The sequence below is a fragment of the Nocardia aurantia genome, from assembly GCF_009604425.1.
GTDB lineage: Bacteria > Actinomycetota > Actinomycetes > Mycobacteriales > Mycobacteriaceae > Nocardia > Nocardia aurantia.
The window spans coordinates 1-57,671 of sequence record NZ_WEGI01000003.1 but is presented as its reverse complement, the minus strand read 5'-3'; the positions used below and the strand labels follow the sequence as shown (position 1 = coordinate 57,671).

38 protein-coding genes, 1 rRNA gene and 2 pseudogenes (1 of these 41 running past the window's edge) are annotated in these 57,671 nt (G+C 70.4%); 9 read left to right on the top strand and 32 right to left on the bottom strand.

The features are described 5' to 3' along the window. The 3 genes in view from NRB56_RS06720 to NRB56_RS06710 are tightly spaced (at most 25 nt apart) and all read left to right on the top strand, a layout consistent with a single transcriptional unit that may run on beyond the window. Positions 1-2,556, top strand: partial view of a type I polyketide synthase gene (locus tag NRB56_RS06720; RefSeq protein WP_194290753.1) — the end only. 2,820 nt of this gene lie to the left of the window's left edge; the window shows 2,556 of its 5,376 coding nt (coding positions 2,821-5,376); the start codon falls outside the window, past its left edge; the stop codon is at positions 2,554-2,556. After that, positions 2,553-9,056, top strand: coding sequence for a type I polyketide synthase (locus NRB56_RS06715; protein ID WP_153339681.1), 6,504 nt, complete (start codon positions 2,553-2,555; stop codon positions 9,054-9,056). The genes NRB56_RS06720 and NRB56_RS06715 overlap by 4 nt, the downstream gene beginning before the upstream one ends. Before the next feature lie 25 nt (positions 9,057-9,081). Beyond that, the gene (locus NRB56_RS06710; protein WP_153339680.1) at positions 9,082-10,335 is read left to right on the top strand and encodes an FAD-dependent oxidoreductase; all 1,254 of its coding nucleotides are present in this window, start codon (positions 9,082-9,084) and stop codon (positions 10,333-10,335) included. Between the two features lie 63 nt (positions 10,336-10,398). Here the strand turns inward: NRB56_RS06710 and NRB56_RS06705 are convergent, their stop codons facing one another. From NRB56_RS06705 to NRB56_RS06685, 5 genes and pseudogenes are all read right to left on the bottom strand, one after another. Then, positions 10,399-11,751, bottom strand: coding sequence for a cation:proton antiporter (locus NRB56_RS06705; RefSeq protein WP_153339679.1), 1,353 nt, complete (start codon positions 11,749-11,751; stop codon positions 10,399-10,401). A gap of 14 nt (positions 11,752-11,765) precedes the next feature. Beyond that, entirely contained in the window at positions 11,766-13,040 is a 1,275-nt protein-coding gene (locus NRB56_RS06700; RefSeq protein ID WP_153339678.1) for an NAD(P)/FAD-dependent oxidoreductase, read from the bottom strand. A 21-nt stretch (positions 13,041-13,061) separates the two neighbouring features. After that, complete coding sequence (locus NRB56_RS06695; RefSeq protein WP_153339677.1) at positions 13,062-14,822, bottom strand: FAD-dependent monooxygenase; 1,761 nt, start codon at positions 14,820-14,822, stop codon at positions 13,062-13,064. 13 nt (positions 14,823-14,835) lie between these two features. Beyond that, entirely contained in the window at positions 14,836-15,711 is an 876-nt protein-coding gene (locus tag NRB56_RS06690; protein WP_153339676.1) for a hypothetical protein, read from the bottom strand. 15 nt (positions 15,712-15,726) lie between these two features. Continuing rightward, positions 15,727-22,248 (bottom strand): annotated as a pseudogene (locus NRB56_RS06685) (SDR family NAD(P)-dependent oxidoreductase); the annotation flags it as partial. 242 nt (positions 22,249-22,490) lie between these two features. On the opposite strand from NRB56_RS06685, the gene NRB56_RS06680 reads away from it, so the two are divergent. Further along, positions 22,491-23,831 (top strand): GDSL-type esterase/lipase family protein, encoded by a 1,341-nt coding sequence (locus NRB56_RS06680; RefSeq protein WP_153339674.1) that lies wholly within the window; start codon positions 22,491-22,493, stop codon positions 23,829-23,831. An 8-nt stretch (positions 23,832-23,839) separates the two neighbouring features. Here the strand turns inward: NRB56_RS06680 and NRB56_RS06675 are convergent, their stop codons facing one another. Continuing rightward, positions 23,840-24,661 carry an SDR family NAD(P)-dependent oxidoreductase gene (locus NRB56_RS06675; protein ID WP_319942666.1) on the bottom strand — a complete coding sequence of 274 codons (822 nt, stop codon included), beginning with the start codon at positions 24,659-24,661 and terminating at the stop codon, positions 23,840-23,842. Positions 24,662-24,937: 276 nt separating this feature from the next. Here NRB56_RS06675 and NRB56_RS06670 point away from each other — a divergent pair, with 276 nt between their 5' ends. Further along, a complete protein-coding gene (locus NRB56_RS06670; protein ID WP_153339673.1) occupies positions 24,938-25,621 on the top strand; it encodes an SGNH/GDSL hydrolase family protein in 684 nt (227 codons plus the stop codon). Positions 25,622-25,664: 43 nt separating this feature from the next. Here the strand turns inward: NRB56_RS06670 and NRB56_RS06665 are convergent, their stop codons facing one another. The 14 genes from NRB56_RS06665 to NRB56_RS06600 form a co-directional block, all read right to left on the bottom strand. After that, the gene (locus NRB56_RS06665; protein ID WP_194290752.1) at positions 25,665-27,404 is read right to left on the bottom strand and encodes a copper resistance CopC/CopD family protein; all 1,740 of its coding nucleotides are present in this window, start codon (positions 27,402-27,404) and stop codon (positions 25,665-25,667) included. Positions 27,405-27,777: 373 nt separating this feature from the next. Continuing rightward, positions 27,778-28,545, bottom strand: a complete 768-nt coding sequence (locus tag NRB56_RS06660) for a YcnI family protein (RefSeq protein ID WP_153339671.1) — start codon at positions 28,543-28,545, stop codon at positions 27,778-27,780. Continuing rightward, a complete protein-coding gene (locus NRB56_RS06655) occupies positions 28,542-29,930 on the bottom strand; it encodes a PLP-dependent cysteine synthase family protein (RefSeq protein WP_406603445.1) in 1,389 nt (462 codons plus the stop codon). Before NRB56_RS06655 ends, NRB56_RS06660 begins: the two co-directional genes overlap by 4 nt. Positions 29,931-30,076: 146 nt before the next feature. Then, entirely contained in the window at positions 30,077-30,919 is an 843-nt protein-coding gene (locus NRB56_RS06650) for an ABC transporter ATP-binding protein (RefSeq protein ID WP_153339669.1), read from the bottom strand. After that, positions 30,913-31,950, bottom strand: coding sequence for an ABC transporter permease (locus tag NRB56_RS06645; protein WP_153339668.1), 1,038 nt, complete (start codon positions 31,948-31,950; stop codon positions 30,913-30,915). Before NRB56_RS06645 ends, NRB56_RS06650 begins: the two co-directional genes overlap by 7 nt. A gap of 5 nt (positions 31,951-31,955) precedes the next feature. Continuing rightward, entirely contained in the window at positions 31,956-33,146 is a 1,191-nt protein-coding gene (locus NRB56_RS06640) for an ABC transporter substrate-binding protein (RefSeq protein ID WP_153339667.1), read from the bottom strand. 281 nt (positions 33,147-33,427) lie between these two features. Then, entirely contained in the window at positions 33,428-34,849 is a 1,422-nt protein-coding gene (gene der / locus NRB56_RS06635; RefSeq protein ID WP_319942664.1) for a ribosome biogenesis GTPase Der, read from the bottom strand. After that, positions 34,846-35,568, bottom strand: coding sequence for a (d)CMP kinase (gene cmk, locus NRB56_RS06630; RefSeq protein ID WP_153340326.1), 723 nt, complete (start codon positions 35,566-35,568; stop codon positions 34,846-34,848). The genes der and cmk overlap by 4 nt, the downstream gene beginning before the upstream one ends. A gap of 26 nt (positions 35,569-35,594) precedes the next feature. Next, positions 35,595-36,683, bottom strand: a complete 1,089-nt coding sequence (locus NRB56_RS38235) for a pseudouridine synthase (protein WP_319942663.1) — start codon at positions 36,681-36,683, stop codon at positions 35,595-35,597. 589 nt (positions 36,684-37,272) lie between these two features. Continuing rightward, on the bottom strand, positions 37,273-37,977 hold the full coding sequence (scpB, locus tag NRB56_RS06620; RefSeq protein WP_227837385.1) for an SMC-Scp complex subunit ScpB: 705 nt from the start codon (positions 37,975-37,977) through the stop codon (positions 37,273-37,275). Between the two features lie 2 nt (positions 37,978-37,979). Continuing rightward, on the bottom strand, positions 37,980-38,816 hold the full coding sequence (locus tag NRB56_RS06615; RefSeq protein WP_153339665.1) for a segregation and condensation protein A: 837 nt from the start codon (positions 38,814-38,816) through the stop codon (positions 37,980-37,982). Continuing rightward, a complete protein-coding gene (locus NRB56_RS06610) occupies positions 38,813-39,754 on the bottom strand; it encodes a ParA family protein (protein WP_153340323.1) in 942 nt (313 codons plus the stop codon). The genes NRB56_RS06615 and NRB56_RS06610 overlap by 4 nt, the downstream gene beginning before the upstream one ends. Before the next feature lie 360 nt (positions 39,755-40,114). Further along, the gene (gene xerD, locus NRB56_RS06605; RefSeq protein WP_319942662.1) at positions 40,115-41,038 is read right to left on the bottom strand and encodes a site-specific tyrosine recombinase XerD; all 924 of its coding nucleotides are present in this window, start codon (positions 41,036-41,038) and stop codon (positions 40,115-40,117) included. A 284-nt stretch (positions 41,039-41,322) separates the two neighbouring features. Continuing rightward, positions 41,323-42,045, bottom strand: coding sequence for a hypothetical protein (locus tag NRB56_RS06600; protein WP_153339664.1), 723 nt, complete (start codon positions 42,043-42,045; stop codon positions 41,323-41,325). A gap of 114 nt (positions 42,046-42,159) precedes the next feature. On the opposite strand from NRB56_RS06600, the gene NRB56_RS06595 reads away from it, so the two are divergent. Together NRB56_RS06595 and NRB56_RS06590 are read left to right on the top strand one after the other, a co-directional pair. After that, entirely contained in the window at positions 42,160-42,522 is a 363-nt protein-coding gene (locus NRB56_RS06595) for an ArsR/SmtB family transcription factor (protein WP_153339663.1), read from the top strand. 78 nt (positions 42,523-42,600) lie between these two features. Next, positions 42,601-42,897, top strand: coding sequence for a hypothetical protein (locus tag NRB56_RS06590; RefSeq protein ID WP_153339662.1), 297 nt, complete (start codon positions 42,601-42,603; stop codon positions 42,895-42,897). 40 nt (positions 42,898-42,937) lie between these two features. On the opposite strand, the gene NRB56_RS06585 is transcribed toward NRB56_RS06590, so the two are convergent. The 4 genes from NRB56_RS06585 to steA all read right to left on the bottom strand — a co-directional run bounded on the left by NRB56_RS06585 (position 42,938) and on the right by steA (position 47,683). Continuing rightward, the gene (locus NRB56_RS06585; RefSeq protein WP_319942758.1) at positions 42,938-43,588 is read right to left on the bottom strand and encodes an NUDIX hydrolase; all 651 of its coding nucleotides are present in this window, start codon (positions 43,586-43,588) and stop codon (positions 42,938-42,940) included. A 26-nt stretch (positions 43,589-43,614) separates the two neighbouring features. Continuing rightward, complete coding sequence (locus NRB56_RS06580; protein WP_406603444.1) at positions 43,615-45,363, bottom strand: CTP synthase; 1,749 nt, start codon at positions 45,361-45,363, stop codon at positions 43,615-43,617. A gap of 159 nt (positions 45,364-45,522) precedes the next feature. Then, positions 45,523-46,461: a copper transporter gene (locus NRB56_RS06575; protein WP_153339661.1), complete on the bottom strand. Its 939-nt coding sequence runs from the start codon at positions 46,459-46,461 to the stop codon at positions 45,523-45,525. 7 nt (positions 46,462-46,468) lie between these two features. Beyond that, positions 46,469-47,683 (bottom strand): putative cytokinetic ring protein SteA, encoded by a 1,215-nt coding sequence (gene steA / locus NRB56_RS06570; protein WP_153339660.1) that lies wholly within the window; start codon positions 47,681-47,683, stop codon positions 46,469-46,471. A gap of 149 nt (positions 47,684-47,832) precedes the next feature. Between steA and NRB56_RS06565 the strand changes: the two genes are divergently transcribed. Next, a complete protein-coding gene (locus tag NRB56_RS06565; protein WP_153339659.1) occupies positions 47,833-48,255 on the top strand; it encodes an SRPBCC family protein in 423 nt (140 codons plus the stop codon). A gap of 48 nt (positions 48,256-48,303) precedes the next feature. Here the strand turns inward: NRB56_RS06565 and NRB56_RS06560 are convergent, their stop codons facing one another. Genes NRB56_RS06560 through NRB56_RS06540 form a run of 5 tightly spaced genes read right to left on the bottom strand, consistent with a single transcriptional unit; the run spans position 48,304 to position 52,666 of the window. Beyond that, positions 48,304-48,720, bottom strand: a complete 417-nt coding sequence (locus NRB56_RS06560) for a hypothetical protein (RefSeq protein WP_153339658.1) — start codon at positions 48,718-48,720, stop codon at positions 48,304-48,306. Positions 48,721-48,774: 54 nt separating this feature from the next. Next, the gene (recN, locus tag NRB56_RS06555) at positions 48,775-50,565 is read right to left on the bottom strand and encodes a DNA repair protein RecN (RefSeq protein WP_319942660.1); all 1,791 of its coding nucleotides are present in this window, start codon (positions 50,563-50,565) and stop codon (positions 48,775-48,777) included. After that, positions 50,543-51,541, bottom strand: coding sequence for an NAD kinase (locus tag NRB56_RS06550; RefSeq protein WP_319942659.1), 999 nt, complete (start codon positions 51,539-51,541; stop codon positions 50,543-50,545). The genes recN and NRB56_RS06550 overlap by 23 nt, the downstream gene beginning before the upstream one ends. Continuing rightward, positions 51,538-52,377 carry a TlyA family RNA methyltransferase gene (locus tag NRB56_RS06545; protein WP_319942658.1) on the bottom strand — a complete coding sequence of 280 codons (840 nt, stop codon included), beginning with the start codon at positions 52,375-52,377 and terminating at the stop codon, positions 51,538-51,540. Before NRB56_RS06545 ends, NRB56_RS06550 begins: the two co-directional genes overlap by 4 nt. A gap of 1 nt (position 52,378) precedes the next feature. Beyond that, complete coding sequence (locus NRB56_RS06540; protein WP_153339657.1) at positions 52,379-52,666, bottom strand: hypothetical protein; 288 nt, start codon at positions 52,664-52,666, stop codon at positions 52,379-52,381. A 305-nt stretch (positions 52,667-52,971) separates the two neighbouring features. Here NRB56_RS06540 and NRB56_RS06535 point away from each other — a divergent pair, with 305 nt between their 5' ends. Further along, complete coding sequence (locus NRB56_RS06535; protein ID WP_153339656.1) at positions 52,972-53,703, top strand: YdcF family protein; 732 nt, start codon at positions 52,972-52,974, stop codon at positions 53,701-53,703. A gap of 21 nt (positions 53,704-53,724) precedes the next feature. Here the strand turns inward: NRB56_RS06535 and NRB56_RS06530 are convergent, their stop codons facing one another. The 3 genes and pseudogenes from NRB56_RS06530 to rrf all read right to left on the bottom strand — a co-directional run bounded on the left by NRB56_RS06530 (position 53,725) and on the right by rrf (position 57,665). After that, positions 53,725-54,618 carry an HAD-IIA family hydrolase gene (locus NRB56_RS06530; protein WP_319942657.1) on the bottom strand — a complete coding sequence of 298 codons (894 nt, stop codon included), beginning with the start codon at positions 54,616-54,618 and terminating at the stop codon, positions 53,725-53,727. Positions 54,619-54,723: 105 nt separating this feature from the next. Next, a pseudogene (locus tag NRB56_RS06525) lies at positions 54,724-55,613 on the bottom strand (hypothetical protein); the annotation flags it as partial. A gap of 1,935 nt (positions 55,614-57,548) precedes the next feature. Next, positions 57,549-57,665: ribosomal RNA gene (gene rrf, locus NRB56_RS06515) — 5S ribosomal RNA — on the bottom strand. Between the last annotated feature and the right edge of the window lie 6 nt (positions 57,666-57,671).

The window sequence follows — 57,671 nt, the reverse complement described above, 5'->3', positions numbered from 1 at the left end:
CTGGCCGACGGCGTCGTGCTGTTCACCGGCAGCGTGTCCCGGGCGGACAACCCCTGGCTGGCCGATCACGTCGTGCACGGGGCAACGTTGTTGCCCGCCACCGCCTTTCTCGACATGGCGCTGCTGGCGGCCGGGCGGGCGGGGCTGGATCGCGTCGAGGAGCTGACCCTGCTCGAACCGCTGCTGATCCCCGATTCCGGGGAACTGGATATCCAGGCGATCCTCGGCGCGCCCGGCCGCGGCGGCGAGCGCACGCTCACCGTGCACTCGCGCCGGACGCCGCACGGGCAGTGGATCCGGCACGCGGAGGCCACCTTGTCCGCCCGGTTCGTGCCACCGCCACCGGCGCGGATCCGCAGCTGGCCGCCCGACAACGCGGAGCCCGCGAATCTCGACGAGCGCTACGGCGCGCTCGCCGCCGCCGGATACCACTACGGGCCGGCCTTCCGCGGCACCCGCGCGCTGTACGTGCGCGGCGACGAGATGTTCGCCGACATCGAGACGCCCGCGGGAATCGACCCCACCGGCTATCTGATCCATCCGGCGGTGCTCGACGCCGCGCTGCACCCGCTGGCCGCGACCGAGGGGCCGACCCGGCTGCCGTTCTCGTGGCGTGGTGTGCGCAGCCACGGGCCCGCCACCGGACCGCTGCGCGCGCGGCTGACCGACATCGGCGTCGACGAGGCCACCCTCGAGGTCGTCGACGCGGCGGACCGGCCGGTGCTCTCGGCGGATCTGCTGGTGCTGCGGCCGATCACCCCCGCCGCCCTCGCCGGCGCCCGGGACGACGACCGTTACCTGCTGAGCTGGGTGCCGGTCGGCGGGTCCGGCTCCGGGCGGCTGCACTGGTCGGACCTGGCCTGGTTCGACCTGCCGGAGCACGGACCGGATCCGGCCGGCGTGCGCGCCGCCCTCGACGCCACCCTCACCCGCATCCGGTCCTGGCTCGCCGAGGCCGACGAGGGCATGCTCGGCATCCGCACCCGCGGTGCGGTGTCCCTGCCGGGCGGGCCGGGCACCGACACGGCGGCCGCGGCCGTCTGGGGACTGGTCCGGTCGGCGCAGTCCGAACACCCGGGCCGGTTCCTGCTGCTCGACACCGACGGCGATCCGGCCGGACCACTGCCGATCGATGAGCCTCAAATCGTCTCGCGCGCAGGCGAATTGCGTGTGCCACGACTGGCCCCGGGCGGTTCGGCGCCGACCGGGACCCCGTGGCGGGCCAACGGCACCGTCCTCGTCACCGGCGCCGGCGGCGGGCTCGGCGGACTGGTGGCCCGGCACCTCGCCGCCCGCGGCGACGTCGGTCATCTGCTGCTGCTCGGACGCGGCCCGATCGAAACCGACGGTATCGACATCCCGGTGACCACCGCCCGATGCGATATCGCGGATCGTGACGCCCTGGCGGCCGTGCTCGCATCGATCCCGGGCGACCGCCCGCTGACGGCGGTGGTGCACGCGGCCGGGGTGGCCGACGACGGACTGCTCGAAACGCTGTCACCCGGCCAGTTCGACCGGGTGCTGCGGCCGAAGGTGGATGGCGCGTGGAATCTGCACGAGCTCACCGAGGATCTGGATCTGTCGGCGTTCGTGCTGTTCTCGTCGGTCGCCGGGGTGCTCGGCGCGGCCGGGCAGGCCAACTACGCCGCCGCCAACGCCTATCTCGACGCCCTCGCCCGGCATCGCCAGGAACGCGGCCTGCCCGGCACGGCACTGGCCTGGGGACTGTGGTCGCGCCGGACCGGGGTGTCCGATCACCTGACCGACGCCGATCGGGCACGGCTGGCCCGCGGCGGGATCGCGGCGCTGGCCGACACCGAGGGCCTGGCCCTGTTCGACATCGCCTGCGCCGCGGACGATCCCGACCCGGTGCTGGTGGCCCTGGACCGGACCCGCCTGGACGACCGGGTGGCGCCGCCGCTGCGCGGCCTGGCCGCGACGCGTCGCGAGACCGTCGAGCGCGCGCCCGAAACCTTCTCCTTCCCCGCGCGTTTCGCGGCGCTGAGCGCCACCGGGCGGCGCGAGCTGATCCACGATCTGGTGGCCGAACTGGTCGCCGCGGTCCTCGGGCACACCGACGAGGTCCCGGACACCGATCGCACCTTCGCGGAACTGGGTTTCGACTCGCTGACCGGTATGGAACTGCGCACCCGGCTGGTCGACACGACCGCGCTGCGGCTGCCCGCGACGCTGGTGTTCGACCATCCGACCCCGGACGCGCTCGCCGCGCACCTGCACGCGAAACTGCTCGCCACGCAGACAGATTCGGAACAGGAGGCGGCCGAGGCGGCCCCGGCCGGGAACGGCGACGGGGACGCCGCGATCCGGTCGATGGATGTGGCGAACCTGATCCGGCTGGCCTACAGCAACGGCGAGCCGGCGCCCGCCGACGCCGGCGCGGCGGACGAGGGCGGATTCTGGACCGACGGGCACGACTTCTTCGGCGCGGAGGGCGTCGTCGTCACCGACGACAGCCAGACCGACGAGGACTTCCGAAGTGTGTTCGGGCAGCGGGTATCCCGCGGCGTCGCCGGTGAGGACGGTGGCCGGCGATGACCGGACCCGATCCCGAGCTCGTCGCGGCGCTGCGCAATACCCTGGTGGAGCGCGATCGGCTGCGCCAGGACAACGCGCGGCTGTCCGCCCAGCTGTCCGAGCCGATCGCGATCGTCGGGATGAGCTGCCGATTCCCCGGCGGGGTGCGCACCCTGGCGGACTGGTGGGAGCTGTTGTCGCAGGGCCGCGACGCGATCGGCGACTTCCCGTCCGACCGCGGCTGGCGGACCGACGACCGATCCGAACGTGGCGACTATCCGCGTGTCGGCGGATTCCTCGACGACGCACTGGAATTCGACGCCGACCTGTTCGGCATCTCGCCGCGCGAGGCGCTCGCGATGGATCCGCAGCAGCGGCTGCTGCTCGAAGTGTCCTGGGAGGCACTGGAACACGCGCGGCTGGATCCGCTGGCGCTGCGCGGTTCACCGACCGCGGTGTTCGCGGGCGTGATGTACCACGACTACGCGGACCGATTGCCGACGGTGCCGGAGCGGGTGGAGGGCCATCTGCGCACCGGCAGCCTGGCCAGCGTGGTGTCCGGCCGGGTCGCCTACGCGCTGGGCTTGCACGGCCCGGCCGTCACCGTCGACACCGCCTGCTCCTCGTCGCTGGTCACCATGCATCTGGCGGCGCAGGCGCTGCGGCAGGGCGAATGCACGCTCGCGCTGGCCGGCGGGGTGACGGTGATGGCGACGCCGAAGGTGTTCGCCGAGTTCGCCCGCCAGGGCGGGCTCGCGCCGGACGGGCGGTGCAAGGCGTTCGCGGCCGCCGCGGACGGCACCGGCTGGGCCGAGGGTGTCGGCGTGCTGGTACTCGAACGGCTCTCGGACGCAACGCGTCTCGGGCATCGAGTCCTCGCGGTGATGCGCGGGTCGGCGGTCAACTCCGACGGCGCCTCCAACGGGCTCACCGCGCCGAACGGTCCCGCCCAGCAGCGGGTGATCCGGCAGGCGCTGGCGTCGGCGGGACTGCGCACCGGCGACATCGATGTGGTGGAGGGACACGGCACCGGGACCCGGCTCGGTGATCCGGTGGAGATCCAGGCGCTGCTCGAGACCTACGGCCGCGGCCGGACCCGCCCGCTGTGGCTCGGCTCGGTGAAATCCAATGTGGGACATACCCAAGCGGCGGCCGGGGTCGCCGGGGTGATCAAGACGATCCTCGCGATGCGGCACGGCGTCGTACCGCCGACGATGCACGTGGACGAGCCGTCGCCGCACGTGGACTGGTCCGCGGGACCGGTGCGGCTCGCGACCGGGCCACAGCCGTGGCCCGAGACCGGCGGCCCGCGCCGGGCCGCGGTGTCCTCCTTCGGGATCAGCGGCACCAACGCGCACATCGTCCTGGAACAGTTTCCCGAACCCGAGAGCGGCCCGGCCTCGAAATCTCCCGGGCGCGACGACATCCGGGTGTCGGATACCGCCGCCCCGCTGCTGCCGGTCGCCTGGCCGTTGTCGGGGCATACGGCCGCCGCGGTCGCGGGCCAGGCCGGCCGGATGCGCGAGCACCTGGCCGCTCATCCGGACGCGGACCTCGCCGATCTCGGTCTGTCGCTGGCGACGACCCGCGCGAACTTCGGGCCGCGGGCGGTGGTGATCGGCGGCGACCGGGACGAATTGTCCGCGCGGCTGGCGGCACTGGCCGCGGGCGAGCCCGCGCCGGGAGTGGTGGCCGGTACGGCCGCGCCGAAGGCCCGAGTCGCGATGTTGTTCCCCGGGCAGGGTTCCCAGCGGCTCGGGATGGGTTCGCAACTGTACGAACGGTATCCGGTGTTCGCGGCCGCGTTCGACAAGGTCTGTGCCGCACTGGATCCCAAACTCGATCGGCCGGTTCGCGATATCGTCTGGGCCACACCGGATTCCGCCGAGGCGGCGCTGCTGGACCGGACCGACGGCACCCAGGCGGCGCTGTTCGCCGTCGAGGTCGCGCTGTACGAGCTGCTGCGCTCCTGGGGTGTGGAACCCGCTTTCCTGCTGGGTCATTCGATCGGCGAGGTGACCGCCGCGTATCTGGCCGGGCTGTGGTCGCTGGCCGACGCCACCACACTGGTCGCCGCGCGCGGCCGGCTGATGCAGCGGCTGCCCGCGGGCGGGGCGATGCTGGCAATCGCCGCCGGCGAGGAGGCGGTGCGCGGGCTGCTGACCGGGCGGTCCGAGCGGGCCGGAATCGCCGCGATCAACGGTCCCGCCGCGGTGGTGGTGTCCGGCGACGAACCGATCATCGACGAGATCGCGGAACTAGCAGCCGCGCAAGGCTTCTCGATTCGGCGCCTACGGGTGAGCCACGCCTTCCATTCACCGCGGATGCGGCCGATGCTCGACGAGTTCGCCGCTGTCTGCGCAACACTCACCTTCCGGCGGACGACCGTGCCGATCGTCTCGAACCTCACCGGCGAACTCGCCGACCCCGACGAATTGCGCAGTCCCGGCTACTGGGTCCGGCACATCGCCGAACCGGTCCGCTTCGCCGACGGCGCACGCTGGCTGCGGGAGCGCGGGCGGGTCACCCTCTTCCTGGAAACCGGTCCCGGCGCGGCCCTCTCGTCGGCGGTGGCCGACGCGGACGGCGGCGCCACGGTCGTCTCCACGCTGCGCCGGGACCGGCCCGAGCCGGAATCCGTGACCACGGCGCTCGCGGAGGCGTTCGTCGCCGGCGCGCAGGTGGACTGGGCCGCACGGCTGCCGGGCGCGGCGGTGGTCGATCTGCCGAACTATGCCTTTCAGCGGCAACGGTTCTGGCTCGACGCCGGTGCGGCGGGCGCCGACGTGCACAGCGCCGGACTGTCCGCCGCCGGGCATCCGCTGCTCGGTGCGGTGGTCGCGGCTCCGGACGGTGAGTCCGTGGTGCTGACCGGGCGGTTGTCCACCGGCGGCCACGAGTGGCTCGCCGACCATCGGGTCGGCGATCGAATCCTGCTGCCCGCCACGGCCTTCGTCGATCTGGTGGTGCGTGCGGCCGAGGAGGTCGGCGCCGATCGGATCGTGAGCCTGGTGGTGAACGCCCCGTTGTCGCCGACCGAGGAATCGGTGGCGATCCAGGTCCGGGTCGGGCCGGCGGACGCCACCGGGAATCATCCGGTGTCGGTCGCGGCGCGCACCGGCGACGAGCCCTGGACGGTACACGCCGAGGCCACGGTCACCGCGAGCACGAGCGCCCGGCCCGCCGGAACGGCCACGGCGTGGCCGCCGCCGGGGGCGGTCCGGGTCGAGACCGACGAGATCTACCGGCAGCTGGCCGAATCCGGCCTGGACTACGGTCCGGCGTTCCGTGGCCTACGCGAATTGTGGCGCGACGGAACGGATCTGGTGGCGCGAGTGACCGTGCCCGAGGATGTCGATGTCACCGGCTACCGGATCCATCCCGCGCTGCTGGATGCGGCGTTGCACGCGGCGGCAGCCCTCGGCGGCGGCCTGGACAGCGGCATCGGTGCGCGCGCCGGCGCCGGCGCCGGCGCCGAGAACGCCGACGGCCACCCCGGCCGCGATATCACTGCGACCGAGAGTGGTTCCGGCACAACGCTCCTACCGTTCGCGTGGCACGGTGTCGTCGTCGACGCGGTCGGCGCGACCGAGTTGCGCGTCCGAATGTCGGCCGCGGCGGCGGACCGGATCGCGCTCACCCTCACCGATCCGCAGGGCCGGCTCGTCGCCACCGTCGACGAGCTGGAGCTGCGACCGGCACCCACCTCGCCGGTTCGGGCGAACATCCGCCGCGGCCGCGACCCGCTCTACACGGTCGACTGGATCGCGCTCACCGACGAACCGGCCCCGTACGCCGGGCCTGCTCCGATGGTGCTCCGGGTCGACGAGATTCCCCGGACCCCGGCCGATCCCGCGCTTCCTGGAAACGGATCCGCCGCGGTACAAGCACTTACGGCCGGCGACGGACCCGTGGTCGTCCGCGACCTGCTGGCGCGGGTGCTGGATCGGGTGCAGTTGCTGCTCGCCGAGACCACCGATGCCCCGCTGGTCGTGGTCACGCGCGCGGCCGCGGCGCTCGATCCGGCGGTCGAGGATCCGGACCTCGCCGCGGCGGCGGTCCGCGGACTGCTGCGCAGCGCCCAGGCCGAATACCCCGAGCGCATCGTGTTGCTGGATCTGGACCCGGGTTTCCACGAGGGTCGCGAACTCGACGCGGTGATCGCGCGTGCGCTGGCGACCGCCGAACCCGATCTGGCCGTCCGCGACGGCGTACTGCACGCGCCCCGGCTCACCCGCGCACCCGCCGCCGACGCGCCGGATCTCCTGCGCGGTGACCCCTGGCGGCTGATCGTCGGCGTGCCGGGGACCATCGACTCGGTCCGGCTCGAACCGGTCGCGGAACCGGTACCACCGCTGGGCCCGCTGGAGGTCCGGATCGCGATGCGGGCGGCCGGGGTGAACTTCCGCGATGTGCTGATCGGCCTCGGGATGTATCCCGATCCCGGCGCCGCGCTCGGCGGCGAGGGTGCCGGCATCGTGCTCGAAACCGGTTCCGCCGTCACCGATCTGGCGCCGGGTGATCGGGTGATGGGCCTGTTCGACGGGATCGGGTCGACCGTCACCACCGATCGGCGGCTGGTCACCGCGATCCCCGCCGGCTGGTCGTACGGGCAGGCGGCGGCGGTGCCGGTGGTGTTCCTCACCGCGTACCACGCGCTGGCCGATCTGGCCGGACTGCGCGCGGGCGAATCGGTGCTGATCCACGCGGCCACCGGCGGTGTCGGAACCGCCGCGATGCAGCTGGCCCGGCACTGGGGTGCGGAGATCTACGCCACGGCGAGTCCACGGAAGTGGGATGTGCTGCGCGAGCGCGGCCTCGGCGCGGACCGCATCGCGAACTCCCGGACGCTGGGATTCGAGGACGAGTTCCGCGCGGCCACCGGCGGAGCGGGAGTCGATGTCGTACTCGACGCGCTCGCGGGCGATTTCGTGGACGCCTCGCTGCGGCTGCTGTCCCCGGGCGGGCGGTTCGTGGAGATGGGTGTCACCGACATCCGCGATCGGGACGCCGTCGCCGCGGCGCATCCCGGCGTCGACTATCACTCGTTCCTTATCACCGAGGTGGACCCGGAGCGGATCCGCGAGATGCTCACCGAACTGGTGACGCTGTTCGAGCGCGGCATCCTGACCCCGCCGCCGCTGACCGGCTGGGACGTGCGCGACGCGGTCGCCGCGCTGCGGCACCTCGGGCAGGCGCGGCACATCGGCAAGGTGGTGCTCACCTGGCCGCCGGCGCTCGATCCCGACGGCACGGTCCTCGTCACCGGCGGCACCGGCATGATCGGCCGGGCGATGGCCCGGCATCTGGTGACCGCGTACGGCGCGCGGAATCTGTTGCTGGCCGGGCGATCCGGTCCGGCGGCGCCCGCCGCCGCGGAACTCGCCGCCGAGCTGGACGGCCTCGGCGCGCGGGCCGAGATCGTCGCCTGCGACACCTCCGACGGCCGCGCCCTGACCCGGCTGCTGGACGACGTGCCCGCGGACCGCCCGCTGACGATGGTGATCCACGCCGCGGGCACCGTCGACGACGCGCTGTTCGCGGATCAGACCGCCGCGCATCTGGATCGGGTGCTCCCGGCCAAGGTGGCCACGGCCTGGCAGCTGCATCGGCTCACCGCCGGGCGCGATCTCGCCGGATTCGTCGTGTTCTCCTCGGCCGCAGGCGTTCTCGGTACGGCCGGGCAGGCCAACTACGCCGCGGCGAACGCCTATCTGGACGCGCTCGCCGGCCACCGCCGGCATCGTGGACTGCCGGGCCTGTCGCTGGCGTGGGGCCTGTGGGCGCAATCCAGCACCGTCAGTGCGCATCTCGGCGAGCGCGACCTCGCCCGGATGCGGCGCGGCGGCTTCCACGCGCTGAGCCACGAACAGGCACTGGACCTGTTCGACGCAGCGCTGCGCGGCGGGCACGCCACGGCCGTTCCGATCCACCTCGACGTCACCGCCGTGACGGATCCGCCGCCGCTGCTGCGGACGCTGGTCCGCACCCGCCGCGCCGCGGCGCCCGCCGCCGCGCCCGCGGATCTGCCCGGACTGCTCACCGGCCGCAGCGCCGCCGATCAGCACCGGCTGCTGCTGGATCTGATCGCCGGGCATGTGGCGACGGTGCTCGACCACGGCGCCGGGCGCACCCTCGATCACGAGAAGCAGTTCGCGGACCTGGGTTTCGACTCGCTCACCACCGTCGAGTTGCGCAATCAGTTGCGCCGCTCGACGGGTGTGACCCTCTCGCCGACGGTGATCTTTGATCATCCGACCCCGGTCGCGCTGGCGACGCATCTGCACAGCGTGCTCGCCCGCCCGGAACCCGCCGGTGATCTGGTGGCCGAGGCGGAGCGACTGCTGGACCGGCTGGTCGAATCCGGCGCCGCCCGAACCGATCTGGAGCGGCTGGCCGATCGGCTCGCGGATGCGATGCGGCGTCGTGGCGGCGACGCCACCGCCGAACTCATCGAGATCGCCGGGGACGACGAGATCTTCGACCTCATCGACCGGCGCGCGGACGGACTGCGCGCCTGATCGGAACACGATCGGGAAGGCGAGTATGAATCCGATAGAGGAGTACGACGTCGTCGTCGCCGGCGGCGGCTCGGCCGGGGTGGCCGCCGCCGTCGGGGCCCGCCGCGCCGGCGCGCGCACGCTGCTGGTGGAACGCGGGCCGTGCCTGGGCGGCGCGGCCACGATGCGGAACGTGCTGACCTACTGCGGGATCTACACCCGGCAGGAGCCGCCGCAACAGGTGGTGTACGGAGTGGCCGATCAGATCCTGCGGGCGCTGCGGGCCAGGTCCGCGGTCAGCCCGCCGACCCGGTTCACCTCCGTCACCGTGGTTTTCGACCCGGAATCGGTGAAACGGGTCCTCGATCAGTTGTGCGTGGACACCGGCGTGCGGATCCGGCTGGACAGCCAGCTGGTGGACGCCACCCGTGGTGAGCGCGGGATCGACACCGCGCTGATCGCGGATCATCAAGGCGTGCACACGATCCGGGCCACCGCCTGGGTGGACGCCACCGGGGAGGCGGATCTCGCGGCCTTCGCGGGGGCGGCGGTGCGGTACGGCAACGACGGGTACATCCAGAACGGTACGCTCGGTGTGCGTTTCGGTGGTATCCCGCCGCACGCCGAGGTCACCCGCGACACCCTCGCCGTCGCGATCGCCGGCGCCAAGCGGCGCGGCGCGCCGCTGTCCGCCGAGCGCGGACTGGTCGCGCGACTGCCGATCTCCGGCGACATCGTCACCTACGTGGTCGACGAGGGCTACGACGCCCGCGACGCCGCCGAACTCACCCGGGCCGAGATGAGCGCACGCGCGCAGGCCGGTGAATACCTGGCGGTGCTGCGCACTCTGCCCGGCTGCGGTGACGCGTACATCGTCGCCACCGGACCGGAGATCGGCACCCGGGAATCCCGCCACATCATCGGCCGCGGCCGGCTCGGCACCGCGGAGGTACTGTCCGGGGCCCGGCACGAGGATCGGATCGCGTTGGGCGCGTGGCCGATCGAGTACCATCCCGGTCCGGGCCTGCCGCCGCAGTGGCAGTTCATCGCCGGCGACGGCTTCTACGACATCCCCTTCGGCGTACTGCACAGCATCGACACCGGCAATCTGTTCGCCGCCGGGCGCACCGTCGACGCCGACCGGTATGCCGGTGCGTCCCTGCGGGTCATGGGCACGGCGTTCGCCACCGGCCAGGCCGCCGGGGTCGGCGCCGCGCTGTACGCACTGCACGGCACGCACCCGCCGGTGCGCGTGGTGCAGCGCGAATTGGTCCGGCAGGGTGTGTATCTCGCGGAATGAGCCGACGGCGAAAAGGCCGTGCCGCCCGGAAAACCGGGCGGCACGGCCTTTTCCGTGCTCGGATCAGGTGACCGGGACGGAGGCCGGCTCCGCCTTGGCCGTCTCCCCGTTCGCGCCGAAGACCAGGCCGTTCTTCCACGCGCTGCGCTCGAACATGCGGTAGATCGGCGTCGCGACGAAGGTCGTCACGATGGTCATCAGTGCCAGGATCGTGTACAGCGAACCGGTGATCAGGCCCTCGGTCAGCCCCACGTTCAGCAGCACCAGTTCCATCAGCCCGCGCGCGTTCGCCAGCGAACCCATCGAACCCGCCTCGCGCCAGCTCATTCCCTGCGAGCGGGCGGCCAGGGTCACCGCGCCGAACTTGCCGGCGAACGAGACCACCAGCACGATCGCCGCGACGACCAGCGCCGCCGGATGGAACAGCAGGCTCAGCTTGGTGTTGAGGCCGGTGAACACGAAGAACGCCGGCAGCAGCAGATGGGACACGATCGGCTCGGTGCGTTCGCGCACGGCCTCGAGCAGCCGTCCGCGCGGCATCACCACGCCCGCGATGAAGGCGCCGAACACCGAGTAGACCCCGACCCAGTCGGTGAACCACGCACTGACCAGCAACACGAGCAGCATCACCATGAAGGGACCGACCGGCAGTGCCACACCGGATTCGCCCCGCATCTCCCGCTCGCCCCAGCGATCCAGCCCGCGCAGCAGCCGCGCGCCGACCACCAGCATGAACACCACGAACCCCACACCGCCGGCCAGGGCCAGCACCGCGCCGTTCATGTTGCTCTTGGTGCTGGCCACGACGGTGGCCAGCAGCAGCCAGGACACCGCGTCGTCCGAGGCCGCCGCGGCCAGCGCCATCGTCCCGAGCCGGGTGTTGTGCAGACCCGAATCGTGAATGATCCACGCCAACATGGGAAATGAGGTGATCGCCACCGCGGCGGCGAGGAACAGGCCGCCCTGCCAGGCGTGGACCTTGCCGGTGAAGTAATCACCGTGGCCGACGAGCAGGAAACCCGTTGCGCCGCCGAGGATCATCGGCACCACCACGCCGGCCGACGCGGTGATCCCCGCGACCCGGAAGTGCTCGGTCAGGATCTTGGTCCGGAACGACGTCCCGACCAGGAACATGTAGAGCACCAGGCCCAGCTGACCGAGCACGTACATCACGGTCAGCGACGGATGGGGAATGGTGTGGTCCCCGATGGCCACGGTGGTGGGGAACAGCCACCGCTGTCCCCCCGGCCAGACCGCCCCGAAGACGGAGGGCCCGAGCAGGAAGCCGGCCGCCATGATGGCGACGACCTGCACCTGCCCGAGGCGCTTGAACACGAGCCACACCAGCCGGTAGACCGCGAGAATGATCGCCATCTCCAGGAAGAAATGGACCGTCAGCTCCAGAAAGGACGGCATCGCAACACCTTTCGCTAGACCACGACCGGATCCGGGTAGATCGGGCAGTCGGTGAGCAGATCGAACGGCGCGAACAGGCTCCAGTCCTTCTCCTCGCGCAACCGGTTCACCAGCGGGCTGGCGCCGGTCCAGAAATCACCGCTGACCAACCGCACGTGCCACTTCGGGTCGAGATCGGCGGCCAGGTCCAGGATGACCTGGCCCATGATCGGCTGCCGGTCGTCGTACACCGCGCAGATCAGCCGGTAGTAGGTCTCGTATCCGGTCTTGAAGAAGGCGTTGTAGGTCTCGGCGATCTCGGCCTCGGTGCGGGCGCCGTCGAGGCGATCCGCGGCCAGCTCGCCGGCCTTGCGGCCGGTGGCCATCGCCAGCAGCACACCACCGGAGAACACCGGGTCGGTGAAGCTGCCGGCGTCGCCGACGAGGAAATAGCCGGGGCCGGCGAGGGTTTCGGAGTGGTACTCGAAGTTGCGCTCGCCCTTGAGCTCCCGGACCACGGTCGCGTTGCGCAGGCGCTGCTGGATCCGCGGGACGCGGGCCAGATGCTCGTCGAAGACCTTCTCCGGCCGGTCCGACTGCAGGATCGCCATCGGGGCGACGGCGCCGATGCTGATGGTGTCCGACTTCAGGGGGATGCCCCACATCCAGCCGTCGGGGTGGATGCCCAGCTGGGTGTCGCCCTCGACGCCCGGATTCTGGCTCTCGTCGAGGTTGCCGTAGTGCTTGAACACGGCGGCCATCTTCAGCCGGCTGTCGGCCACCCGCAGGTTCAGCCGCTTGGCGACGACACCGGCGCGGCCGGACGCGTCGGCGACGAACGTCGCTGTGGCGTGGTGGGTTTCGTCGTTCACCGTGTAGGTGACGCCGGTGACGCGGCCGTCGACGACATCGACCCCGGTGACGGTGGCCTCCTGCAGCACCTGCACACCGGCCGCGGCCGTCTCGTCGAGGAGTGTCTTGTCGAACTCGGCCCGCTCGACCTGGATCGCCCAGGTGCGCCGGTCGTCACCGATGTCCCCGAAGTCGATGCGCCGCACCCCGCCGGCCATACCGGTGAGTTCCACGCCGGGCTTGTAGGCGTAGGGCTTGGCCATCACCGCGTCCAGATAGCCCATCTGGTCCAGGATCTCGGTGGTGTAGGGCAGGAAGGATTCCCCGATGTGGAAGCGCGGGAACTCGACCTTCTCCAGCAGCAGCACCGAGTATCCACGCCGATGCATGGTCAGCGCGTACGCGCACCCGGCGGGCCCGCCGCCGATGACGATGGTGTCGTAGGACGTGTCGGCCATGGTTGTGACTCCGTTCCCGTTTCAGCGGAAGGTGATTCGTTGGATTGCCCGGGCCAGGTCGGCTTCGGGATCGGCGGCCGCGTCGGTGCGGCGCCAGGCGACGTAGTGATCGGGCCGGACCAGCAGGGCGCCGTCGTCGCCGATGTCGCGAACCCGGTCCCAGGCGCCGGAGGCGTCGGCGCCCGAGTCGAGAACCGCCGATTCCAGCGGCAGGCCGGTGCGTTCGCGCAGCCGGCGCGCGGCCTCGCGCCACGGCTGCCCGGCCGCGCCGGTGATGAGCGTGTATCCGTCGATGCCGACGAAATCGTGCGTCGACTCGCGGGTTCCGTCGCGGTCGATCCAGGCGTGTGGCAGCCGGTGACCGGGACGGGTGACGGGAAACATCTTGTCCCCCATGGGTTCGGTCTCGGGGGCGGGCGTGCCGTCCGGGATCAGCGCGCCCTGCTCGTAGACCGCGCCGAGCTCGATATCCAGTGCCTGGCAGTCGATCCGGTGGGTGCGGAACACCTCGGCCGCGCGAGCGCGGGCGGTCCGGCCACGCACCGAATCCTCGAAGTAGGTGTTGAAGAAGGTGGGCCGCATCCATTCCGGCACGTGCGGGCCGAGTCCGAGCGCGGCCTCGCTGACCAGTTCCGAGTTCGCGATGATCCCCACCGCCCAGTCCAGATTGCGCCGGCCGATCGGCCGCCGCTCGGGCTCGTAGGTGTCCAGCAGTTCGGCGCCGGCGTGCCCGCGTTCCACCGCGGCGATCTTCCAGGCCAGGTTGTGCACGTCCTGGACGGCCGTGTTCAAACCCAGCCCGGCCGCCGGCGGCAGTTTGTGCGCGGCGTCCCCGGCGAGGAAAACCCTTCCGCTGCGGTAACTCTGGGCGTTGACCGCGTCCACGGTCCAGTTGCTGACCTTGTGCAGCCGTACCCGCAGTTGCGGCAGCCCGAGCGTGTCGCGGATGCGCGCGAGCACCGCCTCGCGATCGGAGCGGGCCGGATCGTCGGGACCGGTGGTGAAGTGCAGACCCCATTCCTCGCTGAAACATCCCCAGGTGGGCCCCATTTCGACCAGCGTGGCCCCGGACAGGCCGGGCTGCTTCGGATTCACGAAGTAGGTCAGCAACGCGCCGTCGCGCTGCCAGCGGGACAGATCCGCGCTGAAGTGCACCGTGGTGACGTGATGGAACTTCGGCCACCCGTCGAAGCGCACACCCAGCCGCGGCCCGACGGTGCGGCCACCGTCGGCGGCGATCAGGTACTTCGCCGCCACCGTGTGGGTCCCGCCCGCGGCATCGCGCACGGTGGCGACCAGCCGGTCCTCGTGCTCGGTCCAGTCGACCAGTTCGTGCCCGTACCGGATCCGGCCCGGCGCCCGCCGCTCGGCCGCTTTGCGCAGCAACGGTTCCGAGCGGATCTGCGGCAGGTTCGTCGCCGCCACCGGGCTCGCGGCCGACCAGTACTCGCGCAGGTCACCGCCGCCGAAGGCGTCCATCTCGTAGATCACCCGGCCGTCGAACGGGCCCTTCCCGGCGAGGGTGGTCTGCCAGCAGACCTTGCCGAACTTGTCCAGCGGCGCACCCGCGGCCTCGAAGTCCCCGGCGATCCCGTGCTGCCGGAAGATCTCCATGGTGCGGTGATTCATGTAGTGCGCCTTGGGAAGTCGCGCCGGCTCCGGCCGCTGCTCGACGAGCACATGATCGACACCCAGGTTGGACAGGAAGATCGATGCCGTCAGCCCGCCGACACCCGCGCCGACGACCAGTACCGTCGTCTCGATCGCCGTTTCGTTCGTCATCCGCGGCCTGCCGTCAATGTCCGTGGTGCTCGGGCAGATCCGGTCCCACCGCGGTCGGTCCCTGTGGGTAGGGGAACGACTCGGGGATGCCGCCGTCGTGGCCCGCGATCGTCTGCGCGGTGTCGAGCCCGCCGGTGATCGGGGTGTCACCCCCGGGCACCAGCCAGATGTGCAGATCCCAGGCGCGCGGATGCACCAGTCCCGGCGGATTCGGCAGTGCCGGTGGGATGGTGCCGGGATCCGCGCCCATCCACGGCTCGGGCGGCGGCTGCATCACCATGTCGAAGTTGGGGAAGGCGTGCACGCCGCGCTCGTGGAAGCCCCAGTCGGTGGGGTACACGCACAGCCCGTTCTCGATCGGGGTGATGCCGGGGGTGTAGACGGCGCCGTAGAACCACCCCACCAGCTCGTAGGGGAACGAGGGCATGTAGGCGTCGTCGTAGACCGGATTCGGCGCGAGCGACCGGTAGAACAGCCCAGTGGGTTCACCGCTGACCACCGAGTCGCGGGCGGTGGTCCCGGCGGTGACGCCGTCGATCCCGCGGGCGATGATGTCCAGGGAGCGCGGCAGATTCAGCAATCCGACGCCGACGTCGTGATACTGCACCCAGCCGTGCGAGTCCGGGCCCCATCCGCCGAGGGCGGCCAACTGGACCACGTCGTCCATGCCGTTCAGCACCCGCAGGTGACCCAGCCGGGCGAGCACCCGCTGCTGGTCGGCGGCCAGGCTGGCGGCCCGTTCCCCCGGCGCGCACTGCCGGTCGGAGACCGGGACCACGTCCGGGGTCATGGTGTCGGCGTCGGCCGCCGCGAGCGGTGGCACGGTGGCCGCGGTCAACGCGGCCACGGCCAGCGCACCGCGCAACAGCGCCGAAAACTTCAGAGCCATCGAAGATCTCCCGGGTCAGGCGGTGGGGGGCGCCGGCTGGTCGATGAACTCGAACAGTTCGTCGTCACCGGCGGTATCCAAATCGTCGAGAATTCCATCGAGTTCGCCGCCGCGCAGCCGCAGCAGCAACTCGTCCAGACGAGCGGTGATGTCCGCCACCGCGTCCGGGTCCAGCTCGGCCTCGTCACAGCTGTCGGCGAGGGAGGCGATCTGGGCCTTGATCACCGCGCTGGGGTCGGCGGCGGGGGCGATCTCGTCACGGATGTAGCGGGCCAGGGCCAGCGGTGTCGGGTAGTCGAACACCACCGTGGTCGCGAGCTTCAGCCCGGTCGCGGACTTCAGGCGGTTGCGGAATTCCACCGCCCCCAGCGAATCGAAGCCGAGGTCGGTGAACGCCTGGTCCTGCCCGATCGCCTCCGGCGACTCGTGCCCCAGCACGGCCGCGGCGTGGCTGCGAATCGTCGCCAGTACCAGCGCTTCCTGATCGCCGCGACCGCGACCGCTCAGTGTCCCCGCCAGTTTCGACGCGGCGTCGGCGGCCGAGCTGTCGGCGGTGCGGCGCACCGCGCGCAACAGTCCGCGCAGCGCCGGCGGCAGCATCGTCGCGTCCTGGGCGCCGGCCGCCTGGATCGCGGGCACATCGAGCTTGGCCGCGACGGTCAGCGAATGTCCCAGTCGCAGTGCGCCGTCCAGCATCGCCAGGCCGTCCCCGGTGGGGATCGGCAGCAGGCCGTCGCGCCGCATGCGGGCGAAGTCCTGGTCCGACAGATGGCCGGTGATGCCGCTCGCCTGCTCCCAGATCCCCCACGCCAGCGAGGACGCGGGCAGCCCGAGGCGGTGCCGGTGCGCCGCGAGGGCGTCCAGGAACACGTTGGCCGCCGCGTAGTTCGCCTGTCCGGGACCGCCGAGCACACCGGCGACGGACGAATACAGCACGAACGCGGACAGTTCCAGGTTCGCCGTCGCCTCGTGCAGATTCCACGCCGCGGCCGCCTTGGCCCGGAACACCGTCGCCACCTGTTCCTCGGTGAGGTCGGTGAACAGGGCGTCGTCGATCACGCCCGCGGCGTGCACGACGGCGGTGAGCGGATGTTCCGGCGGCACCGCCGCGAGCACACCGCGCAGCGCTTCGGCGTCGGCGGTGTCGCAGGCCGCGATCCGCACCTGGGCGCCGAGCCCGGTGAGCTCCGCGTCGAGTTCGGCGGCCCCGGCCGCCGCGGCGCCACTGCGGCTGAGCAGCAACAGGTTCCGTGCGCCGTGGGATTCGACCAGATGCCGTGCGACGGCCGCGCCCAGCACGCCGGTGCCGCCGGTGACGACCACGGTGCCGGCCGGATCCAGCGGAGCCGGCACGGTGAGCACGTTCTTGCCGACGTGCCGGGCCTGGCTGAGGTACCGGAACGCCTCCGGGGTGCGCCGCAGATCCCACGGCGTCACCGGAAGTGGTTGCAGTACACCGGACTCGAACATCTTCAGCAGTTCCGCGAGGATGTCGTGCAATCGCTGCGGCCCGGCCTCCATCAGCACGAATCCGCGATAGGTCACCCCGGGATGGTCGTCGGCGACCTCGGCGGGATCGCGGACGTCGGTCTGCCCCATCTCGATGAACCGGCCGCCGCGCGGCAGCAATCGCAGTGAGGCGTCGACGAATTCGCCGGCCAGCGAGTCGAGCACGATGTCCATGCCCCGGCCGCCGGTCGCCGCCGAGAACTCCGCCTCGAAGTCGAGAGTGCGCGAGTTCGCGATGTGCTCGTCGTCGAAACCCATGCCGCGCAGCGTGTCCCACTTGGGCAGGCTCGCCGTCGCGTAGACCTCGAGGCCGAGGTGCCGGGCCAGCTGCGTCGCGGCCATGCCGACACCGCCGGTCGCGGCGTGGATCAGCAGGGACTCGCCCTCCCGGACGGCCGCCAGATCGACCAGGGCGTAGTACGCGGTGGCGAACACCGCCGGCACCGCCGCGGCCTGATCGAAGGTCCAGCCCTCCGGCATCGGCACCACCAGCGAGCGGTCCGACACGACCGTGTCACCGATCCCGGCGAACAGGCCCATCACCCGGTCCCCCGGCGCGAATTCGGTGACGTCGGCGGCCACGTCGACCACCACGCCCGCACCCTCGCCGCCGATCGGGGCGTCCGGATCGGGATACATGCCCAGCACGATCAGGACATCGCGGAAGTTCATGCCGGTGGCGCGCAACCGGACCCGGACCTGCCCGGGTTCCAGTGCGGCCCCGGCGGTCTCGTCCGGACGCAACACGATGTTGTCGCCGTCGAGGGTGCCCTTGCCCAGCGAGCCCAGCCGCCAGGCGGCGGTGCCGATCAATTCCGCGCCGCCGACGCTGTCGGTCCCGGCCCGCGCCAGCCGGGGCACGTGCGCGACCCCGCCCCGGACCGCGACCTGCGGCTCCCCGTCCAGGGCGAGCGCGGCGGTCACCGCGGCGCGGTACGCCCCCGGATCGTCCACGTCGACCAGCACCAGGCGCTCCGGATTCTCGGCCTGCGCACTGCGCAGCAGGCCCCACACCGGCGCCACCGCCAGATCGGTGATGTCCTCGCCGACCTCGACGGCGACCGCACCGCTGGTGACGACCACGACGGTCGGCGCCGGCCGCCGATCCTCGGCCAGCAGCCCGCGTACCTGCTCGAGCACGCCGGTGACGGTGGTCAGCGCGCGGGCCGCGGTGCCGGGCCCGTCGCCGGCGGCGGTCTCGCAGCGCAGCACCAGCGCCGTGGCGTCACCGGTCCAGGTCTCCACCGGGAACGGCTGCGCCGCCGATGTTTCCGTGGCCTCCCAGGTGCCCTCGGCCGCGCTCTGTGGCATCGCCACCCAGTTCACGGCGTAGAGGTCCGCGGCGGCGGGTGCGGCCGCGGTGAGCGCGGCGGCCGACAGTGCCCGCACGGTCAGGGCGGACACCGCCGCCACGACACTGCCCGCGACATCCGCGACCGTGACCGACAGCCGATCGTTCCCGTTGGGCGCCAGATGGACTCGCAACGCGGTCGCGCCGACGGCGAACAGGGACACGCCTTCCCAGGCGAACGGCAGGCGCACCGGTTGCCCCGCCTCGTCACCGGTGACCGCCACCGCGGCCATCGCGTGCAGGGCCGCGTCCAGCAGCACCGGGTGGATGCCGAATTCCGCAGCCTCGCCGCGGATCGGCTCGGGCAGTTCGACTTCGGCGAACAGTTCCTCGCCGCGCCGCCACATCGCGGTCAGGCCGTGGAAGGCCGGGCCGTACCCGTAGCCGGCCTCGGCCAGCCGGTCGTAGACGTCGCCCACCTCGACCGCGACCGCGTCGCGTGGCGGCCAGGCGGTGAATTCGCCTGCGGGCGCGAGGTTTTCGGTGGTGGACAACGCACCCGTGGCGTGACAGGTCCAGTCCGGGCCGGTCGCGTCGGACGGCCGCGAGTAGATCGCGACGCTCGGTTCCGCGGCGCCGTCGACGACCACCTGGACGTCGAGGCCGGTACCGGTCAGCGCCATCGGCGCCTGCAACACCAGTTCCGACACCCCGGTCGCGCCGACCAGATCGGCTGCCCGCAGGGCCATCTCGATCAACGCGGTGCCGGGGACCAGGACGGTGCCCGCCATCGCGTGATCGGCCAGCCACGGCTGCGCGGCCACCGACAGCCGGCCGGTCGCGACTACCCCGGCACCGGCGGCCAGCGGAATCGTGGCGGCCAGCAACGGATGTCCGAGTGTGCGCAGCCCGGCAGCGCTCAGATCCCCGGTCCCCACAGGCGTGTCGAGCCAGAACCGCCGGCGCTGGAACGCGTAGGTCGGCAGGTCCACGTGCTCGGACCGGCCGGCGGCCAACGCCGTCGCCCAGTCGACGGCGGTGCCGGCCACGAAGGCCGCCGCGAGCGCCGCGTGGAAGGACTGCGTCTCTTCTCGCTTCGGGTCCATCGCGGGCGCGGCAGTCACCGGATCGGTGTCGTCGTCGGCGAGGCCGTCGCGGGTCAGCGCCGTCAGCGTCGTGCCGGGGCCCGCCTCCAGGAACACGGTCGCGCCGTACCCACGGGCCGCGTGGATGCCGGCGAGGTAGCGGACCGGCTCGCGCACGTGCCGCACCCAGTAGTCCGGCTCGCACAACTGCTGTGGATCGGCGAGTTCGCCGGTGACGTTGGACACCACCGGAATCGTCGGCCGGTGGTAGGTCAGGCTCGCGCAGACACCGGCGAAATCGGCGAGGATCGGATCCATCCGCGGCGAGTGGAAGGCATGACTCACCCGCAGCCGCCGCGCGGTGTGCCCGCGCTCGGCGACGATCGCCGCCACCTCGTCGACCGCGGCCTCGTCACCGGAAACCACCACCGTGGCAGGGCCGTTGACCGCCGCGATCGCGATCCGGCCCGAGCGTCCGGCCAGCAGCGGCGTGACCTCCGCCTCCGACATCGGCACCGACAGCATGGCACCGCCCTCGGGCAGCGCCTGCATCAGCAGGCCCCGTGCCGCAACGAGTTTCGCGGCGTCCTCGGCCGACCAGACGCCGGCCAGATACGCGGCGGTCACCTCGCCGATCGAATGGCCCATCAGCAGATCCGGTCGCACACCGAAGGATTCGAACAACCGGTAAGTCGCGACCTCGACGCAGAACAGCGCGGCCTGGGTGTACGAGGTCTGCGCGAGCAGGCCGGCCGTGGCGCCGTCCGGATCCGCGAAGATCACCTCCCGCAGCGGCGGGTCGAAGCGATCGTCGAAGTACCCGCACACCTCGTCGAACGCGGCCGCGTACACCGGGTAGTGGTCGTACAACGAGCGGCCCATGCCGGTCCGCTGCGCGCCCTGTCCCGGGAACAGCAACGCCGTCTTGGCGCCGGGAAGCGATTGTCCCACCGCCACATTCGGTGAACGGCGGCCGGCGTTCAGGGCGTCCAGCGCGGTCACCAGCTCCGCGCGGTCGGCGCCGAGCAGGACCGCCCGATGGCTCAGCCGCGCCCGACCGGCCGCGAGCGCGTAGCCGATCCCCTCCGCGGACGCTTCGGGATGCGCCGCGACGAAGGCCGCGAGCCGCTGCGCCTGCGCATCCCGGGCGGCCTCGGTGCCACCGGACAGGACCCAGCTCGACACCGGCGGCAGTGCCGGCTCCTCGGCCGGAACCGGCAGCGCCACTGCCTCTTCCACGGGCTCGGCGGCCTCCGCGCCGTCGGCCGGCGCCACCGCGGGCGCCTCGTACTGTTCCAGGATCACGTGCGCGTTGGTTCCGCTGATGCCGAAGGCGGACACACCCGCGCGCCGGGGACGGCCGTCGCGCGGCCACGGCTGCGCCTCGGTGGCCAGCCGCACCTCACCGGCGGTCCAATCCACATGCGGTGACGGTTCGCCCACGTGCAGTGTCGGCGGAACGGTCTCGTTCCGCATCGCCATCACCATCTTGATCACACCCGCGACACCCGCCGCGGCGCTGGTGTGTCCCATGTTCGACTTCACCGAACCCAGCCACAGCGGTACCGCCCGCCCGCCACGCCCGTAGGTGGACAGCAACGCCTGCGCCTCGATCGGATCACCGAGCGGCGTGCCGGTGCCGTGTGCCTCCACGACGTCGACATCCGCGGTGCCCAGTTTGGCGCTGCTGAGCGCCGCTTCGATCACCCGCCGCTGGGACGGTCCGTTGGGAGCGGTCAGTCCGTTCGAGGCGCCGTCGGAATTCACCGCGGAGCCGCGGATGACCGCCAGTACCCGGTGGCCGTTCCGCTCGGCATCCGAAAGCCGTTCCAGCACAAGCATTCCGACGCCCTCGGACCATGCGGTGCCGTTGGCTTCGGCGGAGAACGGCTTGGCCCGTCCGTCCGGCGAGATCACCCGTTGCCGGGAGAAGGCGATGAACGCCTCCGCCGTCGGCATCACCGTCACGCCGCCGGCCAGCGCGAGATTGCACTCGCCGGAGCGCAGCGCGCGGGCCGCGTCGTGCATCGCCACCAGCGATGACGAGCAGGCCGTATCGATCGACACCGCGGGGCCTTCCAGCCCGAGCACGTACGCCACGCGGCCGGACGCGACGCTCGTGGTCCGCCCGATCAGCAGCAGGCCGGCGAGGCCGCTGCGGTCCTGGGCGATACTGGGCCCGTACTGGACCTCGATGATGCCGGTGAACACGCCGGTCGTGCTGCCGCGCAACGCGGTCGGGTCCAGGCCCGCCCGCTCCAGCGCCTCCCAGGACACCTCCAGCAGATGACGCTGCTGCGGTTCCATCGCCAGCGCTTCCTTCGGGCTCACCCCGAAGAACGCGGCGTCGAAATCGGCTGCGCCACGCAGGAATCCGCCTTCACGGGCGTAGGAGGTGCCCTCGTGGTCGGGGTCCGGGTGGTACAGCCCGGCCACATCCCAGCCGCGGTCGTCGGGGAACTCGGAGATCACGTCGCGGCCGTCGGCCACGACCTGCCAGAACTCCTCCGGCGAGCTCACGCCGCCGGGGAATCGGCAGGCCATGCCGATGATCGCGATCGGCTCCACCGTCCGCGACTCCAACTCCTGCAGACGCTGCCGGGTCTTGTGCAGGTCGATAGCCGCCCGCTTCAGATAGGTGCGCAGTTTTTCTTCGGTCGCCATACCCGTCTCCAGAATTCGGCAGGGTTCGGTCATCACGGCTGAACGACTGCATACGCCGCGAACGATCCCATCGTCGCCGCCGGGCGGGAATGGCGGTAACCCCTAGACGGCCCCTAACTGTCGGAACGGGGGCGGACGACGGCTCCGAGTTCTGCCTATACTCCTGTGCGGCGCACTGTCATTCGCGTTCGCCTGCCCGAAGTAGGGCCGAACACAGTTAGGTCACTGGTATGAATCGCACCGGAAATCCGCGCGGCCTGGGAATTCCGAAAAAATATCGAGCGGCACTGCCGGCGTTCGCGCTGGCCTGCCTGCTCGCCACGGCGACGGCGACGACCGCGCACGCCGAACCCGACAGCGGCTGCGGCAGCCCACATTGGGTGGGCAGCTGGCTGATGTCACCGTCCGACGCCATGCCCGTGTCGGACATGGCGCTCACCCGCACCACGTCGTTGTTCGATCAGACGTACCGGATCGTCGTGGTACCGCATCTCGGCGGGCAGACGCTGCGCCTGCACCTCACCAACCGGCACAACCCGCTGCCGGTCACCTTCGGCGCGGTCACCGTGGCGCAACAGCAGCAGGGGGCGTCCGTCCGGCCGGACACGCTCCGGCAGGTCACCTTCGGCGGCCGCGCGTCGGTCACGGCCGCACCGGACGCGGACCTGATCAGCGATCCGATCGACCTCGAGGTCGACGGGTTCACACCGCTGACGATCAGCGTCTACGTACCGGGCGTATCGGTGCTGGCCGCGGAGAACATCGTCGGCCTGTCGACGAGCTACTACGGCCCGCCCGGCTCCGGCGACCACACCGCCGACCCGGCGGGCGACGCCCTCACCATGAACACCACCAGCGTGCTGTTCGCCTTCGGTGTGGACGTCCTGGCGCCGGCGCACTATTCCAGCGTCGTCACCGTGGGCGATTCCATCAGCACCGGATACGAGGGCGCGACGTATTACGAGGGCCCGCAGGATCCGGCGGTGGTGGACCGCAATCTCCGGTATACGGATTTTCTGCAACGCCGGTTCGATGCGGCGGGAATTCCACTCTCGGTATTGAATTCGAGCACCTGGGGAAACCGCCTGGTGCTCGATGAAACGATCCCGCAGACGGGGCCCGGCGTGCTCACACGGTTGCAGCGCGACGTGATCGACACCGCGGGGATCAGCGATGTCATTCTCGCCATCGGAACCAATGATCTGGCATTTCCGCCGACGCAGACGCCGGATCAATTGGCGGCCGCCTATACCCAGGTCGTGGACCGGCTGCACGCGGTGGGCATCCGGGTACACCTGGCGACGATTCCGCCCTCGGTGAAGTCGTTCATCGCCGGCGGTATCTCCCCGAATTCGGATCCGGTCCGGCAACAGGTCAACGCCTGGATCCGCACGCAGCACGTCGCCGACGACGTGATCGATTTCGATGCGGTGCTGCGTGATCCGGCCGATCCGGCAGCGGATCGCCCGGACCTGGTGTCACCCACCCTGGTGCACCCCAATCCCCGGGGGCACCAGGCGATGGCCGACAGCGTCGATCTCGGTGCCTTCAAGGGATCGGGGTGCCGATAGCCGCTGCGCTACAGCCGATCCCGGGTCTTCGCCTGAGTGCGGAAGACCGGGGACATGCGCCGGGCCAGCCGATCGGCGAAGCCCGGCGACAGCTGGGTGGTCGCGAACATCGACCGCACCGGCATTCCCATGTCCAGCACCTCGGACCGGTCGCGGCGGATGGCGCCGACGATCTTCCCCGCGATCCGGTCCACGGTGGTGGAGCCGAGCATCGGGCTCGCCTTCACGCCCTGGTCGACCCAAACCTGGTACATGCCATCGCCTTTCACGAAGCCCGGCAGTACCACCGAGAAGCCCAGCGGGGTACCGCTGTATTCGGCCCGCAGCGACTGGGACAGCGCCGCCAGCCCGGCCTTCGTGGCGGCGTACGGGGCCTGATAGGCCGGCGCCACCTTGGCCGCGCCGCTGGAGACGAACACCACGTGGCCGCGGCCACGCTCGGTCATGCCCGGCAGCACGCGGCGGGTCAGCAGCATGGGTGCGTGCAGGTTGACGTTCAGGATCCAATTCAGCTCGGACGGTTCGTATTTCGTCATCGCGGCGGCCAGTTCCACCCCGGCGTTGTTGATGAGCACATCGATCGGGCCCAGCGCCCGCTCGGCCCGGTCCACCAGATCGTCGAGCGCGCCGAGGTCGGCCAGATCGCCGATCACGGGCTCGGCCTTCACCCCGGTGCCGCGCAGTTCCTCGGCGAGCGTGCCGAGGACGTCGGCCTGCCGCCCGACCAGCGCCACATGCGCGCCCTGTGCGGCCAGCAGCCGGGCCACCTGTTTGCCGATGCCGCCCGAAGCGCCGGTCAGCAACACGGTCCGATCCTTGAGATCCTTCACAGCTCCTCCTGAATTCTGTCGACGAGAGCTACGAGCGCCGCAGGGCGCAATCCAGTCCGAACGACCGTTCGCCGATGCGATCAGGCTCACCCGCGACGACTGCGCAGGTAAACCCCTATCCGACCCCTAAGCGGGACGGCGCCGAACGGACCCCTACCGACCTTGACCACCGACCAGATCGCCGGTAAGTTCGACCGCACGCACGTTCGTTCTTTGATCTATGATCGATGGTACCCCCGCATCGTTTCGCGGCGGCAGCGCACACGAGGAGAAGTCATGGCGAATCCGGCCGGCCTCGGCTACACGGAGAACACCGATCCGGATTGTCTCGCCGACGACGTTGCCGTCGAGATGTTGCGCGCCGCCCCCTGGCGGCGGATCGCCCTCGTCGGCGACAGTACCGCCCACGGCGCCGGCGACGCCAGCCCCGGGTACCGCACAGTCTACTGGGCCCCGCGGGTGATCGCCGTACTACGGGCCGCGGTCGGCGATGTCGAATTCCTCAACGTCGGCCGGATCAACGCCACGACACGCCAGGTCGCCGACGAACAGCTCGACGCCGCAGTAGCTTTCGAGCCCGACCTGCTGTACATCGCCTGCGGCGGAAACGATCTCTGGGTCGATCAACCCGATTACGCTGCCGCCGAAGACAATCTGGAGCGGACCTTCGCCGGCGGCGCCAAGATCGGCGCCCGGCTCGCCACCATGACCATCGCCGACGCGGTACCGCCCGGCGTCCCCGAACTGGCGCCGTTCCGCGAACGCCTGGACCTGATCAACCAGGTCATCCGCCGGGTCGCCGAGCGGCACGACGCGATCCTGGTCGACCTGTGGTGGCATCCGGTCGGCCACCGGCCGAACGTGCTGTCCGCCGACAACATCCATTTCAACATCTCCGGCCACGCCGTGGTCGCCGCCGAGGTGATCAAGGCGCTGGCCGCGGCCGCCGACCACGGCTGAGCCGCCGGTGGGGCCGGAAGCGCCTCCGGCCGCACGACTTCGGTCACCAGACCCGATACACCACACCCGCGGTGTAGGCGGTGACCCGATCGGTGGCCACGGTCAGGCGCAACCGCCACATTCCCGCGATCGGTACCCTGATCGGCGGCGAGACAAAGTATTTCGGACCCAACTCCACCGGATCCACACCCCGGAACGCCACCTCGATCGCCTCCAGCCCGCCGTCGGCCCGCACCAACTGCCCGCCGACCGACACCGCGCCCACCGCCGTACCGGACTCGTCCCGTAGCCGAACGGTGAATTCCTGATCCCCCACCCCGGCACGGTCGACGTCGATGTCCGCCCGCAACGGCCCCACCGCCGCGGTGAACTCGGCCCGGGGATCGTAGGCATCCCGAGCCGGCGTGGTGCCGGCCAGCACCGCGGTCACCACCAGAACGATTATCTGGCACGACAATTCGACCGCCAGCAGAGACGCGGCGAATCGCCGCAGTACGGTCCGGGCGACAAATGCGGCCAGCAGCGCCGCCGCGACCACCGCCAGTTTCGCCAGCATCAACCGCCCCCACGCCGTGGACCACAGCGCCGCAACCGGATCCACCGATCGCCAGATCTGATATCCCCCGGTGATCGCCAAGGCTCCCACCGCAACCGACGCCACCCCCGTCAACCGCGGAACCAAGGCTTCCCGCTCACCCCTCCGCCATACCAGAACGGCGAACACCAGCCCCGCCACCCACACGGCCATCGCCGACACGTGTACAGCGGTCGACACCACGGCCATCCACCGTCCACTCCCCGCCACCGCGTGCCCCGACAACGCGGTAGCCACCACGATCCCCACCATCCCGGAGGCCGGCGCCGACAGCGATCCGCCGGCCCCGCCCCGCCGGGCAAGGGCGCGGACCGAGCTCCCGAGCGACCACGAATCCGGCCCGCCCACAACCGATCCGACGCCGGAATCCGGTTGCCGCACCACCCGCGGGCGCGAATCGGCCGAACCCCGGCCGACGCGTGACGACTCGACGGCGGCTGCCGAACTCGTACTCGCGGGCCGTGTGGTGATCACCGCCGCCCCCCGCCCGGTGTCGGCCGACGCGTCTTCATGCCGGTCGATGGCCCCGAGCCGGTGTGCCGTGCACGCCACCAGCAGTGCGGCCGCCAGCCGAATGATCTGTGGCAGGGTCGAGGACGCGTCCAGAGCCCGGCTCCACACGCCGGGTTGCCACCACCCGTCCGCACCCGCCAGCCGCACCGGCGCCGCGACGACGATCGACAACGAGCCGACGGCCACGGCGACCGCTCCGGCGCGAATCAGCTGCGCCACCAACGGTGTTCGCAGGCCGCGGCGCCATACCGACAGCGCGACGAGCGGGATGCCGACAGCCAGCACGACCCCGAAATACACTACGGCGGTCAGCATCCGGACCACGCCGTCGGCCACCACCGACGCGGGATCCCGCGCCGGGACCGCCGAGGTCAGCAGGTCCGGTGGCTCCCCGAATCCGAACACGCTGGATCCGCCGACAGTGTGCCCGTCCGCCGACAACACCACCCAGGTGATCAGATACGTCCCTTCCGGCAACCCGGGTCGCATCCCGATGCGGATCGTGCGGCCGCCGTCACCTGATCCCACCGTTCCCGTGTCGACGCGTTGCCCGTCCCGGTCGGTCACCGTGAGACCGGCACCGGCCGCCGTCACCGCCTCGTCGAAGGTGACCGAAACACGCTGCGGCAGCGTATTCAGCGTGACGCCGTAGGCGGGATCGCTGCCGACCAACACCGCGTGAGCCGCCGCGATCCCGGTCCCGGCCCAGCAGATCCCCACGACCGCGAGCAGTCCGAGCAGCGCGCGCCACGCCCAATTCTCCTGTGACCCTGTTCTACTCGGAGACCCGCGGCAAATCCTCCGGAACCGTGCCGGAATCCGTTCGAGGCCATCGGAAGGTGGTTCCGTTCGGCGCCTTCCTCCCTCGATCACCACCGGCGTCCCGGACCGGCGGACCACGAATATCGTGTGTTCGAGGCGGATCTGTCGCGCGATCCGGGTGTGGCCGCCGGCCGTGTCCGGGCTCGGCGGATCGCGCGTGCCGCCGGTGGCCCGCACTCGAAACGCTGTGCCGAATCCACTTGTGGCCGTGGCAGGTTCCGGCCGTTCACGTTTCCGAGCTGCCGGACGGGTCCGCGGCGGGGCGGGCGGTGCGTACGCGCAGCAACGGGTAGGCGGCCGTGGCCAGGCCGAGCAGTGCGACGACCAGGGCGGCGCCCGCCAGGAAAGTCGCTGTGTCGGCCGAGTTGTGCTGGGTATCGTCGCTTCCGGTTGCGAGGGTCGGTGGCGGCGCACCGTGCGTGTGGCCGGTGACGACCGGGCCGCCGAGGTGCAGGACCGGGGCGGGGTGGGCCGATTCGGTGCCGTCGGTGCTGCGTTCGATCCAGGACACCGTGCTGCCGTCGCTGTAGGTCTGGACGGCGGGGAGGAAAACGTTGCCGGATTTCGGCAACGGGCCGAGCAACAGCCGGAATTCACCGAACTGGCCCGGACCGATCGCGCCGCCGTCGCGGGCGGTGAACGTCACCGCCGACACGACTTCGGTCAGCTTGCCGCCCGCACCGTCGTCGATCGGCTGGGCCAGGGCGGTGCGGCGGACGGCCGTGTCCCAGCCGGGTACCGGGGCGGTGCGTACCTCCGCGAACGGATGATCTGGCGGCAGGGTCACTTCCAGTTTCACGGTGCCGGCCGCCGACTCGTCGGGCACCCGCAGGGTCACCACGCTGTAGCCACCGGGGGCGGCGTCCGGTGCGCTCGCGGTCACGTGCGCGGAGGCCGTTCCGGTGGCCGGAAGCACCGTCAGCAGTGCCGCGGGCACCGTGGCGAGCGCAGCGGCGACGGCGCGCCGGTGTCCGGCTGTCCATGCCCGCGTCATGCGTCCGCCGCCTTCCGGGCGGTGGCGATCTCCGCCGCGTCGACCAGAGTGACGCCGCGCCCCTCATGCGCGACCACCACCGGTCCGGCGTATCCGGAGATACGTTCGGCCGCTTTGGAAACCGGATCGGTTGTGCCCACGACCGGTAGCGGTGCGCTCAGGTGGTCAGTCACCGGATCCGGCCCCGGAGCGTGGGCCAGGGTCACCGAACTCACGGAGCCGAGCACCTCGGCGATCTGCGCCGGCCCGGAGGCGTTGCGCTGCAACAACACCGGGAGTGCCGGCGCATCGCCGAGCAGGGCGCGGGCCTCGGCGACGGTGGCACGGGACGGAACGGTGCGGGCGTCGCCGTCGAGCGGGATCGGCAGCACCGCGCCGACGGCCGGCTCGGATCCCGCACGGAACAGCGGAAATCCCAAGCGACCGAGCCAGTCGTCGTCGAAGTACTTCGACAGATACGAACGGCCCGAATCGGGCGCGATCACGACCACCACCGATTCGGGGCCGAGCGGCCGGGCCACGCGCAGTGCTGCCGCGATCGCGGTGCCGGACGAACCGCCGAGCAGCATGCCTTCCTCCCGGGCCAGTCGTTGCAGTACCCGCAGGGCCTCGGCGTCACCGACGCGCTCGATCCGGTCCACCACGTCCCGGTGGTACGAGGACGGCCATTCGTCCACTTCGGTCTCCGGATGCAGGTGGTGGCCGACGGATTCGACATACCAGGCCCGGCCATCGCCGCCGCCGTAGGCGGAGGTCTCCGGGTCCGCGCCGATCACCCGCACCGCGTCCTGCGAGACAGCCTTGAGGAATGCGCCTGCGCCACTGACGGTTCCACCGGTTCCGACTCCGGCGACGTAATGGGTCACCGCACCGGCGGTCTGGACCCAGATCTCCGGTCCGGTGGTGGCGCGATGCGCCGCCGGATTCGCCGGATTGTCGTACTGGCCCGCGAGCCAGCCACCCGGGATCTCCGCCGCCAGCCGCCGGGCCACGTTGCGCACGAACTCCGGATGATGCGAGGGGCGGCTTCCCGGTGAGATGTGGACCTCCGCACCGTAGGCCCGCAGCAGCGCGATCTTCTCGGCGCTGGACTTGTCCGGAACCACGACCACCGATCGGTAGCCGCGCGCGGCGGCGATGGCCGCGAGCGCGATCCCGGTGTTACCGGAGGTCGCCTCCACCACCGTGCCGCCGGGCCGCAGCTCACCGGATCGCTCGGCCGCCTCGATCATCGACAGCGCGGCCCGATCCTTCACGCTGCCCAGCGGATTCAGGTATTCGAGCTTCACGTACACGGTCGCCGCGAGGCCCTCCGTGACCCGATTCAAACGCACCAGTGGGGTATTCCCGATCGCATCGGCAATCGACTCGTACACACCGCTCACGCTGTGTCCACTCGGCACGAGCGGAGCGCCTCCGTGGTTACGCTCCGCTGCCGCCTCCGGCGCTTCCCCGCTCATGCCGTGTCCACTCGGCACGAGCGGAGCGCCTCCGTGGTTACGCTCCGCTGCCGCCTCCGGCGCTTCCCCGCTCATGCCGCTGACCTTCCCGTTTCGCCGAGCAGCGCGAGGATCTCGCGACGTAGTTCCAGATAACGCGGGGCGTCGTGCACCCGCGGTCGCGGTAGGTCGATGTGCACGTCCCGCACCACCTTTCCCGGTCGTGCGGTGAGCACGACCACCCGATCTGCCAGCCGCAGTGCCTCGTCCACATCGTGGGTCACCAGAACCGCGGTGAATCCGTCGTCCTGCCACAGCCTTCCGATCTCGGCCTGTAGCGTCGCGCGGGTCAGCGCGTCCAATTTTCCCAGCGGCTCGTCCAGCAGGAACAGCCTCGGCCGGTTCACCAGTGCCCGGGCCAGCGCGACCCGTTGTGCCATACCGCCGGACAACTGCGCCGGATAGGTGTCGCGGAAGCCGTCGAGCCCGACCAGGGCCAGTGCCCCCGCGACCCGGTCGCGGTCCTCGGTCACCGTGCCGCGGGCCTGCGGTCCGAGCGAGACGTTCTGTTCCACGGTCCGCCACGGGAACAGCGTCGGATCCTGGAACATCAACGCGCGGTGCGGATCCGGGCCGGTCACCGTGGCACCGTCGACCCGCACATCGCCGCGCGCGGGCCGCTCCAGCCCGGCCAGCAGACGCAGCAGTGTCGACTTGCCGCAGCCCGAAGGGCCGAGCAGCGCGACGAATTCGCCGGATTCGATGTGCAGCGACACATTGGTGAGGACCCGCAGCCGCCCCAGTTCCTGGGCGCGAGTCGGGACCGGCGCCGGCCGGCCACGCACCCGGTCCAGCAGCGAACGGGGCCGAGCCCCGGCCACCGCGAATTGGTGTGACACCGAGTCGATGTCGATCACGCTGCCCCGGTTCACCATCGCACCAGATCCTTCTCCCAGGCCAGCACGCGATTACGGATCCGGAACAGGATCACCATCAGCGTCCGGCACACCACGATCATGATCGTGATCGCCGCGTACATCCGCGGGTACGCGGCCCATCCCTTGGTCCACTGGATGTACCAGCCGAGCCCGTTCTTCACACCGAGCAGTTCCGCCACCGCCAGCGCGCCCAACGAGGCTCCCAGTCCCATGAACAATCCGGTGAAGATGCTCGGCAGCGCACCGGGCACCGCCACCCGCCAGATCAGGAAACGCGGTGTCGCGCCGAGGGTCTGGGCCACATCGAAGTAACCGCGCGGCACCCCGGCGATACCGGCCCGGGTCAGCACCGACACGGGGAACCAGACGCCGAACGCGACCATGAAGACGCTGCCGCTGTAGCTGGTCGGGAACAGCACCAGCACCAGCGGCAACAGCGTCGCCGGCGGCACCGGCCCGAGCGTCTGCAACACCGGATGACCCCAGTACGACGCGAGTCTCGACCAGCCCAGCGCGATACCGGTGCCGAGCCCGGCCAGGGCGCCGATGCCGAAACCGATCAGCAGCAACAACAGCGAATGCCAGGTGCTGGAGGCGAGGATTCCGGCGTCCTCGTAGAACACCAGCAACATGTGTTGCGGCGACGCGAAATACGGTGGCTGCAACCATCCGCTCTTCGCGGTGCTGCACTCCCACACCAGGATCCACACCGCGAGGACGGTCAGCCACGGTGTCCAGTGCCGCAGTCGCAGCGCCGACGCGCGTTGCCGGCGGCCGTGCATCGCCCAGGCGCTCAACACGACCGCGACAGCGGTCCACAGCAGCCCGGCGGCCAGGGGAGCCGCCGCGTGCAGGCTGTCCGGTACGGCGAGCGTGGCGACGGCGTCGAGCACCCACAACGCCCACGCCACAACGAATCCCGCATTGGGGCGGTAACGCTTCGTCGGTGCCGCGGCCGCGGCACCGACGGTGTCCGGCAGGGAGGTATCGGTGTCCGTCCGCACCGCATCCGATGTCGTGGTGGTCATCACGCTCACCAGGTGAGGCCGAGGTCCACGTACACCTTGTCGGCCAGGCTCCTCGGATCGGTCTTGCGATCCAGATAGCCGGTCTTCGCGAACTTCTCGATCCCGGGTTCCAGCGCGCCCCGCAGCCGGGCCGCCGACGGATCGAAGCCGTAGGTCTTCAGTGTCGCCTCGATGATCGACTGATCCGCGGCGACGTACTTGTTCGCCACCTCCAGCGCGGCGGTCTGTGTCACGTTCGCCCCGGCCCAGCGACTACCCTCCGCCCAGGCGGTTACCAGAGCCCGTGCGATGTCCGGTTCTTCGCGCAGTAGGCGGCCGTTGATCGCTGTGGCACAACAGAACTGCTCGCGGTTGGCGCCCTGGGTGTTGTTGGTCAGCTCTCGGGCCTTGCCCTTCAGCGTGGGCAGTAGCGCGTTGGGATCGCTGCCGGCGATCGCGACGATCTCGCCCTTCGCGAGCGCGTCACCGAGTTGATCACCCGGATAGACCTTCCACTCCACGTCCTGGCTGGGATTGATGCCCGCATCGAGCAGGTCCAGGGAGAAGAACGACATCGCCGAATCTCCGATCGCCGCCACCCCGATCGGCTTGTTGCGCAGATCCGCAACGGTTTTGATGGGACTGTCGGTCGGCACGGCGATGCGCAGGCAGCCTTCGTGCAGGCCGGTGGCCAGCTTCGCATCGATACCCTGCTCGATCGGCTTCAGCCAGGAGAAGAAGATGCCCGGCGCGCCGTCGAGTTTGCCCGCCCCGACCGCGTCCTTGATCTCGTCGCCGCCGGTCTTGACGATCTGCACGTCCAGGCCGTGCTTCTCGAAGATCTTCTCCTGGTAGGCGACGTACAGCGGCGCCTCGCAGACGCCGCCGCCGTAGCCGATCTTCAACGCCCGGTTGACCTTTCCGGATCCCGGCGTCCGCCGCGTGGTCAGCCAGCCCGCCAGCCCGCCCCCGGCCACAACGGCGGCCGCGACGCCGGCGCCGGCCAGCAGTTTCCGTCGCGACAGGGCGGGACCCGCCGGTTCCTCGGGTGAGCCGAGGTCCTCCTCCTCGTCGGGTGCGGTCGCCGCGCTCGCCGACTCCGGTTCCACCGCTTCGTGGTTCGCCGCGGCGGGTTCGGTCGGCTCCGGAGCAGCCGCGCCGGCACCGGTCTCCGGGTGTTCGTCGTCGCTCCGCGGCGGCTGGGATGAAGTAGACATCGAAACCTCGAATCCGTACCGGGTCACCGCACCCGGCCATCCTCACCGGCGGTGCCACGGCTGTAGATTCGCAGGACAACGTGCCGTGCAACAGAATTGCAGTCAGCACGATCCGATTGTTTCCGGCCGATCCGGCTCGCCTCGGCCCCGGCGGTCCGGACGTCGTCGGCCGATCGCGGCGACACCCGCTCGCCGTGACCGCGGCAACCTCGGTGGCCGGCTCCCGAACGCAACGGGAGATCCGTTGCTGAGCAACGGATCTCCCGATAATGGCGAATCGGTTACTTCTTGACGCGCTCGCGCTTCTCCCGCACCCGGACCGAGATCCGGACCGGGGAACCGTCGAAGCCGAACTCCTCGCGCAGCCGCCGCTCCAGGAACCGGCGGTAGCCCGCCTCCAGGAAGCCGGTGGTGAACAGGACGAAGGTCGGCGGGCGGGTGGTCGCCTGAGTGGCGAACAGCACCCGGGGCAACCGGCCGCCGCGCATCGGCGGTGGCGTCGAGGCGACGACCTCCTTGAGCCAGTTGTTGAGCCGGCCGGTCGGAATTCGCTTGTCCCAGGACTCGAGTGCCGTCTCCATCACCGGAACCAGCTTCTGCACCGCGCGGCCGGTGTGAGCGGAGATGTTCACCCGCTCCGCCCAGCGGATCTGCACCGTCTCGCGGTCGATCTCGCGTTCCAGCTGCTCGCGGCGGTCCTCGTCGACGAGATCCCATTTGTTGAACGCCAGCACCAGCGCCCGGCCCGCGTCGACCACCATGCTGATCACCCGCAGGTCCTGTTCGGTGATCGGGACCGACGCGTCGATCAGCATGACCGCCACCTCGGCGGCCTCGATCGCGGCCTTGGTGCGCAGCGAGGCGTAGTACTCGGCGCCCGCGGCGTTGCCGACCTTGCGGCGCAGGCCCGCGGTGTCGACGAAACGCCACGTCTTGCCGCCCAATTCGACCAGCGAGTCCACCGGGTCCACGGTGGTGCCGGCCACGTCGTGCACCACCGAGCGCTCGTCGCCGGCCAGCTTGTTCAGCAGGCTCGACTTGCCGACGTTCGGCTTGCCGACCAGCGCCACCCGGCGCGGGCCGCCGGTGCCGGGACCGAGGTCCTCGCGCGGAGTCTCCGGCAGCACGTCCAACACGTCGTCGAGCAGATCGCCGGTACCGCGGCCGTGCGCGGCGCTGACGAGCCTCGGTTCGCCGAGGCCCAGCGACCACAGCACCGCGGCCTCGGCCTCGAGCCGCTCGCCGTCGACCTTGTTGGCCACCAGGATCACCGGGGTCTTGGAGCGGCGCAACGTCTTCGCCACCGCCTCGTCGGTCGAGGTGGCGCCGACGGTGGCGTCGACGACGAGCAGGATCGCGTCGGCGGTCCGCATCGCCAGCTCGGCCTGCCGGGCCACCGCCTGCTGCAGGCCCTTGGCATCGGGCTCCCAGCCGCCGGTGTCCTGCACCAGGAATTTCCGGCCGGCCCACTGCGCCTCGTAGGAGATCCGGTCGCGGGTCACGCCCGGCACGTCCTCCACGACCGCCTCGCGGCGGCCCAGGATCCGGTTCACCAGAGTGGATTTGCCGACGTTCGGGCGTCCGACCACGGCCAGCGTCGGCATCGGGAGGTGCGCGCCGGACTCGTCGCCCTCGATCGAATCGGCGATCTCCCAATCGGATTCGTCGGACCAGGTGCCGTCGGCGGTCTCGATCCCGGTCACTCGCGCCCTCCTACCGAAATTCGTTCCGCCACAACGCGATACAGCTCATCGATGACCTCGTCCATGCTGAGATCGCTGGTGTCGACCAGTACCGCGTCCTCCGCCGCGCGCAGCGGCGACACCGCGCGGGTGGAGTCCAGATTGTCGCGGCGCTGCACGTCGGCGAGGACCGCCGCGTAATCGTCGCCGCGGCCCTCCGCGATGTTCTGCTGGTTGCGCCGGGTCGCGCGGGCCTCCGCGGAGGCGGTCAGATAGATCTTGGCGTCGGCGTCGGTCAGCACGACCGTGCCGATGTCGCGACCCTCGACGACGATCCGCCCGGCCGCCGCGGTGAGCTCCCGCTGCAACGCGACCAACTGTTCGCGCACCTCAGGCACCGCGGAGACGGCGGACACGGCCTTGGTCACGGCATTGCCGCGGATCTCGGCGGAGACGTCCTCACCGTCGAGCGCGATCGACTCGCGGCTGGGGTCGGTGCCGATGGCCAGCGGCAGATCCTTCACGACCGCGGCGATCGCCGCCGGATCGGCCAGATCGGCGCCGGTGCGCAACACCCGCAGCGTGGCCACCCGATACATGGCGCCGGTGTCGAGGTAGCGGGCGCCCAGCCGGGCCGCCAGCCGCCGGGACACGCTGGACTTGCCGGTGCCCGACGGTCCGTCCATCGCCACGACCAGCGGCGACGAGCCCAGCAACCGGTCCGCAACATCATTGCCCATGTAGTCCCCCACGGTCTTCACACCGCTCACAACGACACCGCCTCGTACATTTTTCCGATTTCGTCGCGACCGAGCACCCGCAGGGTGCCGGGCCGTTGGTCGCCGAGTGCGACCGGGCCGATATGCGTTCGGACCAGCGCGATCACCGGATGACCGACCTCGGCCAGCAGGCGGCGGACGATGTGCTTGCGGCCCTCGTGCAGCACCACCTTGACCAGCGATCGGCCCTCGCCGTACTCCAGCACCTGGAACCGGTCGACCTTCGCGGGACCGTCCTCGAGCTCGACGCCCTGGTGGAGCAGCTTGCTCGTCTCGCGCTTCACCTCACCGTGCACGGTGGCCAGATAGGTCTTCGACACCTGGTACGACGGATGCATCAGCCGATGCGCGAGATCGCCGTCGTTGGTGAGCAGCAGCAGGCCCTCGGTGTCGGCGTCGAGACGGCCGACATGGAACAGCCGCTGTCCGGCCATCACCCGCTCCGCGACCAGGTCGCCGACGCAGGGCCGGTTCATCTCGTCGGACATGGTCGACTGCCAGCCCTTCGGCTTGTTGAGCGCGAGGTACACCTGCTCCTCGCGCACGACGACGCGCACGCCGTCGACCCGCACAACCGCCGTCTCGGGATCGATCCGCAGGCCCTGCTCGCGCACGGTGATGCCGTCGACCTCGACCCGGCCCTCGTCGATGAGCTCCTCGGCCGCGCGGCGGGAGGCCACGCCGGCCTTGGCCAGCACCTTCTGCAGCCGCTCGCCCTCACCCCAGGGCAGCTTCTTCGGGCTCGGGACCTCCGCGACCGCGTCGACGTTCTGCCGCCGGGCGGGTTTGGCGAAACTCAGCACGGTCGGCTGGCGTTTCTGCCGCTCGGGCTTCGTCTTGCGTGGCTGCCTCGGCGGCACCGGACGGCCACCGCCGGATCCGGTCGAGCCGCTGCCGCGCTCGGGGCCGCGACCCCCGTCGCGACCGGCCCGGCCGCCGTCGCCGTAGCCACCGCGACCGCTGTCGCCGTAGCCGTCGCGACCGGTCCCCGGCCGGCCACCTCGGCCCGCGACCGCGCCGCGGCCCTCCGTGCCACGTCCACCGCCGGCCGCGCCCCGGGACGTGCCGCGGTCCACACCGCGGCCGCCGCGTGCGTCGTCACCGTAGCCGCCGCGCGACGATCCGCCGCGGCCGGAGTTGCGGTCTCCCCGGCCTGCGGAGTCGCCGTACGAACCGCGGGAAGAGTCACCATACGAACCGCGCGACGACTCGCCGTACCGGCTCTGTCCGTAGTCGCGGGACCGGCCGGAATCCCCGTACCCCGCACGACCCGAACCATCGCGGCCGTAGTCGCGGGATCCGGTACGACCGGAGTCGCCGTATCCCCGGCGGCCGGAGTCCGCGGAACCGCGTCCGCCGGAGCCTCCGCGACCGAAATCACCGGAGCCTCCGCGACCGGAATCACCGCGGCCGCCCCGGCCGGAATCCCCCGCCGACCGGCGGTCACGGTCTCCGTATCCACCGCGTGGCGTGTCGCTGTAGCGACGTTCGCCGTCCCCGTATCCGCGCTCCCCCCGAGCGCTGCGTGGGGACGCGGATCCGCGTCCCCGGCCCGAACCACCTCTGGGTTCGGCGCCACGTTTTCTGTCATCCGGTGTGCCATCTCGGCGAGCGGGTGTGTTCACAGTTCCTCTGGTTGTTCGCAGGCTCCGGTCCGGAGTCCTGTCATTCCTCGGTGCCGAGGTCGATATCCGCCTCGGCGGGTTTCCTGAGCTTGGTGTACCGGGGATCGGTATCCAGGCTTTCGTTGATCTCATCGATCAGGTCGACGCCCGGCAACAGCGGCGCCAACGCCGGCAGGTCCGCCAGCGACGCGAGTCCGATCCGTTCCAGGAACAGCTCGGTGGTGGCATAGAGCGTGCCGTTGGTCTCCGGATCGGCCCCGGCCTCGGCGATGAGGCCGCGGGCCACCAGAGTGCGGATGACGCCGTCGACGTTCACTCCGCGCACGGCACTCACCCGTGCTCGCGTAACCGGTTGACGATAGGCGATGACGGCGAGTGTCTCCAAAGCGGCCCGGGTGAGCTTGGACCGGGACCCGTCGAGCAACATGCGCTCCACATAGGGCGCGTAGTCGGTTCGAGTGTAGTACCGCCAGCCGTCGCCGACGAAGCGCAGGTCGATGCCGCTACCCCGGGCGGTCAGCTCTGCGGACATCTCACGCAGAACTCGTTCCACCCGCGATCCGGCGTCGGCGAGGGCGGCCGCGAGCAGTTCCGTCGGCGCGGGCGCGTCGACCACCAGCAGCATGGCCTCCAGCGCCGCCCGGAACTCGGGTTCGTCGAGGATCTCCGGGGTGACGGGAGCTGCCTCCGTCTCGTCGGCATCCGGCAGCGGTTCGTTTCCCGGCTGGTCGGTGTCGGCGGTCATCGTCACCCGTAATCCTCCTCGAACGTCACCGGCGGTGCCGTCTCGTCGATCTCCCCGATCCAGCTGATCGCCAGCGGACCCAGCGGGTCGGGCTGATCGAACTCGATCGTCTTGCCTCGGTACAACTCCAGCAGCGCCAGGAACCGCGCTACGATCTGGATCGGCAGGTCGCAACCCGCGCAGACCTCCGCGAACGTGGTCCAGGCGCCGACCCCACGGGCCTTCAGCAATTCCAGCACCAGCGCCGCCTGCTCGGCCACCGAGAAGGCATGCGCGTGAATGTGGTCCAGCCCGACTCTGGGCTTGGGCCGGGGCCGGAAGGCCGCCGCGGCGACCTGCGCGAAGGCCGCGGCGTCGACCCCCAGCGTAACCTCCGGCAACAGCGCCAGAAAACGCTCCTCCAGCGACACCGCGCGCGGATAACGGCGCAGCGCCACCGATTCCAGCTCGCCGAGCAGCTCGGCGACCTGCTTGAACGCCCGATATTGCAGCAATCGGGCGAACAGCAGGTCCCGGGCCTCCAGCAACGCCAGGTCCTCTTCGTCGGACACCTCGCCGGACGGCAGCAACCGGGCCGCCTTGAGATCCAGCAAGGTGGCCGCCACCACCAGGAATTCCGTGGTCTGGTCGAGGATTTTGTCCGCGCGCAGCGTCGTGTCCTGATCCAGGCTCGCGGTGAGCTGGCGGGTGTACGCAATGAATTCATCGGTGACCTGGTGCAACGCCACTTCGGTGACGTCCAGGCGGCGCTGGCTGATCAACTGCAACAACAGGTCGAACGGACCCTCGAAGTTGCTCAGCCGCAAATGGAACCCGGCCGGTCTATCGGTTTCGCTCAACGGCCCGACCGGTGAATGACTTCCCGTGCCATCGCGCGATAGGCCTCGGCGCCGCCGGATTTCGGCGCCCAGGTGGTGATCGGCTCCCCCGCCACACTGGCGTCGGGGAACCGCACGGTGCGAGCGATCACCGTGTCGTAGACCAGATCCCCGAACACCTCGACGACCCGGCTCATGACCTGCCGGGAGTGCAGCAATCGCGCATCGAACATGGTGACCAGGATGCCGTCCAGGGTCAGCCGCTGGTTCAGCCGGTCCCGCACCTTCTCGACGGTGTCGGTGAGCAGCGCCAGCCCGCGCAGCGAGAAGTACTCGCACTCCATCGGAATGATCACGCCGTCGGCGCAGGCCAGCGCGTTCACGGTCAGCAGGCCCAGCGAAGGCTGGCAGTCGATGAGGACGTAGTCGTAGCGATCGCCCAGCGGCGCGAGCGCCCGGCCCAGGGTCTGCTCCCGGCCGACCTCGTTGACCAGCTGGATTTCCGCCGCCGACAGATCGATGTTGCTTGGCAGCAGGTCCATGCCGTCGACCTTGGTGTTCATCAGAACGTCGTCGATGCGGGCGCGGCCGCCGACGAGCAGGTTGTGCACGGTGAGATCGAGGTCGTGGTGCGCGACACCGAGACCCGCGGACAACGCGCCCTGCGGATCCAGATCGACGAGCAGCACTCTGCGGCCGTACTCCGCGAGCGCAGCACCGAGGTTGATGGTGGATGTGGTTTTGCCGACGCCGCCCTTCTGATTGCACATGGCGACGATCAGTGCGTCACCGTTGCGGGACACCGGGGGTGGAGCGGGGATGTCGCGCAACGGGCGTCCGGTCGGTCCGATTTCGGTGCCGTCCGCCACGATGTCTTTAGCCTCCCATAATGTTTGGGCCGCTTGCTCGATCCGCTGGCCTGGTCGGGTATTCGAAAGCGGTTCTGCCGCAGCTCGCATCGGCTGCTCCGACGCATCGGCTGTCGTCATATCCGCTGCTCCTTCGATATTCCTGCCTCGCCCCGCCCCCATCTCGGCAAGGCGGTCGCCCAGCGCCGGCGGGGGCGTTGTGCAGCACCGCCGCAGCGCACCGGGACCTAATAGACGCTACCGCCTAGAAGCGCAAGAGCGACGCTCGGACACGCATTGTGAGCTGCCCCTGACAGCGTGTCGCTCCACGATTCGGTCCCGGAATGCTGGACAGCGTTGGCCGAGCACGGATTACATCATCCGTCACTTCCGCACCCGGCGTCGGCGTGTCGCGAACGCTACCGTTCCCGAACACACCCGGCGTTCCGGTCGACCGGAGAGTATTCGCACTCAGCGAGCCCGCGGATGTGCCGTCGCCCACACTTCGTGCAGAGTGTTCACCGTCACCAATGTGTAGATCTGCGTCGTGGTCACCGACGCGTGCCCCAGCAGTTCCTGCACCACACGAACATCCGCGCCGCCGTCCAGCAGATGGGTGGCGAAGGAATGCCGCAGGGTGTGCGGCGACACCGCTGCCACGATGCCGGCGCGCCCCGCCGCGTCCTGCAGCACCTGCCAGGCGCTCTGCCGGGACAGCCGGCCGCCGCGAACATTGAGGAACAGCGCGGGATTACCGAGACCGTGCGCCGACAGGGCCGGGCGGCCCCGCACCAGATAGGCCTCCACCGCGGCGAGCGCGGGCCGGCCCACCGGAACCATGCGCTGCTTACCGCCCTTGCCGTGCAACAACACCGCGCGATCGACGGCATCGAGATCGTCGACATCCAGGCCGACCACCTCGGAGATCCGAGCTCCGGTGGAATACAACAGTTCCAGCATCGCGCGGTCGCGCAGACCGCGCGGACCGCCGTCGGACACCCCGCCGCCGGCCGCATCGAGCAGTCGTGAAATCTGTTCGTAGGGAAGGGCTTTCGGCAATCGACGGGCAGGTGTGGGCGGTTTCACCGGGTGGGCCACATCGGCGGCGGCCAAGCCCTCGGCGGCCGCGAAGCGATGCAGCCCGCGGACGGCCACCAGGGCGCGCGCCGCGGAACTGGCGGCCAGCGGCGGATATCCGTGCTCGCCGGCCCGCAGCGACACCATGAAATCGGCGATATCGCCCTCGCCGACCTCGGCCAGCCCGCCGATCCCGCGCTGCGTCAAGAACTCCCGATACCGGTCCAGGTCACGCCGATAGGCACTCAAGGTGTTGCGCGCGGCCCCGCGCTCGACCGTCATATGGTCGAGGTAGGCCCCGATCTGCCGCGCCAGCACCGTACCCCGCCTATCGGAGCGACAGCGGTAGTAGCCCGGAAACCGCTGCGCGCACGAGCGGCGACGGAGCCGGAACAGCGCGGACGACGGTCATCGCACCATCATTGCAGCCACCACCGACAATCTCGCCGATCGAAACCCACCGGGGCGGCGAGGAGCGATACCGGGGCCGAGCGGAACGGTTGCCGGGGCCGCCGCCCCTGCCTGCGTGCGCCGGCCCGGCTCTCGGACCGAGTACATCGCGGGGATTCGCCGCGCGGCCGCGTCGGCCCCGGCTCCGCCGCTCAGACGACGTTGCCCGCGACCAGGATTCCGATGATCGCCAGCACCGCGGCGGTGATCAGGTTGGCGTTCCGGTCGATCCGCACACCACGCAACCGATATCCGGCGAGCGCACCGAGGGTCGTCGCCACCATGATCGTCGCGATGGTGACACCGGCGAAGACGATCAGCGTGCCGGCGGCCGCGGTCGATCCCACCGCGCCGGCCGCCAGGAACACCGGCAGAATGGTCAGATCCGGCGAGGCGGCCGCGCCGAAAGGAACCGCGAAGGCGAGCAACCGGGAAAGCCTGCCGCGATCCCCGGCCCGAGTGCGCGCACCGCGACTCTCGTGCTCGTGCTCGTGCTCGTGCTCGTGCTCGTGCTCGTGAGCACCGTGCCGGTGTCCGCCGGGTTCGTCGTGGCGGTGCCCGTGTCCCCGGCCGAGCAGTTCCAGCGCGGCGAGCGCCACCCCGGTGGCGATCAGCACCCCGCCCACCACGAGGCCCTCCCGTCGCTCCACCACGTCGCGGAACTGCAATCCGATGCCGATCACGACGGCACCCAGGATCAGCGACAGCGCGACGTGCGCCAGACCCGCCAGCGCGGACAGCCGCAGCACCCCGGGCAGCGGAGTGCGCCGGGCACGGGCCAGCACCGCGAGCGGGACCCAGTGATCCGGCAGTACCGCGTGCCCGAAACCAGCGCCGGCCGCCGCGGCGAGCAGTGCGGGAGCGACGAAACTCATACCCGAAATATACACTCATCTTCGCATTCGTGAAGATGAGAAAATGACGACCACCCTGCCGGGCACACCCTGCTGTCACACTGGGTGGGCAGGCCGTAACGGAAGGGCGACGCGATGACCCCGGGTGAGACGACCGCGCGGACGACCCCCGCCGGGCACGCCGAGCGGCTGACCGACCAGCAGGTCGAACAGGCCGTGCGGATGTTGTCCATGCTGGCCGAGCCGACCCGGCTGCGACTGCTGTGGGCCCTGCGCGACGACGAACTCGGCGTCACCGCGCTCGCCGAGGCGGCCGGGTGCACACCCACCGCCGCCAGCCAGCATCTGTCCAAATTGCGACTGGTCGGTCTGGTGCAACAACGCGCCGACGGTCGCGCCCGGCTGTACCGACTGTCCGGCGGACACGTTCTGCGCCTGGTCGCCGAGGCATTGGCCCAGGCCGAGCACACTGTCGCCGGGCTCCCCCATCACGGTTGAGCGAAGGATCCCGGCTGGATCGGTTTCACCGGAGCGTCGCTGGATACTCGCCAGGCGGGACCGAAAGGAGATGACAACATGCTGATGCTTACTCCCACTGCCGTCGAGGCCGTTCGTTCGTTGACGTCCACGGCGGGTACGCCCGAGGATGCGGGCCTGCGGATCTCCACCAACGACGGTGCGCAGACGCTCGAACTCGCGGTTGCCGCCGCTCCGGCCGAACACGACCGGATCGTCGACACCGCGGGATCCAAGGTCTTCCTGGATGAACAGGCGGCCGAATTCCTCGATGACAAGGTGCTCGATACGAGCCTGGACGAGAGCGGGCGTAGTGCCTTCGTTCTCGCTCCGCAGGTGGGCACCGCGGGCAACTGATCTCGGCGGCCGCCCGGGCACCCGGCCCGGGCGGCCGTTCTCAATCCTGGTTACCGGTGGTTCCGGCGGATTTCCGCTTCAGGAAGTCCGCCGGCATCCCCGCCCACGGCGCATCGGCCGGCCGGGGCGCGATTCCCTTGTCCCGCACCGCGGCCAGCGCCAGAATTCCGGCGATGGCCGTGGCATTCACGATCTCACCGGACAGCGCCGCGCGCACCGCCTCGTCCAGCGGCATCCGCAGCACCCGCAGGTCCGCCTCCTCCATTTCCGGAGTGGGACGGTCTGTTTCGGACAGGCCGGTGGCCAGATAGATCCGCAGCGCCTCGTCCGTGAATCCGGGCGACAACGCCATCTCCACCAGAGTCGACCAACTGGCAGCGGCCAGCCCGGTCTCCTCGGCCAACTCCCGCTCCGCGGCGGCCAGCGGCGACTCGCCCGGCTCATCGAGCAGACCGGCCGGCAGTTCCAGCAGTCGGCGCCCGATCGGATGCCGGTACTGATCGATCAGCACCAGATTGCCGTCGTCGTCGACCGCGACAACCGCTACGGCGCCGTACTTCTCGACCACCTCGCGCTGTGCGACGTGACCGCCGGGCATCACCACCTGATCCAGGCGCAGGGCCAGGATCGCGCCCGAGTACACAGTGCGGGAGGACACCCGTTCGAACTCGTGGGTGCCCGCCGCACTGATCGGCGACGGATCGCCGGCCGGATCACTCACCGCGCCACCCGCTCCGCCTCGTCGGCAGCGATCCCGTCCGGAATCTCGACCGGAAGCTGTTCGGCCGCAAGGTATTTCAACGCCGCGTTGATCAACCCGGAGAACAGCGGATGCGGCCGGGTCGGGCGGCTCTTCAACTCCGGATGCGCCTGCGTCGCAACGAAATACGGATGCACATCGGCGGGCAGTTCGACGAATTCGACCAGATGCCCGTCCGGCGAGGTACCGCTGAACCGCAGACCGCTCTTCGCGATCCGGTCTCGATAGGCGTTGTTCACCTCGTAGCGGTGCCGGTGCCGCTCGGAAACCTCGGTCGCACCGTAGGCCTGCGCCACCACCGAACCCGGCTGCAGCACAGCGGGATACGCGCCGAGGCGCATGGTGCCGCCGAGATCCGCCTCACCGGCCACGGCCTGCTCCTGATCGGCCATCGTGGAGATCACCGGATGCTGTGTCTCCGGCTCGAATTCGGCCGAGTTGGCATCGGTGAGCCCCACCGACCGCGCGGCCTCGATGACCACGCACTGCAGACCGAGACACAGGCCCAGCAACGGGATGCCGTGGCTGCGGGCGTAGCGGATGGCACCCACCTTGCCCTCGATCCCGCGAATGCCGAAGCCGCCCGGGATGAGCACCGCGTGCACGTCCTCGAGATGCGCGGCCGCCCCCGCGGGGGTCTCGCAGTCGTCGGACTGCACCCAGCGGATGTTCACCTTGGCCCGTGCCGCGAAACCGCCGGCGCGCAGCGCCTCGGTGACCGACAGATAGGCGTCGGGCAGGTCCACATACTTGCCGACGAGTGCGACCGTGACCGCCTCGCGCGGATTGTGCACCCGGTCCAGCAGATCACCCCACACCGTCCAGTCGACGTCGCGGAACGGCAGGCCCAGCCGCCGCACCACATAGGCGTCCAGGCCCTCGCGGTGCAGTACACGCGGAATGTCGTAGATCGACGGCGCGTCCGGGGTGGAGATGCACGCGTCGACGTCGACGTCGCACATCAGCGCGATCTTGTTCTTCAGCGGCTGCGGCACGTCGCGGTCGCAGCGCAGGATCAGCGCGTCGGGCTGGATGCCGATACTGCGCAGCGCCGCGACCGAGTGCTGCGTCGGCTTGGTCTTGAGCTCACCGGAGGGCGCCAGATACGGCACCAGCGATACGTGCAGAAAGAACACGTTATCGCGGCCCACATCGTGGCGGATCTGCCGGGCAGCCTCGAGGAACGGCTGCGATTCGATATCGCCGACGGTGCCACCGATCTCGGTGATCACCACGTCCGGCAGCTGGCCGTCCAGATCGGGCCCGGCCATGGCCAGGACGCGATTCTTGATCTCGTCGGTGATGTGCGGGATGACCTGCACCGTATCGCCGAGGTATTCACCGCGGCGCTCCTTGGCGATCACCGTGGAGTAGACCTGCCCGGTGGTGACGTTGGCGTCCCGGGACAGGTCGCGGTCGAGGAACCGCTCGTAATGACCGACATCCAGATCGGTCTCGGCTCCGTCCTCGGTCACGAACACCTCGCCGTGCTGAAACGGGTTCATGGTCCCGGGATCGACGTTGAGGTACGGATCGAGCTTCTGCATCGTGACGCGGAGACCGCGTGCGGTGAGCAGTTGGCCGAGGCTGGAGGCCGTAAGTCCCTTACCGAGCGAGGAGGCTACACCGCCGCTGACGAAGATGTGCTTGGTAGCCACGTGATGCGTTTGAAGGGGCGAACGCGCCGGAATCCGTGATTGACCCACGGGACTTCACAGTAACACGGAAAACGGAGCGTGAATCACACGCCACGCGGGGTTGCCGCGGGATGACTGAATCCGTTTCCGCCGCTCCGGTCACACCCGCCTCGGCTCCCTCATCCGCACCGGCGGTACCGCCCGCGGCGAATGCTGCGGATACGCCGGTCAGTGCGGCACGACGGTGACGGTGAACGCCGTGGCCCTGGGGCCGATGCCGTACCGGCCGGTGCCACCGGAGAGTTGCTCGCCGAGGGCCAGCGCGGTGGTGATGCGACCCATCTCACGATCGGCGTCGTCGACCGTCGACACCGCCGTGGCCAGCTGGCCGTCGGCACGGACTACCGCGATCGGCCCGCCGTCCCCGGCCGATCCGGGCCGACCGGCCAGCACCACCCCCGCCGAACGAGCGCGCAGCCCCCCGGCGAAGCGTGCGACGATCGAACCCTGGTTGTTCTCCGCGGCCCGCGCGCCGTCGCCGGTCACCACGACCGCGAGCTGCGCCGGTTGCACCTCGCCCGCGGTGAGGAAGCCACCGCCGCGCAGGGTGTCGAGGATCAGGCCTCGCTCCTGCGGGGTGGAACGCTGCGCGCCGCCGGCCGGATCGGTCAGCAGCGCGACCCCGAGCAGGTCCCCGGCCAGGCCGCCCTGGTCGACCGCGGTGGTGGACAGCTGGGCGCCCGCGGGAATCATGTTCGTGACCGCGGTCCGCAACCGGTCCCCCTGCCCGGAGTCCACGAACGCGTCGGTCAGCGCGATCCGGCCCGTCATCGTGGCGCCCGCCGACGTCAGGGCCCGGGTGACAGCGTCCACGTCCTCGGCGTCGGCGTCCGGCGTGGTGAACATCAGCACACTGTGCTCGGCGAGCACTCCGCCGACGATCCGACCACCGGAACGGGCCAGGAAGGCGTCCGACGCCTTCAACTGGTCGGCGAGCCGGCCGTTGGACTCCGCCAGCCCGTCGGCGCGCCGCTGCAATTGCGCGTGATCCGATCGCAGCGACGACAACAGCCCACCGGACAGGGCCTGCGCGCCGAGCACCAGCCCGACCGCCAGGGCGAGGAAGATCGCGGCGATCGAGACGGCATGCTGTCGAAGCGAGATCATGTGCCCCTTACCTGTTGGTGTCGGTGAGCAGGCCGTGCACCCAGACCCGCATGTGATGCCAGACGTCGAGCACGTGATCGACCGCGGGACCACCGGCGTGCGCGACCATCGCCGCGACGATCATCGCGGTCAGGGCGGCCAGTACCACCAGGGCCACCGCCCACATCGACGACCGATGCCGATACAGCGTCGCAACGGCTTTCGCGTCCACCAGTTTCGGCCCCATCTTCAGCCGGGTGAGGAAGGTGGCCGGATTCGACTGCCGGCGACTGCGATCGAAGAAATCGTCCAGCGCCGCCGCGGCGCCGACGGTGACGATCATCGCCGCGCCGTGATGATCGGCCAGCAGCAGTGCGAGATCCGCCGCCGAGCCCGACGACGGGAAGGTGGTCGCACCGATGCCCAGATCCTGGATACGCTCCAAACCCTTGGCGTGCCCGTCGGTATCGGCCGGCAGGATCACCTCGGCGCCGCATTCGAGGGTCCGGCTGGTGATCTCCTCCGGGTCACCGACGATCAGATCGGGCCGGTATCCGGCACGGACCAGCGTGTCGGCGCCGCGCCCGACACCGACCAGGATCGGCAGATACTCCTTGATGAACGGCTTCAGCGCCGCCAGATCCTCACGATGCTCCGGCCCGTCGGCGACCACCACCACATGCCGTTGGCGCATGGACAGTTCCAGCTTCGGCACGCCGAGACCGTCGATCAGCAACGTACTTTCGGTACGGATGAACTCGATGGTGTTGCCCGCGAACGCTTCCAGATGGTCGACCAGGCCCATGCGGGCCTCGATCATCCGTTCCGCGACCGCCGCCTCGGTGAGCACCATGCCCTCGAGCAGCGTTTCGGGGTCCTTCCGGGTAAGTTTGTCGGCGTAGACCACGCCGTCGTGCACGCGCACCCGCGTGCCGTCCTTGATGCGGCCGAACAGGTCCGGGGACACCGCGTCCATCAGCAGGATTCCGTTGGCCACCAGCACTTCCGGGCCCAGATTCGGGTACCGGCCGGAGATCGAGGACGAGGCGTTCACCACGGCCAGCACGCCGGCCTCCACGAGCCGGTCGGCGGTCAGCCGGTCCAGATCCATCTCGTCGAGCACCACGATGTCGCCCGGGCCGACCCGCTTCAGCAACCGACGCGTGTTGCGGTCCACCCGGGCGATGCCGGTCAGGCCCGGTAGCGTATCGGCGTTCCTCGGCGACAAGGTCGGCATCCTCATGAGCTCCGATGATGGCCGTGCGCTATCACCGCATGCGGGAGGCGCGCCGACTGATAGCACATGCACCTGTATGCACGTATCACCGGGCAGTCGTTTGGCCGGTTACATCCCGATATGCTTCGCCTTACTCTCGAGTAAGGAGCTTCGTCATGGCCAGCACCACGGTCGACACCGTCGTCCCCGCCCCGCGTGAGGTCGTGTACCAGCTGTTCGCCGCGCGCGACAGTCTCAACGCCCACCTGCCGATCAACTTCACCCTGCGCAAGCCGGGCACCGGGGAGCTCAACGGGGTGGGGGCGCGATACACGGTCGGACTCGGAGGGGTCGGCATCACCGAGGAGACCACCCGGCTGGTGCCCGGCGAGCGCATCGAATACAAGATCGTGGCGGGCGCTCCGGTGAAGAACCACACCGGCATCATCACCTTCGCCGACGCGCCCGGCGGCACGCTCGTCACCTACAGCATGGAGTCGTACCCGAAGCTCCCGGTGCCGGATCGAATCATGGTCGCGGCACTGCGCGGCCTGATCAACCCGATCCTGTCGGCGGCCCGCAAGGCCGTCGCGAAGTAGGCCGTTCTCCGGCGCGGTGGCGCGATGCTCGCCGCCGCGCCGCGGAACTCATTCCCCGAGCCGGAAGTCCGGGTCGCGCAGCCGCTCCGACGGTGTGCGCGTGGCCAATCCGTGGCCCTGATCGTCGAAGGTGACGAACGAAGCGGACAGATACATCACCGGCATCGTCGCGCCCTCCAGTGGCCGATCCTCCTCGACGATCCGATAGGTCACGTCCTCCGCCGCCGGCAGCTCACCCTCGAGCACATCGCCGTCCTCGACATAGGTGGACCGGAACGGCTCCAGCCGAAGCACTTCCGCACTCAACCTGGTCCATCGGAAGTCGATGCAGTCCGAGGTGTAGGGGCGCGCGTATTCCACGAAACCCACGCCGTCGGACCAGAACGCGAAGACCTCGTCCTCCATCGCCGAGTAGTACCCGGCCTCGACGCTCCACAGTCCGACGATCTCGTCCTCATCCGGCACCCACCCAGTGGACCACGCGGCGGGCCGCGGAGTGCGGCGTTGCGGGAAGTCGGCTCAGCCCGCCGCGGGAGCCGGCGCCCGGCCGCCGGCCTTCTCGGCATCGGCGGTGGCCAGCAGTTCCTCGGCATGCGCCCGGCCGGTCTCGGTGTCGTCGAGACCCGCCAGCATCCGCGCGAGTTCCTTCACCCGCTCGTCGGTGCCGAGGGTGCGCACACCGCTGTTCACGCCCCTGCCGTCGTCGACCTTGTCCACCACGAGGTGGGTATCGGCGAAGGCCGCCACCTGCGGCAGATGCGTCACCACGATCACCTGATGGGTGCGGGCCAACCGGGCCAGTCGTTTGCCGATCTCGACCGCGGCCCGGCCGCCGACCCCCGCGTCGACCTCGTCGAACACCATCGTGGTGCCCTGCTCGGAACTGGACAGCACCACCTCCAGCGCCAGCATCACCCGCGACAGCTCACCACCGGACGCGCTCTTGCTCAACGGCATCGGCTGCGCACCGGAATGCGCCGCGAGCCGGAACTCGACCTCGTCCACACCGGCGCCGCCCGCGTGCAGATCCGTCCCGTCGACGGTGATCGGCGCCGAATCCTGCGCACCAGCCGGCATCGGACGCACCGCGACCTCCAGTTTCGCGCGGCCCATCGCCAGCCCGCCCAGTTCGGCGCTGACCGCCGCCGATAGCTTCTTGGCGGACTTGGTACGCGCCGCGGTGAGCTTCTTCGCCAGCTCACGGACCTGCTCGGCGGCGGTCTCGACATCAGCGGCGAGCCCGGCCAGCGCTTCCTCGGAGACGTCCAGTGACGACAGCCGCTCCCGCGCGTCGTCGGCCCAGGCGATCACGCCGTCGACATCCGGCGCGTACTTGCGGGTCAGCGCCTTCAGCTCGGCCTGCCGGGTGAGCAGCGAGTCCAGCGCACCCGGATCCGACGGCAGATCGGTGAGATAGCTGCTGAGTTCGGTGGTCAGGTCGATCACCACCGAGATCGCCTCGCCGAGCCGCGGCGCCAGCTCGGTCAGCACCGGATCACCGGAACCCTCCAACCGGGCCCGGGCGGTGCCGAGCAGATCCAGCGCGCCCGAACTCTCCCCCGGCGAGTCACCGAGACCGGCCAGCGCGTCGTGCGCCCCGATCGCGGCCTCCCGCAACGAATCCAGATCCGACAGGCGCCGCACCTCCGCCACGATCCGCTCGTCCTCGCCGGCGGTCGGTGCGACCGTGTCGATCTCGGACAGCGAATGCTTCAGCCGGTCGGCCTCGAGCGCCAGCTCCCGGCTGCGCGCGGTGCGTTCCAGCAGTTCGGTGCGGGCCTGTAACCAGGTGCGCCGGGCGAGCCGATACTTGCGGAGCAGATTCGCGACCGGATCGCCGGCGAACCGGTCCAGCGCCTGCAACTGCTGATCGGGCCGCTGCAGCCGCAGCTGATCGTTCTGCCCGTGCACGGTCAGCAGCCGAGCGGTGAAATCGGAGAGCACCGCCGCCGGCACGCTGCGGCCGCCCAGATGAGCCCGGGACCGGCCGTCGCTGCCGACGGTCCGCACCGCGATCACACTGCCGTCGTCGTCGCGGTGCGCGCCTGCGGATTCCAGGACCTTCTCGACCTCGTCGCGCGCGTCGGCGTGCACCTCCTCGACGGTGAACCGGCCCTCCACCACCGCGCGGGCCTCGCCGCGGCGAACCCGGCCTGCGTCGGCGCGGGCCCCACCGAGCAGGTGCAGGCTGGTCACCACCATGGTCTTGCCCGCGCCGGTCTCACCGGTCAGGCAGGTCAGACCCTCGTGGAATTGCGCTGTGGCACTGGATATCACGCCCAGACCGTCAATGCGGATCTCTGTCAGCACTCGTGCTCTCCGTTCGGCGGGGTTCGATCTCCGCACCCGCCCGCTCGGGCCGTCGACCTCGCCAGCCTGTCACGGGCAACTGGAATTTGCGCACCATCCGGTCGGCGAACGGGCTGGAATCCAGCCGCACCCATCGCACCGGTTCGGCCCCGCGCACCGCCTCGAACCGGGCGCCGCGCGGCAGCGCGAGGGTGCGCCGACCGTCCAGGAAAACTATCGCGTCGTGGCCCACCGCAACGGTTTCCACGGCAATTCGCGAATCCGGGCTGGTCACCAGCGGACGCGCGAACAGGGCATGGGCATTGCTCGGGATCACCAGCAACGCCGCGAGTTCCGGCCAGACCACCGGGCCGCCGGCGGAGAACGCGTAGGCGGTCGAGCCGGTCGGGGTCGCGACCAGCACACCGTCACAACCGAATTGCGAGACCGGGCGGCCGTCGACCTCGAGCACGACCTCCAATACGCCCATCCGCATGGCGTTCTCGATGCTGGCCTCGTTCAGCGCCCAGCCGCGCTCCACCACGACATCGTCGACACGGACGCTCACATCGATCGTCATCCGCTGCTCGACGCGGTAGTCGCCGCGAACCACCTGGGCCAGCGCCTCGTCCAGATCCTCGCCCTCGGCCTCGGTGAGAAACCCGATGCGGCCCAGGTTGATTCCCAGCACCGGCACCCGGGCCGGCCGGGCCAGTTCGGCCGCGCGCAGGAAGGTGCCGTCGCCGCCGAGGGCCAGCACCATCTCGCAACCGAGCGCCGCCTGGGCGCAGTGCTCGACGGTCCACACCATGACGTCCTCAGGAACGCTGGTGTCGCAATCGACTTCGGACCCGTCCTCCAGCTTGGTGCCGGCCATCTCGTCCGCGAGCACCCTCAGACCGATGCCGGCTTCGGCGAACATCTTCGCCACCCGATGCGCGGCCTCGGCCAGTTCGCTGCGCCCGGTGTGCGCTACGAGCAGAATCTCCCGCTTCACTGTGGGCCCTCCTCCACCGCCCGCTGCACCAGTTCGGCGATCTCCGACGCCCGCTCACCGGCGCCGGATTCGCCGGACGTGTTCTCCGCCCGGTGCAGCCAGAGAAAATACTCCACGTTGCCGGACGGTCCGGGCAGCGGGCTGGCCACCACCCCGCGCGCGTACAGCCCCGACTCCGCCGCCGCGGCCGCGACCGTGCACACCGCCTCGGCGCGCAGGGCCGGATCGCGCACCACACCGCCGGAGCCTACTCGCTGCTTTCCGACCTCGAACTGCGGTTTCACCATCGGCAGCAGATCGGCGCCCGGCGCGCAGCACTGTGCCAGCGCCGGCAGCACCAGCCCGAGCGAGATGAACGAGAGATCGGCCACCACCACCTGCACCGGCCCGTCGATCGCCGCCGCGGTGAGGGTGCGGACGTTGGTCCGGTCGAACACCCGGACCCGTTCGTCGGTGCGCAGCCGCCAGACCAGTTGGCCGTACCCGACATCCGCCGCGACGACCTCACGCGCACCGCGAGACAACAACACATCGGTGAAACCACCGGTGGACGCCCCGGCATCCAGGCAGCGCTTACCCGCGACACTCAACCCCTGCGGCTCGAAGGCCTCGAGCGCGCCCAATAGTTTGTGCGCCCCGCGGGAAGCCCACTGCACCTCGTCGGGTTCGTCGCGGACGATCAGCGGGGTCGCGGTCTCCACCGCCGTCGCCGGTTTCGACGCGACGGCGCCGTTGATCAGGACGCGGCCCGCACCGATCAACTCGACCGCGTGCTCACGCGAACGCGCGAGACCGCGCCGGACCAGTTCCGCGTCCACTCGTGCGCGCCTGGCCACCTCAGACCTTGTCCACCGTGGCCAGCGCCTGGACCAGGACCTCGTGCGCCTGCTCGAGGATGCGGGCCCGGCGGGTGATGTGGATGCCGGACGGCGGCTCGCCGGGAGCCTGCTCGCCACGCGGTACCGCCGACAGTTCCGACAGCAGCGCACCGATCTCGGCACGCACCCGCTCCGGGTCGGCGAACTCCGCCGGATTACCGCCCTGCAGGTGCTGACCGGGCAGCGGCGCCCCCGGTCGAGGACCGGACGGACCGGGAACGGGCGGACGAGGCGTCGGGGTAGTCATGGTGCCGTCAACGCTACCGGAGACGTCATTCGAACACACGTCCCACGGGCCGTGCAGCGAGTGCGTATGTATCACTCGGCCCGATCCGGCGAATACGGTGAATCACGGCCGCCCTCGCGCCATCCGCCGGCGATCCGGAAACCGATCGGCAGCAATCTTCCGGCACAGTCGACGCTCGGCCTCGAACCATCGACGGACATCCGGATATCGGACATTCCTCGGGTTCGTGACGCGATGCACTCACATCCCGGCAACTTCGCGCGCAACACGTAACCGGCGGGCCCGGGGATTGGCACAATGGCCGCATGCGGCAACTGGAGAAGATCAGCGGCGCTACCCATCGGCCACGACACGGCCGGCCACGACACCTCGGCCCGATCATGGTCGGCGCGGTGGCCGGGTTGGTCACCGTCGCCGCTTCCGAAGCGTTGCACCACCGTGCGTCGCGCCGCGGATTCGGCGACGAATCGGGCTGGGACACAGCCGGATCGGACGGCACCGAGGCAGTCGTGGTGCTCGGCTACCCGTCCCGGCCCGACGGCAGCACCCATCCGCTGCAGCGCTGGCGGTGCCGCATCGCGGCGCGCTCGATGCACCAGGACGGCATCGTGGTCTTCACCGGCGGCGCGGTGCGACGGAAACAGGCCGAGGCGGACGTGATGGCTCGCTACGCCTGCGACGTGCTCGGTATCCCCGCCGGTCGCATCGTCACCGAGACGCGGGCCCGAAGCACGTGGCAGAACATCGAATTCAGCATCCCGCTGATCGAACACGCGGACCGCATCCGCGTGGTGTCCGATCCGATGCACGCCGCCAGAGCTCGCCGCTACCTGCGAATCCAACGTCCCGACCTGGCCACTCGCCTCGCCCCGGCCGCGGACTACCGCCTGCTCGAGCAATGGTGGTTGAAAGTGCCGACCGCTGCCCACGAACTCGCCGCCGTCGCACGCCGCCGCGCAGGGCGAATGCTCGTCCGCACGGGCCGCGTGGACACCACCACCATGCCGACGCCCGTCACAACCATGGCGTCGGCATAACCGATCCGTGGTGACGCCGGGTCAGGAGGCGAGGGGGATGGCGCGGCCGGGGTACCGGTGGAGCAGTTCGGTCAACTCGTCGGCGAGATCGCCGGCATCGGGTGCGATCGGATCCACCTCGGCCACTGGATGATTCAGTGCGTCGAGGGTATCGGCGACGTAGCTCGGCAGTCGATCCGCGGGTTGCTTGCGGAGATCGGTGAGGGTGCTGACACCGGTGAGGACAAGCAGTGACGGCAGGTCCACGCAGTGGGCGCCGTCGATGTCGGTGTCCAGCCGGTCACCGACCACCAGCGCCGAACGCGTGCCGGCTCGGGTCAGGGCGTCCTCGAGCAAGGGTGCGTACGGCTTGCCCGCGACGATCGGTTCCAGATCGGTCGCTGCCCGCAGCGCTGCCACCATCGCACCGTTGCCCGGCGCGAGACCACGTTCCAGCGGAAGCGTCGCATCGGTGTTGGCGGCCACCCACAGGGCTCCGGCGCGCAGTGCGAACGATGCCTCCGCCAGATCCGGCCAGGCCGTCTGCGGGGAATGGCCTTGGACCACGGCGTCGGGCCGATCGGCGTCGAATCGCCGGATCGGCCGCAGGCCGACACTCGCTATCTCGGCGGCCAGGTCGTCGGTTCCGACGACCAGGACCGTCGAACCCGGCGCCAGACGACCGGCCAGCACGTGCGCGGCCGCCTGTGCACTGGTGACGACATCGTCTTCGGTTGCGCGATAACCCATTCCGGCCAGATGCTCCGCGACCGAGGCCGCGGACCGGCTGGCGTTGTTGGTGACGTACACCAGCGTCTGCGCGCTGGATTCACCCGAGAGTGCTTCCGGCGCACCGGGAACGACCACGTTCCCGCGATACAGGGTGCCGTCGAGGTCCAGCAGCAGCGCACCGAACCGTTCTCGTAACTGCGTCACCGGATCCACCTGACTTCGCGTTCTCTACTGTTCGTCTTCCGAACGATCGGAATCGCCTGTATCCGAAGGGTTCTCGGCATCCTCCGCGTCCGGGTCGCCGATACCCAGTTCCTCGGCGCGCCACTCGGCGTCGGTCTCGCCGTCGACATCGGCCGACGCGGCGTTGAGGAACCACTGCAGTGCGTCGTCCCGGCGTTCCGCTGCCAGCAGGGCCTCGGCGTAGGCGTAGAACAGCCGTGCCGCGGCCGGGCCGGTGCGTTCGGGGTCGAGATCGGGGGTCTGCAGGCTCACGACGGCCTGGTCGTATTGACCGAGGTCCATGCGCGCGCCGGCGACCACGATCCGCAACTCCGCTGCCTCGTCGCCGCTGAGCTGGCGGGCCTCGTCACTGCGGCCGAGCTCGATCGCCCGCTCGGGGCGGCCGAGACCGCGTTCGCAGTCGGCCATCACCGCGAGCAGGCCCGCGCCGCCGGACATCCGGCGAGCGGTACGCAGTTCGGACAGGGCCTCGGCCCATTCGCCCGCGTGATAGGCGGTGACGCCTGCGGTTTCACGGACGACCGCGATGCGGCCCGCGCGCTGGCGGGCGGCCCGGGCATGAGCCAGTGCCTGCTCGGGGTCGTCGACGATCAGGTCCGCGGCCATCACCAGATGACGGGCAACGGCTTCGGCGTTGTTCTTGTCCAGGCTGAGCAGGTCACGGCGAATCGCCGAGTCGAGGTCCGAGGCCTGCACATCGTCCGGAATCGGGGGCTCGTCGGGACGACCGGCACGACGATCGTCACCGCGGCCGCCGGCGACATAGGCGCCTTCGCCGCCACGACGGCGTTCCCGGTAATCGCCGGAGTACTCGGCCGCTTCTCGCTCAGTGGTGTCGGCGGGGCCGGCTGTTTCGAACTCGCCTTTCCCGTCCCGGGTTTCGCTGTCTTCCTCGTCGAGTTCCCGGTCCTCTTCATCGAATTCGGAGTCGGCCCCGTCGAATTCGCGATCATCATCCGCGTCGAGGTCTTCCTCCTCGAATTCGCGGTCGTCGTCATCCGTATCGAGGTCGTCTTCGTCGAATTCGTCGTCCTCGTCGAGGTCTTCGTCATCGCGAGCGACGCCGTCCTCGTCCAACTCGTCTTCGTCGCGGGCAATATCGTCCTCGTCGCGGACAACAGCCTCGGCATCGGCGGCATGGGTGCCGACGAATTCCACGACGTCGCCGGCGTCGTCGACGATTTCATGATCGAGACCGGACTCGGCGGCATTCCGGAAGTCGCGATCCTCGTCCGGTCGGCGGGCGGACTCGCTGCGCCGGAAACCCCGGCGATCGTCGGAACGGCCATCGCGTTCGCGATCGGGCCGGTCGAACCCACGCCGCTCGCCCCGGTCGGAGCCGCGGCCCTCGGAACGATCGAAACCACCGCGCCGGTCGTCCGAGCGGCCACTACCGCCACGACGATCATCGGAACGATCGAAACCACCGCGATCTGCTCGCGGGCGATCGAAAGTCCGGCCGCCACCATCGCGATCGAAACCACCACGACGATCATCCGGACGGCCGCCGCGCCCTTGCGGGCGGTCGAAACCACCGCGCCGATCGTCCGAGCGGCCACTACCGCCACGACGATCATCGGAACGATCGAAGCCGCCCCGGTCCCCGCGCGGGCGATCGAAAGTCCGGCCGCCACCTTCACGGTCGAACCCGCCACGACGATCATCGGTCCGGTCGGAACCGCCACGATCAACACGGGGACGATCGAAATTGCGCTCTCCACCCGAGCGATTGAAGCCACCCCGATTATCGCCCGAGCGATTGAAGCCACCGCGATTGTCGCCCGAGCGATCAGAGCCTCCGCGGTCTCCGCCCGAGCGATTGAAGCCGCCGCGATTGTCGTCCGAGCGGCGGTTCCCACCGGAACGGTCGAAGCCGCCGCTGCGACGGTCGTCGGAGCGACCGAATCCGCCCCTGCGGTCATCCGAACGCTCGGATCCACGTCCTTCGGACCTGTTGAATCCGCCGCGCCGATCGTCCGAATGGCCGTAACCACCACGACGATCATCGGTCCGGTCGAACCCACCGCGATCTCCGCGCGGCCGATCGACGTTGCGGTCTCCGCCCGAGCGGTTGAAGCCACCACGCCGGTCGTCGCCACCGCGCCGGTCATCGGATCGATCGAATCCACCACGGCCGCCCTCGTCGCGCCGGCCGTAACCGCGCCGATCGTCGGAACCGCCGAAGTTGTCGCGGCGCTCACCGGAGCGGCCGTAACCGCCACGGTCACCACCACCGGAGCGGTTGAAGCCGCCTCGATTGTCGTCCGAACGACCGGAGCCGCGATCTCCGCCGGAACGATCGAAACCGCCCCGACGATCATCGGATCGGCCCGGTCGGTCGCCGCCGGCACGATCGGAACCACTGCGCCGGTCGTCGGATCGGCCATAGCCACGATCGCCACCGGACCGGTTGGACCCACCGCGGTTGTCGTCGGATCGGCCATAGCCACGGTCCCCACCGGACCGGTTGTAGCCCCCGCGGTCGCCGGAACCACCCCGGCTGTCATTGCCTCGATCGTTATCGCGGCCGAAACCGCCTCGGTCACTGCCGGATCGGCGGAATCCGCCGGAACGTCGATCGCCGGAGCCTTCGTCGCGCCGGTCCCCGCGGGACTCGTCGTCCCTGCGTATCGGCCTGTCCGAGCCACTCGATCCCTGACCGGCACTGCTCCGGCGGAAAGGCTTCCGACCGTCGTTGTGCTCCGTCACAGTGATCCTCTCTGTTCCTGCTCGGTACCCGACCGCGGCGTTCGAACCCGCGTGCGGTGGGATGGGCCGGCGACCCGTCCGACTCAAATTCAATCACGCCCGCGCACGGCCGCAGCCGGGCGGTACAAGTTCGTAAACGTCGAAAAGGGGACCCTGATCGGGCCCCCTTTTCGGGAAATATGTTCCGGCGGTGTCCTACTCTCCCACACCCTGGCGAGTGCAGTACCATCGGCGCTGGCAGGCTTAGCTTCCGGGTTCGGAATGGGACCGGGCGTTTCCCCACCGCTATAACCGCCGTAACTCTA

Excerpts from the sequence above, each read along its gene's own strand:
- NRB56_RS06640 (WP_153339667.1), bottom strand. The coding sequence starts at position 33,146 with ATGTCTACTTCATCCCAGCCGCCGCGGAGCGACGACGAACACCCGGAG.
- NRB56_RS06715 (WP_153339681.1), top strand. The coding sequence starts at position 2,553 with ATGACCGGACCCGATCCCGAGCTCGTCGCGGCGCTGCGCAATACCCTG.
- NRB56_RS06575 (WP_153339661.1), bottom strand. The coding sequence starts at position 46,461 with ATGATCTCGCTTCGACAGCATGCCGTCTCGATCGCCGCGATCTTCCTC.
- NRB56_RS06705 (WP_153339679.1), bottom strand. The coding sequence starts at position 11,751 with ATGCCGTCCTTTCTGGAGCTGACGGTCCATTTCTTCCTGGAGATGGCG.
- NRB56_RS06535 (WP_153339656.1), top strand. The coding sequence starts at position 52,972 with ATGCGGCAACTGGAGAAGATCAGCGGCGCTACCCATCGGCCACGACAC.
- NRB56_RS06710 (WP_153339680.1), top strand. The coding sequence starts at position 9,082 with ATGAATCCGATAGAGGAGTACGACGTCGTCGTCGCCGGCGGCGGCTCG.
- NRB56_RS06610 (WP_153340323.1), bottom strand. The coding sequence starts at position 39,754 with ATGCGAGCTGCGGCAGAACCGCTTTCGAATACCCGACCAGGCCAGCGG.
- NRB56_RS06660 (WP_153339671.1), bottom strand. The coding sequence starts at position 28,545 with ATGACGCGGGCATGGACAGCCGGACACCGGCGCGCCGTCGCCGCTGCG.
- steA (WP_153339660.1), bottom strand. The coding sequence starts at position 47,683 with ATGAGGATGCCGACCTTGTCGCCGAGGAACGCCGATACGCTACCGGGC.
- NRB56_RS06690 (WP_153339676.1), bottom strand. The coding sequence starts at position 15,711 with ATGGCTCTGAAGTTTTCGGCGCTGTTGCGCGGTGCGCTGGCCGTGGCC.
- NRB56_RS06600 (WP_153339664.1), bottom strand. The coding sequence starts at position 42,045 with ATGAGTTTCGTCGCTCCCGCACTGCTCGCCGCGGCGGCCGGCGCTGGT.
- NRB56_RS06670 (WP_153339673.1), top strand. The coding sequence starts at position 24,938 with ATGGCGAATCCGGCCGGCCTCGGCTACACGGAGAACACCGATCCGGAT.
- NRB56_RS06645 (WP_153339668.1), bottom strand. The coding sequence starts at position 31,950 with ATGACCACCACGACATCGGATGCGGTGCGGACGGACACCGATACCTCC.
- NRB56_RS06590 (WP_153339662.1), top strand. The coding sequence starts at position 42,601 with ATGCTGATGCTTACTCCCACTGCCGTCGAGGCCGTTCGTTCGTTGACG.
- NRB56_RS06595 (WP_153339663.1), top strand. The coding sequence starts at position 42,160 with ATGACCCCGGGTGAGACGACCGCGCGGACGACCCCCGCCGGGCACGCC.
- NRB56_RS06565 (WP_153339659.1), top strand. The coding sequence starts at position 47,833 with ATGGCCAGCACCACGGTCGACACCGTCGTCCCCGCCCCGCGTGAGGTC.
- cmk (WP_153340326.1), bottom strand. The coding sequence starts at position 35,568 with ATGGGCAATGATGTTGCGGACCGGTTGCTGGGCTCGTCGCCGCTGGTC.
- NRB56_RS06540 (WP_153339657.1), bottom strand. The coding sequence starts at position 52,666 with ATGACTACCCCGACGCCTCGTCCGCCCGTTCCCGGTCCGTCCGGTCCT.
- NRB56_RS06695 (WP_153339677.1), bottom strand. The coding sequence starts at position 14,822 with ATGACGAACGAAACGGCGATCGAGACGACGGTACTGGTCGTCGGCGCG.
- NRB56_RS06650 (WP_153339669.1), bottom strand. The coding sequence starts at position 30,919 with ATGGTGAACCGGGGCAGCGTGATCGACATCGACTCGGTGTCACACCAA.
- NRB56_RS06680 (WP_153339674.1), top strand. The coding sequence starts at position 22,491 with ATGAATCGCACCGGAAATCCGCGCGGCCTGGGAATTCCGAAAAAATAT.
- scpB (WP_227837385.1), bottom strand. The coding sequence starts at position 37,977 with ATGACCGCCGACACCGACCAGCCGGGAAACGAACCGCTGCCGGATGCC.
- NRB56_RS06700 (WP_153339678.1), bottom strand. The coding sequence starts at position 13,040 with ATGGCCGACACGTCCTACGACACCATCGTCATCGGCGGCGGGCCCGCC.